51 protein-coding genes and 1 pseudogene (2 of these 52 cut by a window edge) are annotated in these 57,671 nt (G+C 34.2%); 25 read left to right on the top strand and 27 right to left on the bottom strand.

Translation table 11 applies throughout. The features are described from left to right. The 17 genes from CVD18_RS00500 to CVD18_RS00420 form a co-directional block, all read right to left on the bottom strand. On the bottom strand, positions 1–812 hold the 5' portion of the coding sequence (locus tag CVD18_RS00500) for a dihydrolipoamide acetyltransferase family protein (protein WP_103863488.1). It extends 511 nt beyond the left edge of the window; 812 of the gene's 1,323 nt are visible here — the first part of the coding sequence; the start codon lies at positions 810–812; the stop codon falls past the left edge of the window. 75 nt (positions 813–887) lie between these two features. Then, positions 888–1,484: a transferase hexapeptide repeat family protein gene (locus tag CVD18_RS00495; RefSeq protein ID WP_103863487.1), complete on the bottom strand. Its 597-nt coding sequence runs from the start codon at positions 1,482–1,484 to the stop codon at positions 888–890. A gap of 96 nt (positions 1,485–1,580) precedes the next feature. Beyond that, positions 1,581–1,949 (bottom strand): four helix bundle protein, encoded by a 369-nt coding sequence (locus CVD18_RS00490; protein WP_233194441.1) that lies wholly within the window; start codon positions 1,947–1,949, stop codon positions 1,581–1,583. 191 nt (positions 1,950–2,140) lie between these two features. Next, entirely contained in the window at positions 2,141–2,893 is a 753-nt protein-coding gene (locus tag CVD18_RS00485) for an enoyl-CoA hydratase/isomerase family protein (protein WP_103863496.1), read from the bottom strand. A 61-nt stretch (positions 2,894–2,954) separates the two neighbouring features. After that, complete coding sequence (locus tag CVD18_RS00480) at positions 2,955–3,248, bottom strand: GIY-YIG nuclease family protein (RefSeq protein ID WP_103863486.1); 294 nt, start codon at positions 3,246–3,248, stop codon at positions 2,955–2,957. Between the two features lie 57 nt (positions 3,249–3,305). After that, positions 3,306–5,813: a phenylacetic acid degradation bifunctional protein PaaZ gene (gene paaZ, locus CVD18_RS00475; RefSeq protein ID WP_103863485.1), complete on the bottom strand. Its 2,508-nt coding sequence runs from the start codon at positions 5,811–5,813 to the stop codon at positions 3,306–3,308. A 114-nt stretch (positions 5,814–5,927) separates the two neighbouring features. Continuing rightward, a complete protein-coding gene (locus tag CVD18_RS00470; protein ID WP_103863484.1) occupies positions 5,928–7,139 on the bottom strand; it encodes a 3-oxoadipyl-CoA thiolase in 1,212 nt (403 codons plus the stop codon). 91 nt (positions 7,140–7,230) lie between these two features. Further along, positions 7,231–7,656 carry a PaaI family thioesterase gene (locus CVD18_RS00465; RefSeq protein ID WP_103863483.1) on the bottom strand — a complete coding sequence of 142 codons (426 nt, stop codon included), beginning with the start codon at positions 7,654–7,656 and terminating at the stop codon, positions 7,231–7,233. A 49-nt stretch (positions 7,657–7,705) separates the two neighbouring features. Next, on the bottom strand, positions 7,706–8,875 hold the full coding sequence (locus CVD18_RS00460) for a 3-hydroxyacyl-CoA dehydrogenase NAD-binding domain-containing protein (protein ID WP_103863482.1): 1,170 nt from the start codon (positions 8,873–8,875) through the stop codon (positions 7,706–7,708). Between the two features lie 117 nt (positions 8,876–8,992). Beyond that, positions 8,993–9,772: an enoyl-CoA hydratase-related protein gene (locus CVD18_RS00455; protein WP_103863481.1), complete on the bottom strand. Its 780-nt coding sequence runs from the start codon at positions 9,770–9,772 to the stop codon at positions 8,993–8,995. Between the two features lie 70 nt (positions 9,773–9,842). Next, positions 9,843–10,778 (bottom strand): hypothetical protein, encoded by a 936-nt coding sequence (locus tag CVD18_RS00450; RefSeq protein ID WP_146052667.1) that lies wholly within the window; start codon positions 10,776–10,778, stop codon positions 9,843–9,845. A 59-nt stretch (positions 10,779–10,837) separates the two neighbouring features. Beyond that, positions 10,838–11,341, bottom strand: a complete 504-nt coding sequence (paaD, locus tag CVD18_RS00445) for a 1,2-phenylacetyl-CoA epoxidase subunit PaaD (protein WP_103863479.1) — start codon at positions 11,339–11,341, stop codon at positions 10,838–10,840. 89 nt (positions 11,342–11,430) lie between these two features. Continuing rightward, positions 11,431–12,186, bottom strand: a complete 756-nt coding sequence (paaC, locus tag CVD18_RS00440; protein ID WP_103863478.1) for a 1,2-phenylacetyl-CoA epoxidase subunit PaaC — start codon at positions 12,184–12,186, stop codon at positions 11,431–11,433. A gap of 98 nt (positions 12,187–12,284) precedes the next feature. After that, positions 12,285–12,569 (bottom strand): 1,2-phenylacetyl-CoA epoxidase subunit PaaB, encoded by a 285-nt coding sequence (gene paaB, locus CVD18_RS00435; RefSeq protein WP_103863477.1) that lies wholly within the window; start codon positions 12,567–12,569, stop codon positions 12,285–12,287. 33 nt (positions 12,570–12,602) lie between these two features. Continuing rightward, positions 12,603–13,559 (bottom strand): 1,2-phenylacetyl-CoA epoxidase subunit PaaA, encoded by a 957-nt coding sequence (gene paaA, locus CVD18_RS00430; protein WP_103863476.1) that lies wholly within the window; start codon positions 13,557–13,559, stop codon positions 12,603–12,605. A gap of 59 nt (positions 13,560–13,618) precedes the next feature. Next, a complete protein-coding gene (gene paaE, locus CVD18_RS00425) occupies positions 13,619–14,692 on the bottom strand; it encodes a 1,2-phenylacetyl-CoA epoxidase subunit PaaE (RefSeq protein ID WP_103863475.1) in 1,074 nt (357 codons plus the stop codon). Positions 14,693–14,800: 108 nt separating this feature from the next. Beyond that, a complete protein-coding gene (locus tag CVD18_RS00420) occupies positions 14,801–15,370 on the bottom strand; it encodes a TetR/AcrR family transcriptional regulator (RefSeq protein WP_103863474.1) in 570 nt (189 codons plus the stop codon). A 246-nt stretch (positions 15,371–15,616) separates the two neighbouring features. Here CVD18_RS00420 and CVD18_RS00415 point away from each other — a divergent pair, with 246 nt between their 5' ends. Continuing rightward, complete coding sequence (locus tag CVD18_RS00415; RefSeq protein WP_103863473.1) at positions 15,617–16,054, top strand: META domain-containing protein; 438 nt, start codon at positions 15,617–15,619, stop codon at positions 16,052–16,054. Between the two features lie 4 nt (positions 16,055–16,058). Here CVD18_RS00415 and CVD18_RS00410 read toward each other — a convergent pair whose 3' ends face one another. Then, entirely contained in the window at positions 16,059–17,708 is a 1,650-nt protein-coding gene (locus CVD18_RS00410) for a T9SS type A sorting domain-containing protein (protein ID WP_146052666.1), read from the bottom strand. Positions 17,709–17,823: 115 nt separating this feature from the next. On the opposite strand from CVD18_RS00410, the gene CVD18_RS00405 reads away from it, so the two are divergent. The 3 genes from CVD18_RS00405 (at position 17,824) to CVD18_RS00395 (ending at position 21,050) form a co-directional block, all read left to right on the top strand. After that, positions 17,824–19,575 (top strand): aromatic amino acid hydroxylase, encoded by a 1,752-nt coding sequence (locus CVD18_RS00405; RefSeq protein WP_103863471.1) that lies wholly within the window; start codon positions 17,824–17,826, stop codon positions 19,573–19,575. 134 nt (positions 19,576–19,709) lie between these two features. Next, on the top strand, positions 19,710–20,159 hold the full coding sequence (locus tag CVD18_RS00400; protein WP_103863470.1) for a hypothetical protein: 450 nt from the start codon (positions 19,710–19,712) through the stop codon (positions 20,157–20,159). A 6-nt stretch (positions 20,160–20,165) separates the two neighbouring features. Beyond that, a complete protein-coding gene (locus CVD18_RS00395; RefSeq protein WP_103863469.1) occupies positions 20,166–21,050 on the top strand; it encodes a hypothetical protein in 885 nt (294 codons plus the stop codon). 192 nt (positions 21,051–21,242) lie between these two features. Here the strand turns inward: CVD18_RS00395 and CVD18_RS00390 are convergent, their stop codons facing one another. Together CVD18_RS00390 and alaS are read right to left on the bottom strand one after the other, a co-directional pair. Further along, positions 21,243–22,190 carry a GSCFA domain-containing protein gene (locus tag CVD18_RS00390; protein WP_103863468.1) on the bottom strand — a complete coding sequence of 316 codons (948 nt, stop codon included), beginning with the start codon at positions 22,188–22,190 and terminating at the stop codon, positions 21,243–21,245. Positions 22,191–22,245: 55 nt separating this feature from the next. Next, positions 22,246–24,879 (bottom strand): alanine--tRNA ligase, encoded by a 2,634-nt coding sequence (alaS, locus tag CVD18_RS00385; RefSeq protein WP_103863467.1) that lies wholly within the window; start codon positions 24,877–24,879, stop codon positions 22,246–22,248. A gap of 206 nt (positions 24,880–25,085) precedes the next feature. On the opposite strand from alaS, the gene CVD18_RS00380 reads away from it, so the two are divergent. From CVD18_RS00380 to CVD18_RS00370, 3 genes are read left to right on the top strand one after another with little or no spacing between them, the layout of a single operon-like run. Further along, positions 25,086–26,063, top strand: a complete 978-nt coding sequence (locus CVD18_RS00380; protein WP_103863466.1) for a M23 family metallopeptidase — start codon at positions 25,086–25,088, stop codon at positions 26,061–26,063. Between the two features lie 6 nt (positions 26,064–26,069). Next, positions 26,070–27,176 carry a CapA family protein gene (locus tag CVD18_RS00375; RefSeq protein WP_103863465.1) on the top strand — a complete coding sequence of 369 codons (1,107 nt, stop codon included), beginning with the start codon at positions 26,070–26,072 and terminating at the stop codon, positions 27,174–27,176. Positions 27,177–27,178: 2 nt separating this feature from the next. After that, the gene (locus CVD18_RS00370; protein WP_103863464.1) at positions 27,179–27,508 is read left to right on the top strand and encodes a MerR family transcriptional regulator; all 330 of its coding nucleotides are present in this window, start codon (positions 27,179–27,181) and stop codon (positions 27,506–27,508) included. A gap of 322 nt (positions 27,509–27,830) precedes the next feature. On the opposite strand, the gene CVD18_RS00360 is transcribed toward CVD18_RS00370, so the two are convergent. The 3 genes from CVD18_RS00360 to era form a co-directional block, all read right to left on the bottom strand. Then, positions 27,831–29,891, bottom strand: a complete 2,061-nt coding sequence (locus CVD18_RS00360; RefSeq protein ID WP_103863462.1) for a T9SS type B sorting domain-containing protein — start codon at positions 29,889–29,891, stop codon at positions 27,831–27,833. Between the two features lie 134 nt (positions 29,892–30,025). Then, entirely contained in the window at positions 30,026–31,333 is a 1,308-nt protein-coding gene (gene der, locus CVD18_RS00355; protein WP_103863461.1) for a ribosome biogenesis GTPase Der, read from the bottom strand. Positions 31,334–31,931: 598 nt separating this feature from the next. After that, the gene (gene era / locus CVD18_RS00350) at positions 31,932–32,813 is read right to left on the bottom strand and encodes a GTPase Era (protein WP_103863460.1); all 882 of its coding nucleotides are present in this window, start codon (positions 32,811–32,813) and stop codon (positions 31,932–31,934) included. 223 nt (positions 32,814–33,036) lie between these two features. Here era and CVD18_RS00345 point away from each other — a divergent pair, with 223 nt between their 5' ends. Further along, a complete protein-coding gene (locus CVD18_RS00345) occupies positions 33,037–35,049 on the top strand; it encodes an OmpA family protein (protein ID WP_233194440.1) in 2,013 nt (670 codons plus the stop codon). 35 nt (positions 35,050–35,084) lie between these two features. Here the strand turns inward: CVD18_RS00345 and CVD18_RS00340 are convergent, their stop codons facing one another. Both CVD18_RS00340 and CVD18_RS00335 read right to left on the bottom strand, forming a co-directional pair. After that, positions 35,085–36,437 (bottom strand): sodium:alanine symporter family protein, encoded by a 1,353-nt coding sequence (locus CVD18_RS00340; RefSeq protein WP_103863458.1) that lies wholly within the window; start codon positions 36,435–36,437, stop codon positions 35,085–35,087. 75 nt (positions 36,438–36,512) lie between these two features. Further along, positions 36,513–36,877 (bottom strand): annotated as a pseudogene (locus CVD18_RS00335) (RNA methyltransferase). Between the two features lie 358 nt (positions 36,878–37,235). Between CVD18_RS00335 and CVD18_RS00330 the strand changes: the two are divergent. The 6 genes from CVD18_RS00330 to CVD18_RS00305 all read left to right on the top strand — a co-directional run bounded on the left by CVD18_RS00330 (position 37,236) and on the right by CVD18_RS00305 (position 42,521). Next, positions 37,236–38,225, top strand: coding sequence for a hypothetical protein (locus CVD18_RS00330; RefSeq protein ID WP_103863457.1), 990 nt, complete (start codon positions 37,236–37,238; stop codon positions 38,223–38,225). Beyond that, the gene (locus tag CVD18_RS00325; protein WP_103863456.1) at positions 38,215–39,198 is read left to right on the top strand and encodes a hypothetical protein; all 984 of its coding nucleotides are present in this window, start codon (positions 38,215–38,217) and stop codon (positions 39,196–39,198) included. Before CVD18_RS00330 ends, CVD18_RS00325 begins: the two co-directional genes overlap by 11 nt. 38 nt (positions 39,199–39,236) lie before the next feature. Next, positions 39,237–39,716, top strand: a complete 480-nt coding sequence (locus tag CVD18_RS00320) for a hypothetical protein (protein ID WP_103863455.1) — start codon at positions 39,237–39,239, stop codon at positions 39,714–39,716. Continuing rightward, positions 39,706–40,689, top strand: a complete 984-nt coding sequence (locus tag CVD18_RS00315; protein WP_103863454.1) for a hypothetical protein — start codon at positions 39,706–39,708, stop codon at positions 40,687–40,689. Before CVD18_RS00320 ends, CVD18_RS00315 begins: the two co-directional genes overlap by 11 nt. A 38-nt stretch (positions 40,690–40,727) precedes the next feature. Beyond that, a complete protein-coding gene (locus CVD18_RS00310) occupies positions 40,728–41,711 on the top strand; it encodes a toxin-antitoxin system YwqK family antitoxin (protein ID WP_103863453.1) in 984 nt (327 codons plus the stop codon). Between the two features lie 258 nt (positions 41,712–41,969). Then, positions 41,970–42,521 (top strand): hypothetical protein, encoded by a 552-nt coding sequence (locus CVD18_RS00305; protein ID WP_103863452.1) that lies wholly within the window; start codon positions 41,970–41,972, stop codon positions 42,519–42,521. A gap of 36 nt (positions 42,522–42,557) precedes the next feature. Here CVD18_RS00305 and CVD18_RS00300 read toward each other — a convergent pair whose 3' ends face one another. After that, positions 42,558–43,400: an N-acetylmuramidase family protein gene (locus tag CVD18_RS00300; RefSeq protein WP_103863451.1), complete on the bottom strand. Its 843-nt coding sequence runs from the start codon at positions 43,398–43,400 to the stop codon at positions 42,558–42,560. Between the two features lie 408 nt (positions 43,401–43,808). Here CVD18_RS00300 and CVD18_RS00295 point away from each other — a divergent pair, with 408 nt between their 5' ends. The 3 genes from CVD18_RS00295 to CVD18_RS00285 all read left to right on the top strand — a co-directional run bounded on the left by CVD18_RS00295 (position 43,809) and on the right by CVD18_RS00285 (position 48,475). Beyond that, positions 43,809–44,393 carry a hypothetical protein gene (locus CVD18_RS00295; protein ID WP_103863450.1) on the top strand — a complete coding sequence of 195 codons (585 nt, stop codon included), beginning with the start codon at positions 43,809–43,811 and terminating at the stop codon, positions 44,391–44,393. 254 nt (positions 44,394–44,647) lie between these two features. Next, a complete protein-coding gene (locus CVD18_RS00290; RefSeq protein WP_103863449.1) occupies positions 44,648–47,716 on the top strand; it encodes a two-component regulator propeller domain-containing protein in 3,069 nt (1,022 codons plus the stop codon). A gap of 9 nt (positions 47,717–47,725) precedes the next feature. Continuing rightward, on the top strand, positions 47,726–48,475 hold the full coding sequence (locus tag CVD18_RS00285) for a LytTR family DNA-binding domain-containing protein (RefSeq protein ID WP_103863448.1): 750 nt from the start codon (positions 47,726–47,728) through the stop codon (positions 48,473–48,475). 388 nt (positions 48,476–48,863) lie between these two features. Here the strand turns inward: CVD18_RS00285 and CVD18_RS00280 are convergent, their stop codons facing one another. After that, positions 48,864–50,108, bottom strand: coding sequence for an NAD(P)/FAD-dependent oxidoreductase (locus CVD18_RS00280; protein WP_103863447.1), 1,245 nt, complete (start codon positions 50,106–50,108; stop codon positions 48,864–48,866). A 111-nt stretch (positions 50,109–50,219) separates the two neighbouring features. On the opposite strand from CVD18_RS00280, the gene hutH reads away from it, so the two are divergent. The 8 genes from hutH to CVD18_RS00240 all read left to right on the top strand — a co-directional run. Beyond that, positions 50,220–51,755 carry a histidine ammonia-lyase gene (gene hutH / locus CVD18_RS00275; RefSeq protein ID WP_103863446.1) on the top strand — a complete coding sequence of 512 codons (1,536 nt, stop codon included), beginning with the start codon at positions 50,220–50,222 and terminating at the stop codon, positions 51,753–51,755. Continuing rightward, entirely contained in the window at positions 51,755–52,885 is a 1,131-nt protein-coding gene (locus CVD18_RS00270) for a WG repeat-containing protein (RefSeq protein ID WP_103863445.1), read from the top strand. Before hutH ends, CVD18_RS00270 begins: the two co-directional genes overlap by 1 nt. 66 nt (positions 52,886–52,951) lie before the next feature. Next, positions 52,952–53,683: a 3-oxoacyl-ACP reductase FabG gene (gene fabG, locus CVD18_RS00265; protein ID WP_103863444.1), complete on the top strand. Its 732-nt coding sequence runs from the start codon at positions 52,952–52,954 to the stop codon at positions 53,681–53,683. 7 nt (positions 53,684–53,690) lie between these two features. Next, on the top strand, positions 53,691–54,923 hold the full coding sequence (locus CVD18_RS00260) for a beta-ketoacyl synthase (protein WP_103863443.1): 1,233 nt from the start codon (positions 53,691–53,693) through the stop codon (positions 54,921–54,923). After that, complete coding sequence (locus tag CVD18_RS00255; RefSeq protein WP_103863442.1) at positions 54,916–55,164, top strand: phosphopantetheine-binding protein; 249 nt, start codon at positions 54,916–54,918, stop codon at positions 55,162–55,164. The genes CVD18_RS00260 and CVD18_RS00255 overlap by 8 nt, the downstream gene beginning before the upstream one ends. A 6-nt stretch (positions 55,165–55,170) precedes the next feature. Further along, the gene (locus CVD18_RS00250; protein ID WP_103863441.1) at positions 55,171–56,055 is read left to right on the top strand and encodes a lipid A biosynthesis acyltransferase; all 885 of its coding nucleotides are present in this window, start codon (positions 55,171–55,173) and stop codon (positions 56,053–56,055) included. Then, positions 56,056–56,988 carry a hypothetical protein gene (locus tag CVD18_RS00245; RefSeq protein WP_103863440.1) on the top strand — a complete coding sequence of 311 codons (933 nt, stop codon included), beginning with the start codon at positions 56,056–56,058 and terminating at the stop codon, positions 56,986–56,988. Beyond that, on the top strand, positions 56,985–57,671 hold the 5' portion of the coding sequence (locus CVD18_RS00240) for a beta-ketoacyl-ACP synthase III (RefSeq protein ID WP_103863439.1). The gene runs 447 nt beyond the window's last position; the window shows 687 of its 1,134 coding nt (coding positions 1–687); it begins with the start codon at positions 56,985–56,987; the stop codon falls past the right edge of the window. The genes CVD18_RS00245 and CVD18_RS00240 overlap by 4 nt, the downstream gene beginning before the upstream one ends.

Below are 57,671 nucleotides of genomic sequence, written 5' to 3'. Positions count from 1 at the left end.
TCTACAAAAATTGGAGTATAGGTAAGTTTCTCTCCATACTTTTCCTGAAACGCTACTTTTACCTCATTCCTCCAATTCACAATATTGGTTACATCTACTTCTATATAGCTAGTTACATGAGGAGATGTATGCTTAGAATACACCATATGATCTGCAATCATTTTGCGCATACGATCCATCTCTACAATACGATCTTTTCCTTCTACAAATGAGATAGGAGGAGCATTGTATGTTGACTTGGGTGCTTGTGCTTGTGCCTGTGATTGTGGCCTGCTTGGCAAAGGATGTTTTCTGTTTTTTAGATACTGTACTACATCACTTTTACGAATACGCCCTTCTGCTCCTGTACCTACAATACTTTGTAGTTCTTCTACACTCAGGTTCTCTTTTTGGGCAATACTAATGACCAAAGGAGATAAAAACCCATCGTTTACTTCTGAATTTGAAAGCTGTAGGTTGGGAACATTATTTTTTGCTGATGTTACAACAGCAGGCTTCTCTATTTTTGATGAACCTTCTACTGGTTCACTTTTAGTCTCTTGTTGTTTTTGATCAGATGATACTGCACTTGCACCTGCATTGATTATTGCAATTACCTGTCCTATCTCTACTACTTCATTAGGCTGATATCGTATTTCTGCAATTACACCATTACAAGGAGAAGGCACTTCTGAATCTACTTTGTCTGTAGCCACTTCCAAAATCGTTTCATCCTCTTCTACAGTGTCGCCAACATTCTTCAACCAGTTAAGAATGGTAGCTTCTGATATACTTTCGCCCATTTTGGGCATTTTTAATTCTACTGTTGCCATTTTGGTTAACTAATGTTTGTTAGTTTAAATATACTTCTTTTTTATTTTACCTCTTTTGTACACCATCTCGTGAATTTACTTTTGTTTAAATTCTTCTAGTGTTTTATAAAATGCTTCTTGTGTTTCTCTGTTTTCAGGAACTTCTCTTAGCGGTTCTACTTCTTTTAATGATTCATAGCAATCTGTGGGTAGTTGCTGGTATAGTTTTGTTCCTTTAGTTTTCCATGCGATCATTTCATCACTTACCGCTTTGATTACTTTTGCAGGGTTGCCTACAATCAGACTTCGTTTTTCAAATACCGTTTTTGCTTTTACAAATGACATTGCTCCTACGATACATTCGTCTCCGATTTCTGCATCATCCATAATAACTGTATTCATACCAATCAGACAATTACGTCCAAGATTAGCTCCGTGGATTACAGCGCCATGCCCCACATGTGCACTTTCTTTGAGTACAATTGATTTACCTGGAAACATATGTACGGTACAGTTTTCCTGCACATTCACTCCATCTTCCAAAATAATTTCTCCCCAGTCTCCACGTATCGCTGCTCCTGGTCCTATATAACAATTTTTGCCAATAATCACATTACCAGTTACTGCGGCTAATGGATGTACGAAACTGCTTTGGTGTACTACGGGTATATATCCTTTGAAAGAGTAAATCATTGTTAAATATTAAATTATAAATGTAAAATGTAAAATGTAAAACACTAAAGTAGTATTCGTCTTCTTTCTTATTCATCATTTTTCGGTTTTACATTATTAGACCCTATTTGATGTCTTAATGCTAGTTGTAAAAATAGCTACAAGCTCTTTACATTCTTGTTTAATTATATTAAACTTACCATAATCATTAATCAATTGTGCTTCATTCAAAATTTGCAAATTAATCTGTGACTCCCTTAGCTCTTTAAGACATATCTTCATTTTATGAATAAAATCTTTTTTCGATTCTGCACTTTGTGCTTCTCCATAATTTAAGGCAGAAGAAGTAGCAGATCGAATCAATTGTTTAGCTAAATGCTCCGAAGCATATCCTTTGCTTAAACCATTCACACTAAGAATAATATTTGCCGAAAATTTCACAAGTCGTTCTTGTAAATCAAACTTTTGAATTAACTTTTCTTTCAAAATTTCAAGTTTTACATATTAAATGCTAAATCTAAAAAAATCAAAACAATTAATAGAACTAAAACTCTACATCTTAATATTTTACTCTATTTCAAATATCAAATACAAAAACTAAAGTCTTATTCATCTTCTTTCATTTTTATATACTTTATTATTTAAAATTTTACATTTTGCGGTTTTTAATTTCTTAGTTACTTAAACCTCTTCAATGTTTCTTTGGTGAAATCACTTAGCACCAGTCTACCACTGATTACAGCTCTATCTGCCAATAAGGTGTCCCAATCTTCTGTTCCTTTCCAAAAGGCTTGTTTCATCTCTTTCATTGCTTCAGGATTATACGTACATAAGTGTTCTGCAAAAGCCTTTACTTCTGCATCTAGCGTTTCTACATCTTCATAAACTTTGGTAAACAATCCTTTATCTCTTGCCCATTCTGCATCATAAAACGAATTGGCATCAATAGCTATCTGTGTCATTGCAGATAATCCTATTTTACGTTCTACAGCAGGCCCTACTACAAATGGCCCTATCCCTACGTTAAGTTCACTTAGTTTTATCGATGCATACTTTGTAGCCATACAGTAATCTGTTGCAGAAGCTAATCCTACGCCTCCTCCAACAGTTTTACCTTGTACTCGCCCAATAATAAACTTCGGACATTTACGCATTGCATTGATCACATTGGCAAAGCCAGAGAAAAACACTTTTCCTGTTTCTGCATCATTGATATTGATCAGTTCTTTAAAACTTGCTCCTGCACAAAAAGTTCTGTCTCGTCCACTTTTTAATACAATTACCTTGATAGCATCATTGGTACCAGCATCAGTAATTGTTTGTGCTAATTTTGCCAAAATATCTCCTGGCAAGGAGTTATGCGCAGGATGAAAAAACTCAATGGTTCCTACCTGATTTTCTACTGTTATATTTACGTATGGTTGTGTCATTACTTGCATTCCCGCATAGGCGGAAATCTTATTATTTTAATTCTACATTATTTTTAAATAGCTATTCTCTCAAATTATTACTTAAATCAATCCAATTTAAGTTTCCTTTTTCGATCACTTTTATTTTCCATTCCCGATTCCATTTTTTCATTCTCTTTTCTCGGGTATATGCTTCATCTTTTGTTTCATAATTCTCAAAATACACCAGTTTATTGAGATTATATCTTGCTGAAAATGTTGTTGGATGCGCTTTATTTTTATGTTGTTGTATCCTTCTTTTCAAATTTTTAGTTACTCCAATATAAAGAACCCCATTAGGTTTATTTGTTATTATATAGACGCTCCAAACTATCATTTAATTATAAAACTCTCATTCTTTCATAGTTTAGATTCCCGTCTCCACGGGAATTTTTCACAGTTTGGGTAATATCCCAAACTGTGAAAAATGATGATTTAAATGTTTTCTTTCTAGTAAATACCATTCATATTTATTCAATTCTCCAAAAACAATATTCTTTAATTTTGCTTCTGGATTTTCTTTGAAATATGTTTTGTATTCTTCTCTTGCTTCGTTCAGTTTTGTGATAGCCGTTTCCAGATCAGCGTGTTTTAATTCTTCTAGCACTCCTTTTTTGAGCAGTGGGAAATCTGTATTCTTAGGAAATGGCTCATAATTATATAAGCTATTACGTACTTTATCCAGAATTTTTTCTGGAGTAGCAATTTCAAAATCCTGATGTTCTCCTGATGCTATTTTATAAGTATATTCCAAATGCTCAATCATATGCTGCGCTGTCATGATACCCCATTCTGGTTTGGTATCTGCTGTTAACTTATACAAACATTCTTCGATTTTTGCTTCAGTCATTTCTACCAGTGTGGTTTGTTTTTTCTGTACCATTGTTAGAATAGTTGCAATTGCTACCAACTCATCTTCTGCATCAAAAACCTCAACAAACCATTTTACAATTCCGCTAGGGTGTTCTGCACTTGCTACATCACGATCTACTTTTTGCTTACAGGTCAATCGTACATATACGGTATCATTGTGATAGATTGGTCGTAAGAATCTACATTCTTCTAATCCATAATTTGCTGCTACTGGCCCTTTATTAGGATATACAAATAATCCCGCTGCGGCTGCCAGAATAAAGTACCCGTGTGCTGTACGTTTTTCAAAAATGCTTCCTTCTAGTGATGTAATATCCGTATGGGCATAGAAATGATCCCAAGTGAGGTTTGCAAAACTGATAATATCTGTATCAGTAACTGTACGTTTATGTGTTTTGATAGACATTCCAGGCTCGATATCCTCCCAGTGATATGAGAATGGGTGGTTTTTTGATTCTTTATATGCGGCGTTTGCCTGATAGATTCCTGTTACCTCTGTAAGTGTGGTTGGAGTTCCTTGTATCGCACAACGTTGCATATAATGTTTTATTCCTCGCATTCCTCCCATTTCTTCACCTCCACCAGCACGTCCTGGTCCTCCGTGAGTGAGTAATGGTAATGGTGAACCATGACCTGTACTTTGTTTTGCGTTTTCTCTATTTCCTACCAAAATACGACCATGATGAGATGCTGCTCCAACAATATAGTCTCTGGCAATGTTATCATCATAGGTAAAGATTGAGGATACTAATGATCCTTTACCCATTTGTGATAATGTAATGGCATCGTCTAGGGTATCGTATGGCATTATTGTAGATACGGGGCCAAATGCTTCGATCTCATGAACCCCATTGTTCTTAAATGGTTGATCTTCTCTAAGCAGTATCGGGCTTACGAAAGCTCCTTTCTGTGCGTCTGCCCCAATGGTTTCTATTCTATCCAAATCACCGTATACTATTTGTGCAGTTTTGGCAATTTGAGTTACATTATTTTTAAAACTTTCTACTTGTTGCTTGCTTGCCAGAGCTCCCATCCGTACTTCTTTGAGTCTTGGGTCTCCTATAGTTACTTTGTCTAATTGTTGCCCTAATGCTATCTGTACATCCTCTACTAATTCTGATGGTACAATTATTCTACGTATCGCAGTACATTTTTGACCAGATTTTACGGTCATTTCTTTTCGTACTTCTTTGATAAACAAATTAAATTCTGGTGTCCCTGGTATTGCATCTTTTGCAAGAATAGAGGCATTTAATGAGTCTGCTTCCATTGTAAAAGGCACAGATTCTTCTATCAGTCTTGGGTGTGATTTTAACAACCTTCCTGTATGTGCTGATCCTGTAAAAGTAACTACATCCTGAGATTCTACTGTATCTAGAATTGTTTTGGTCATACCACTCAGCAACTGTAATGATCCTTCTGGTAGTATTCCAGAATCTATAATAACACGTACTACTGCTTCTGTAAGATATGCTGTTTGTGGTGCAGGCAATACTACCGCAGGCATTCCTGCCATCCAGTTAACTGCACATTTCTCTAGCATCCCCCAGATAGGAAAATTAAAGGCATTGATATGTACTGCTACTCCTTTTTTGGGTACCAAAATGTGATGTGCCATAAATCTACCTCCTTTAGAAAGGTCTATTGGATCCCCTTCTACATGGTAGGACTGATTAGGAAACAATTTACGTAAGGATGCATTGGCAAAAAGGTTACCAAATCCTCCTTCTATATCAATCCAACTATCTACTCTGGTTGCTCCTGAGCGATAACTCAATTCATAAAATTCTTCTTTGCGTTTGGTAAGATATAATGCTAGTTTTTTGAGCATATTACCTCGTTGCTGAAAGGTCATCTTTCTAATTACCTCTCCACCTTTGGTTCTACCGTATTGTAATACTTCTGGTATATCCAATCCTTTAGTAGTAGATTCTCCAATAACTTCTCCTGTTACGGCATCATGCATGATAATACCATCTCCAGAACCCGAAGTCCATTTTCCGTTTATGTAGCTTTCTAGTTTTTTCATACTCTAACCCCTTGATCCTCTATAGAGGAGTGTGCTTGGATATTTTATATTATACTTTCTATTATAACCTCTAGTCTATACTAGAGTAACAAACAATAGTTCTAAAATTACTTACTATATATTCACATTTTCAATTACTGCTGCATATCCTTGCCCTACACCAACACACATCGTGATCAATGCATAACGCTTGTTTTGTTCTTGTAATTCTAAAGCGGCAGAATATGCAATTCTAGCTCCTGTAACTCCCAGTGGGTGTCCTATGGCAATCGATCCCCCGTTAGGGTTTATTCTTGGGTCATTATCTGCCAATCCCCATTCTCTAATACATGCTAATGCTTGTGATGCAAAGGCTTCATTAAGTTCTATCACATCAACATCATCCATTGTAATCCCTGCTTTTTCTAATGCTTTATTAGATGCCTGAACTGGTCCAATCCCCATAATTCTAGGTTCTACTCCTACTACAGCAGAGCTTACTATTCTGGCTAATGGTTTTAGGTTGTATTTTTTAACTGCATCTTCTGAGGCTACAATGGTAGCAGCTGCTCCATCATTTAACCCTGAAGAGTTTCCTGCAGTTACACTCCCATCTTTTTTGAACGCAGGGCGTAATTTTGCTAATATTTCTTTGGTGGTGGTTGGTTTTACAAACTCATCATTAGAGAAAAGGATGGGATCTTTTTTACGCTGTGGAATCTCTACAGTCGTTATTTCTTTTGCTAGTCTCCCTGATTTTTGAGCATTGGTCGCTTTCATTTGGCTCCAATGAGCAAAAGCATCCTGATCTTCTCTAGAGATATTGTATTTCTCTACCAGATTTTCTGCAGTATTCCCCATACCGCCTGTACCGTATAGTTCATCCATTTTTTTGTTTACAAATCTCCATCCAAAACTAGAATCATACATCTTTGAATCATTACCAAAGGCTGATGATGGTTTTGCTATTACATATGGACCCCGCGTCATATTCTCTACTCCTCCAGAGATAAACAAATCTCCGTCTCCTGCTTTGATGGCTCTATTGGCATGGATTATTGCTGATAATCCTGAGCTGCATAAACGATTCACAGTTTCTCCTGGAACTGTATAAGGTAATCCTGCTAATAATGCCGACATTCTTGCTACATTACGATTATCTTCGCCTGCTTGATTAGCACACCCCATAATGACATCATCATAGGCTTCTTTTGGAATATCAGGATTATTTTCTATTAATTTTTCTATTACCAAAGCTCCTAAATCATCAGTACGTACTGCTGATAATGTTCCTTTATAACTCCCTATTGGAGTACGAACTCCGTCTATGATGTATGCGTCTTTCAAAATTTTAAATTTTAGAATGTAAAATCTATAACTCAAAAGCAGTATCTATCCACTTTTTTATTTATCATTTTACATTTAGCGGTTTTACATTTTATTTCTCCCAGTCTTTGCTGGTTCTATACACTACTCCTTTAAAGAGTGCTACTATATCATCTCCTCTTTTTACTTCTACAATATTAAATCCTACTCTGGTTTTAATAATATCTGTAACAGCTTCTGCGGTAATATAATCTCCTTCTTCTAACGCTTCGATATGATTGATCGAAGTTTCTATAGATACTGCATACTTACCGTGTGTATTGGCAGAAAAACCAAAGGCTGTATCTGCCAGGCTGTACGAAATCCCTCCATGTGCTTTGCTCATACTATTGAGCATTTCTTTTCTTATGGTCATTCCTACTTTACATCTTCCCTTTTCTACATCAAGAATTTCAACACCTAGCCATTGACTAAACGGGTCTTGACTGAGCATTTGTTCAGGAATGAGTTTTGAAGGAACAGGTTTGAGGTCTTTCATTTACTTATTTTTATTCTATATTTATTTTTTAATCCTTATTCATCTCCCTTTAAACCAGTGAGAAGAATGTTGAATTTTCTCTTACCATTTTTCTTAATAACGGGCTACATCTATATCGATCTTCTCGATATTCATTATAAAGATTGTCTAATGCATTCACACACCATTCAATTCCTTTTTCGTCTGCCCAGCTCAATAGTCCTTTAGGATAATTTACTCCTTTGGTCATGGCATTATCAATATCTTCTGCAGAGGCTATATTCCAGAACAAGGCATCTGCTGCCTCATTAATCAACATCACCAATACTCTATCAAAAATTGATTGTGCCAATATTTCGTCTTTTACGGGTGCTGGTTTGACTGCATTCTCACTATACTCATAATACCCTTTCCCTGTTTTTCTTCCTAGATATCCAGCTTCAGACAATCTTTTTTGTGTAAAAGATGGTTTATAACGGGGATCGTAATAAAATGCATTGAATACAGTTTCTGTTACTGTGTAATTAATATCATTTCCTATAAAATCCATCAACTCAAAGGGCCCCATTCTAAATCCTCCAAGAGTTTTGAGACTCCAATCTATTGTCGCTATATCTGCCAACCCCTCTTCATAAATCCGTAAGGATTCTCCATAAAAGGGACGTGCTACACGGTTTACTATAAATCCTGGAGTGTCTTTTGCCAAGGCTACTACTTTTTTCCAGTCTTTGATAACCTGTACTATTTTCTCTGTTACTTCTGCCGAGGTTTGTACTGCTGGAATTACTTCTACCAATTTCATTAAAGGAGCTGGGTTAAAGAAATGAATTCCTATACATCGCTCTGGTTTTTGTAAAGAAGAGGCTATAGAGGCTATAGATAAAGAGGAGGTGTTTGATGCTATAATAGCATCTTCAGAAACATATGTTTCTAGTTCTGAAAATACCTTCTTCTTAATTTCGAGGTTTTCAATAATAGCTTCAATAGTAAGATCTGCATCACTAAGTCCTTTTAGAGTATCTACATACGATATATTACCTTGAATACGCGTTTTCTCTGCTTGATCTATTCTTCCTTTTTCTATTAATCGAGAAAGCACTTTTTCTAAAGCTTGCTTACTTTTATCCAAAGCTACTTGCTTGGTGTCATATACTTTTACTTTACACCCTGCTGTGGCAGCAACTTGTGCAATACCACTACCCATGGTTCCTGATCCTATTACTCCAACTTTATAAATCATAAATTTTAAATGTAAAATACAAAATGTCAAAGTTTTTAAAAGAGATTTTATTTAGTCACTTTTACATTTAATATTTTTCGGTTTTATATTTTAAATTTTAAAATGTAATATTTGGTCTTACTTCCCTTTAAATACTGGTTTTCGTTTTTCTATAAATGCATTTACGCCTTCTGCATAATCTTCGCTTTCTGCCGATTCTATTTGTAAATCAGATTCTATTGCTAATTGTTCTTCTAGGGTATTGACCATTGATTGGTTTAACAATCTTTTGGTTAGCCCTAATGCTTTGGTGGGCATTTGCGCCATTTTTAAAGCCAGTTTGGAAACTTCTTCTTCAAAAGTTGCTCCTTCAAACACTTTATACAACATACCTAATTGCTCTGCTTCTTTGGCGCTTACTTTATCTCCTAACATCATTAGGGCAGATGCTTTTTGAAAACCTATTAATCTAGGTAGAAAAAAGGTTCCTGCACTATCTGGTACCAATCCAATCTTACTAAACGCCTGTATAAAGCTTGCTACTTCTGAAGCTACCACAATATCACATGCCAGCGCAATATTAGCTCCTGCTCCTGCAGCAACACCATTTACTGCGGCAATGACAGGTTTTTCGATACTTCTTATTCTTTCTATAATTGGATTATAATGTTCTTCGAGTATTTTTCTGAAACCTGGATTCAATTCTGGTGAAGTGACTTCTTTAAGATCCTGACCTGCACAAAAAGCTTTTCCGTTTCCTGTAAGTATAATGGCTCTTACCTCATCATTTGTCTTACATTCATCTAATGTTTTTTGTAACAACAATGCCATCTCCCGATTAAAGCTATTAAAAGCTTCAGGTCTGTTTAACGTTATTCTTGCTACTCCATTTTCAATTTGCAATTCGATTGAAGGCATATTTATTTTTTTAATTTAATTTTGTATTATAGTTTATTATACGGCATTTTCTTCTCGATATCAAAATTGCTTATTCATCTTCTAGTACTTGCTTAATTTCTCTTTTATTTGGAAGTTTAAAGCCTTTTTCTTCTAATTCATTTATATCAGAAATCAACATATTTTTAATAGTTTTTCCTTTATAATTTTCGTCCTTATGTTTAAGAAATAATTCTAATCCTTTCTTTGTTTCACTCTCAAAAAAGTATGCAAGAATAAGATTGACATTTATCCATTTTTCGTTTCCCCTTGATAAACCTAATCCTTTTTTTGCATGTTTCAATGCTTCTCCTCCTTTTCCCTCTAATAAATAGTACCAAGAGAGATTACCATGATATCTCGCAAAATGATCATCACTTAATACATAGGGAAAAATTCCATGTTTATATGACTTTTCACTATTTCTCAAAAAGGAGCTTAGTAACTCAATTTTAGCTTTATTATCTTCTCCCTTTAATACTTTACCTAGCCTGTTTATCTGATCTTTTGTTATTGTATATAATTTTGGAAATTGAGTTATTTTTTGATCATTTTTATTTATTGTTAATACCTTAATTTTAATTTGACCATTAAGTTTTTTTATATACTCATAACTAATCCTATATATATATTTATTTGAATTTGATTTGGAATCAAAATCTATAATACCCAAAGAACACCCCATTGGATCGATGCTACCTATTCCATTAGCTTCAACCCTTCCATTTAATTTTTTTCTTACCTTTAATTTATTAAGCTCATCAAATTCATGTTTTATTGAATCAAACTCTTCTTCTATTAAACCTTCAAAAAAAAGTTTCTTTATTTTCATATTCTTTATTGAGTTCTCAATGACTTGTAACTCTTTTGGCGACTCCATTATCGCCCCTAAGGAAAATTCTTCTACAAACTCTTCTTCTTGAGCTATAACTTGTGTGCTTAAAAGAATTAGTAATAATTGTATTGCTAAAACTCTTAAAATTCTCATTCCTTTTAAGTTTGATTTCATTATTAACCTCATATAAACAATAAGTATTTATACCGTTATTACTTAAGACATTTGAAATAATCAAAAGGTTCTAAGCAATCATTACATTGAAATAGGGCTTTACATGCTGTAGAGCCAAATTGACTTATCATCTTTGTATTAGTCGAACTACATTGAGGACATTTCACTATTTTTTTTCCTCCTAATAATGCTTCTTTATCTGCCTCTTCATCTAATGGTGCTGCGATACCATATTTTTCTAGCGCTTTTCTACCTCTTGGGGTAATCCAATCTGTAGTCCATGCTGGCGATAAGACCAGTGATACCTTGGCTTCGATATTTTCTTTTGCAAAGGCATTAATAATATCTTCTCCAAGCACATCCATTGCTGGGCAACCACTATAGGTTGGTGTTATTGTAACTTGTACTACATTTTCTAATATTCTGGCAGAACGAACGACTCCCATATCCATAATAGATAATACTGGGATTTCTGGATCATGAACCTCTTCTAAAATAGGAATCAGTGCTGGATCAATATGTCGCTCAAGTTCTATTGTCATAATTCATATCGAATATCGAACATTTAATACCTAAGACTGAAGTTTATCTCTTCATCATTAAATATTCTAAATTCGGTATTCTGCATTTTTTACCATTTCATATTAGGATAGGTACGTTGCATATATTGTAAGTCTGCTAGCAAATACCCCATATGCTCACTATGAATCCCTTGTTTTCCTCCTTTTTGAAACCATTTGGTCTCTGGTACAACAAGTGAAGCTTCTTCTAACACTTCTTTGATTCTATTATTATATTTTTCTTTCAAAGTAGCAGTATCTACTCCTACTCCATTTTCTAACGCTATAGCATCATCTTCTGTCATATGAAACAACTCATCTGTATATTGCCATAAATCATCTACAGCCTCCTGTATTTTATTATGACTCTCTGCTGTTCCGTCACCTAATCTCTTTATCCAATCAGACGAAAACCGCTGATGATAGCTTACTTCTTTTATTCCTTTTTTTGCTATTGCTGATAATGTTTCATCTTTACTATTTTGTAGTTCTTCTAATAATAGCAAATGAAACACATCATAAAAGAATTGTCTTGTTATTATATATCCAAAATGTTTATTTGGTTGTTCTACTAAGAGTACATTCCTATACTGTTTTTCTAGTCTTAAAAAAGCAACATCATCTTCTGTTTTTTCTTCACCAGATAGTTGTGCGGCATACTGATAATAACTTCGGGTTTGCCCTAATAAATCCAATGCCATATTGGTCATTGCAATATCAACTTCTAGAATAGGTCCATGACCACATAATTCTGACAATCGCTGACCAAGAATTAAAGCGTTATCAGCAATTCCATAGATATATTGTATTATATTTTCGTTTTTCATCATACTGCCCGTAAAACGGATATATTATATAAATAGTTTTATTTTTTAAATAGCAACCCCGTATTCTTAGGATGTTATAATACTTGTACTAACAAGAACTACATGTGTTTTACCTCATCAGGCAACGAATAAAACGTTGGGTGCCTATATATTTTATCTTGAGCGGGTTCGAATAATTCTCCGCTATTTTCAGGATTTGTTGCTGTAATATTCTTTGATTCTACTACCCAAATACTTACTCCTTCGTTTCTACGTGTATACACATCTCTTGCATTTTCTAGCGCCATCTCTGCATCAGCAGCATGTACGCTTCCAAAATGACGATGTTCTAATCCGTTTTTACTTCTTACAAACACTTCCCAAAGTGGCCAATTATTTTTCATAATTATGAATTTTGAATTCTGAATTCAGAATTATTATATTGCTTTTTTTAGCTTTTTATCTTCTTGTTTTTTGGCATAGGCCATTGCTGCATCGCGCACCCACTCTCCTTCTTCCCAGGCATCAACTCTTGCCGACAAACGTTCTTTATTACAAGGTCCATGACCTTTTACTACTTGCCAGAATTCATCCCAATCAATTTCTCCAAAATCATAGCATTTGGTTTCTTCATTCCATTTTAAGTCTGGATCAGGAATTGTTAACCCTATCAAATCTGCCTGAGGCACTGTTTGATCGATAAATTGTTGTCTTAGTTCATCATTGGTTTTACGTTTCAGTTTCCATTTCATGGATTGAGCGGTATGTACTGACTCTGCGTCTACTGGCCCTAACATCATCAATGATGGCCACCACCATCTATTTAATGCATCTTGTGCCATTTCTTTTTGTTCTGGTGTACCATTTGCTAACGAGATCATAATCTCATATCCTTGACGTTGGTGAAAACTTTCTTCTTTGCAAACACGTACCATCGCTCTGGCATATGGGCCATATGAGGTACTACATAATGGTACTTGATTAATTATAGCGGCACCATCTACCAACCATCCAATCGCTCCCATGTCTGCCCAACTGATAGTCGGATAATTAAAAATACTTGAGTACTTTGCTTTTCCTGTATGCAATTGCTCATACAATTCTTCTCTAGATATTCCCAATGTTTCGCAGGCGCTATAGAGATATAATCCATGCCCTGCTTCATCCTGAACCTTGGCGAGTAATGCCACCTTACGACGTAATGAAGGGGCACGAGTAATCCAGTTTCCTTCTGGCAACATTCCTATAATCTCAGAATGTGCATGTTGAGAGATTTGCCTGATATGCGTTTTGCGGTATTTTTCAGGCATCCAATCCTTAGGTTCAATCTTTTCATCTCGAGCGATCCTTTGCTCAAAGATTTCTTCCAAATTTTTTATTTCTTTTTCACTCATCACCTTTGATTTTTTATTATGAAAAGGGTTTCGGCATCTACCGAAATAACAAAGATTTTTTATACATCAAAATCTACTACCACTTTTTCTGTGGTTGGCACTGCTTGGCAGGATAACACTAATCCTTTGGCTACTTCATCTTCTTCTAAGGCATAGTTTACTTTCATTTCTACGGTACCTTCTACTACTTTACATTTACAAGTACTACACACTCCTCCTTTACAGGCAAAGGGTAGGTCTGCTCCAGAAGCCAATGCTCCATCTAATATATTATCACAATCATCTTCCATAATGAAGTGAAATTCTTTTCCTCCATCAATGATTGTAACTTCTGTTCCATCAAACTTATGATCTACAACTTCTGCGGCTTTTTTCTTGTCTTCTTCACTCGATCCCGAAAAAAACAACTCATAATGAATTTTATCTATAGACAATCCTGCTTCTACCAATTCATCTCTTATTAGAAATATCATTTCTTCGGGTCCACAGATAAAACATTCATCTACTCCTGATACGTCGATTACCTTACTGGTAAGCTCTTGCATCTTCTCTACAGTAAATCGCCCATTGAGTAATGGAATATCTCTTTGCTCTTTTGTTAGAAAATAAAAAATCTCGAGCCGACCAAAGTATATATTCTTCAGTGCCTCAATCTCTTCCTTAAAGATAATTGATTTAACGTTTCGATTCAAGTAAAAGAGCTTGAAAGTACTATTTGGCTCTGATGCTAAATGAGTTTTTAGTATTGATAAAATAGGGGTAATTCCACTTCCTGCTGCAAAAACAATATAATTTTTGGCTTTTGATGGAGCTACATCTACATAAAAATTTCCCATAGGAGGCATTGCTTCTAACACATCTCCTACTTTAAGATCATTATTAGCATAAGTAGAGAACACTCCTTGAGTAATCTGCTTAACAGCTACTTGCCATTTGTTTTCTACGGGACTCGAACATAGAGAATATGATCGTCTTACCTCGTTACCATCTATATCTGCTTTTAGCGTAAGATACTGCCCTTGCTTATATAAGAATGTATCTTTTAGCTCCTCTGGCACATCAAAAGTGATAGATGCGCAATCGTTGGTTTCTTTATTAAGTTCAGAAACTCGTATGGGATAAAAATCTGTCATACTCTAATTTAACTATATCGTTATAGTTAAACAAAACTAACGATTGTTAGTTTGATAGGCAAATAATCTCTTTATTCATATTGAATCTAAATAATAAAAAGTATTAAACTAGACCACCCCTTTAAGCAACACAGAGATCATATCTTTTTTCAAAATATTTGCATCTATATTCTGTTGTTTAGGATACCATAAATACAGGGTTCTTAAAGTAGACAAAGTAGAAAACACCATAATTTCAATATTATATGATTTTATTTCCCCGTTAGCGACTCCTTTTCTTACAATTTCCCTAAAGTTATCTTCATATTCAAGACGCATCTTCTCAAAATACTGCAAATTCTCTTCTTCCAGATGCATCCAATCACTATTTAGTGAAGCCAAACCGTCTGCATTACGTAAAGTAACATCTATATGTAAATCTATAATATTCTCTAACTTCTGTACAGTTGTATGATCTGAAACCACAATTTTATCCATCCCAGCAATAAACTCTTCTGCTAACTCTATTATAATGGTGGATAATATCTCTTGTTTTGACTGAATATGATTATACAAGCTTGCTGCTTTTATCCCCATGGTTTTTGCCAAATCTCTCATAGTTACTGCACTATACCCTTTTTCTTTAAAAAGAACAGATGCTGCATTTATAATTTCTTGCTTTCTACTTTCGGATTTCATTGATATAGGCTTCTATGTTTTGCTATCAAAAATAAATTTAAATCTCATAAAATACCATTTCTCACTTAAAATAACTGAATAAAATCACTTACTCCCTTCTTTACTACTAATTATAGTCATCTTATAGAGGTTTCTTTATTTTTAATATAACAATCTCACAAAAGAATTTGTATCATTTTACATTCTTAAATTCAAATTATCATTAATTTGCATACTATCTCTTATATACACACAAAAAACAAACTCATGAAATACTTAATTTTCTTCTTAGTTTTCACAATATCTTCTATCAATACCTGTAATAACAAAAACAACAAATCTACTACTGCCTCTGAGAAAAAAGAGCAACATCAATCACAAGAAAAAAAGTTCTTTATCATTTCTCTTTATGGAAAAGATATCTCTGACAAGAAATTACATATTGCTTTTAACGAAGAAGATAATCGTACTTTTGGGTTTTCAGGATGCAATACATTTTCATGTAAATACACTATAAAAGACAAACAAATCTCTTTTGGATTCCCTATGAGCACAAAAATATATTGCGAAAAAGAAGCTGCTTTAGAAGATGAATTCTTTAAGGCATTTGGTGCAATCAAAACAATAAACTTAGAACAAGATTCTTTATTCCTGAAAGACAGCACCAATACAACTATAGTATCTGGTATATACGCTAAGGATTAGCACCCTAAAACTCATCTATAATTATTTTTTTTGTAAAAGAACCACCATCTGATGTATTTTCTACATACACAAAATACATCCCTGAGCTCACACCACTCATATCAATTTGTTCTTTTTCTCTAGATATCATTCCTGAGTCGACCACTCTTCCTGCAATATCATATATAAAATATTTCAAATCTCCTCTTGCAGTATTGGTAATATTTACTTTTGCTTCTGTTGTATTAAAATAAAGAGACACTACTTCACCCTCTGGTGGTACTGGCGGATTACCTCCTGACTCTTCTACAGAAAGCACCTCTAAAGTACTTCGGCTGGTATTAGTAGGATCTAGCCAATCAACAAGCCTTGTTGCATCTGTATTACCAAAATCCCAAGAGATACTAAACCTACCATAAAAATCTGATTGATTATTATCTACCGTTCCTGAGCAAGCTGCTCCCCCACCAGATAACTGCCCTACAATTCTACCTTTAGGGTCAAAAAGCGCCGAGCCAGAAGATCCACCTTCTGTCACTCCTATATCCCAATTATTTACTTGCCAGGTTTCAACAGGATCAGGAATTCCTGTAATAGAAGTTTTTATCTTACTCAGCTCTTGATTTTCTCTACACACCTTCATAATATCTCCATTAGGATGATGAATCCCTACAGAATAAGAAGGAGCCACATCCGTTCTATCCCATCCTGCCCACTCAAGATCCCAAGACTCATCGAGTCCTCCCTGTAAGCTTAACAGCCTAAAATCAGATTCTGAATTAGACGCCACTCGCCTTGCTCCACTTGTCGTTTGATTGATTGTGGCATCAGGACTACTTAATTCTGTCCCACAAGAAGGGTCAGGACTAATCCAATTAAAACGAAATGCCCAGGTTGCCTCATTCCCTGAATTACAATGATTTGCTGTCAAAAAATAAGGCGCTTTATCATTACTCGTATTATTAATTAGAGTTCCCGTACAAACAGAGTTATTCATTATAATAAATCCTACTGCATGTTTCAATCGTTCCTTTAATCCATCAAAATCGTCTCCCACAGAGCAATCTACATCTTGATTACAATCACCAGAATCTCCTAATCTTTTTTGACTGATACGTTTATCTGCTATCGATCGATATCCATGTATCACCTTACCAATATTTAACTTCCCTTTGCCAGCAACTGATGCTGGTTCAAAATATTCGACCCAAACATTCTCTCCTTGCACTATCCAAGTACCCAACATTTGATCTGGTCTATTAAAAATATTAGTATATGCTCCTAAAACATCTGATTTATCATTATTGTATACATAAATGGTAGCTCCTCTAGGTATTTTATACGTATCAAAAATAAAGTTTAAGCTTTTTGCTCCTTTAGATATAATATTAATTCGCCATATCCTATCTCCGTTTGGCAACTCATCCCACACTCCAGAATTTTCTAGCCCTAGATTAACGTTGAATTCATACCCAAATCTCCAAGGGATCGATTTATCTATATCATTTTTTGCATCTTCATTTTTAATTTTATTCAAATCAAACCCCTTCATAAGTACTGGAGTAATACTTTTTTTACTTTGAATACTAAAACTCAATGGTAATCCTTCATTTGTTACCTGAGCGCTAAGTCCCATCACACAAATCATACTTAACAACAATAACTTACATCTCACAATCAATTCTTTTTTAGTGACAAACAAATTTAACTATTTAAAAATACTCTAATATCAAAATAAAACTATTAATTTCCCCTTTAAATTGTCTTGACAAAAAAAATATTTTTTTCACATGTCTCTAAACATAGCATCAAACCCACTAATTGACAAATTACCTCCTCATTTAAAACAATTTATAAAGCCTCAGAATTATGAAGAATATACATCTGTGGATCATGCTGTATGGAGGTATGTGATGCGTAAAAACATAACTTCGTTGAGCAAAGTCGCTCATGATTCTTATTTAAACGGTTTGAAAAAAACAGGAATTTCTGTGAATGAGATTCCAAGTATGTATGGCATGAACAGAATCCTTAAAGAGATTGGTTGGGCAGCTGTCGCTGTAGATGGTTTTATCCCGCCTAATGCTTTTATGGAGTTTCAGGCATATAACATTCTTGTTATCGCGTCAGACATTAGACAACTCGAAAATATAGAATATACTCCTGCTCCCGATATCATTCACGAAGCAGCAGGGCATGCTCCAATTATCGCTAATCCAGATTATGCAGAATACTTACGTCGTTTTGGGAAAATTGGATGCAAAGCTATTTCTTCTAAAAGAGATTATGACATGTATGAGGCTGTACGTAGTCTTTCTATCCTGAAAGAAGCATATGACAGTAACCCTAAAGATATTGAAGAAGCTGAACAACGTATCTTGACTTTACAAAACCAAAAAGAAGATCCTTCTGAAATGGCTTTGATACGTAACTTACATTGGTGGACTGTTGAATACGGTCTAATTGGATCGGTTAAAAATCCTAAAATATACGGAGCTGGTTTACTCTCTTCTATAGGAGAGAGCGAATGGTGCATGACAGACCACGTACAAAAACGCCCTTACTCCCCTAAAGCTGCTTTTCAAGATTTTGACATCACCAAACCTCAACCTCAACTATTTGTAACTCCCGATTTTGCATATCTATGCCAAGTACTTGAAGAGTTTGCTGATACTATGGCTCTAAGAAAAGGAGGGCATCGTAGTCTTGCTAAACTCATAGAGTCTGAGAATTTAGGTACTATCGAATTGAGTACAGGATTACAAATATCAGGGATATTTACCAGAATGATAAAAAATGAAGATAATGAAGTTATTTATTTTGAAACTAAAGGCCCCACTGCATTATCATTTAGAGAAAAAGAGCTTATAGGCCATGGCACAGAGGCTCATCCTGACGGAATGAGATCTCCTCTTGGAAAATTAAAAGGGATTAATCTTGCGATAGAAAACATGTCTCCCAGAGACCTAAAAGCCTATAATTTTTATGATGGAGAATATATCGAATTTGAATTTGAAAGTGGGATCACTATTGCAGGAACTAACATTACAGGTATCAGAAACATCAAGGGAGAACTTATCTTGATTCAATTTAGTGAGTGTACAATTATGTATAATGACGAATGTCTTTTCAAACCTGAATGGGGAACCTTTGACCTTGCTGTAGGAAAAGAAATTGTTTCAGCTTTTTCTGGTCCAGCAGACGACCTTTCTTTTAACCTTGTTACTCACAACCCTGCTTCGACAACTGCAAAACGTACGTATTCTAATAAAGAAGAGGAACTACATTCTTTATATCAATCTGTAAAAAACATTAGAGAGGGTAAAAACACTATATTTTCTCTTGAAGCAGTTTTTGACATTCTTAAAAAAGATCACTCATCAGATTGGTTATTACCTCTGGAAATCTATGAACTTACTTATAACAGAGATCAAAATTTTGCTGTACAAATCGCACAACATCTTGAAGAAATACAATCTAAAAGACCTAAAATCAAGCACCTTATCAATAGTGGACTGGAAATTACACATAGAAATTCTTAGATAGCAAAAAGGTTTTCACCCCGTTTATAGTTTCTAAAAAACAGTTAATCCCCCTGTGAAATAAGGGATTTTAACCTCTTTCCTTACACCACTCCTTCTTTTATATTTATTACTTAACCTTAAAGCTAGTAAGGATGAGTAATAAAAAAGAACAATTACAACAACTAAAACGACATGCCAGTCGACTAAAAAAAGTAGAAAAGAAAGAACCTCTTTCTCAAAAAGAATGGAGCGATTTATTTATCAACACAACCAAAGCGGGAGCTGCAAAAGTTACTAACGAGGTAAAAAAAGATATTTCTCTTTTTGCAAAAAAACAAAAAGCAAGTGTTTATCAACCTCGTAACACTAAGAAGGTCCCCAAATGGGTATATATGCTTATCGAAAGTGGCAAATCAGAAGAAGAGGTGTTTTCTTATGTTTTGAAACGAGTTCAGCGATCTCCAAACCGATATTCTTTAGAACTGCTTCAAGAAATCGTGAATGATACCAGTAGAAAAGGAAATTCTCCAGAGTTTGTCAAAAAAATGATACCTCAGGAATTAGTCAACAGTTTTATCAAACTCACAAATCCTAAAAAATAAACAGTCATGTCATTATCATTTATAACTTCGATACACGATTTTAATAATCAGGAAGGAACAGCACAGGTGCTAGGACTGAGCAAAAGTGCCCGATATAATAAAAGAAGAGCTACTGATTTATCTAATGCAAACCTATTGAATGACATCAGCTCTGCAAGGGTTTATAATTCATCTACTGTTGATGCTACAATGATCTTATTTAAACCTCCATTTTCTTTTTTATCATCATATCCTGATTTTCAAGGTGATTTTTTACAAATAACCAATAAAGAAGGTTCCAGTTCTGACTTTGATGTTGATCAACTTTCTGCCTATAATTTTAACAACAAAACTCAAAGTATCCTTCTTGTAGGGCCTAATAAAGATGGCTTTGAATTTAGATTAAGCTTTAGGGATTTATTTTTTGAAAAATGGAAAACTACACTTGATAGTGCTCTAAGTGGCTCTAGGGCCAGTAGAAAAGGCAACCCTACACTTACCTGGGAAATGTGGCCTCTAAATATCAGCCACCTGAATTCTGACAGAATGTACCTAAAGATTCATCAAAAACTCAATATAAACATTCCGTTTTGGCCTGACTACGATGCGAGTCTTACATATCATATATATCTGTACCTAAATGGTTCTGGCAGAATACGAGGGCATGTGGCTCGTTGGGCGTACTGGGTAGAAAGTGGTGTCAAATCGGGTAGTATTGCCGATCAGCTTGAACCTAAGGTTATTGAAGGAATGAATACCTTGAATGACAAGCTCAATGAGGAGCTAGCTCCTTATGCTTCTATCACCTTCAAAGATCTTTATTACCTACCTGGTGATCAAACTTCAGGTATCAATACTGGTGTCATGCAAGGTTCTACTACTGATGATATTACTATCGTCTTGAATCTTTAGTGTTATACCATTTACACTTTGAGTTTTATTGCGGTAAATTCAAAGTGTAAATGGTATTATATCTGGGTGCTAGAATATCCTATTGGGTGTAGCATCTGGCAAAAAACCGAAAGCAACTTCATACAACACATAGAATATCAATTCTGATATAATATAATACCTACTTAAAAATTACACTCTTTTCCCTATATTTTAAAATTCCATAAACGGATATTCTTGCTGAAGCACATGTTTTTTTTGTTCTACCTTTTTTAAGAATTGTTGGTATTGCTCACTTTGTGGGTTAAAAGGTCTATGCGCCATCCCTTTTTTAACTTCTTCTACCTTTTTCATTATCATCAAAGCATTTTCTGAAACCCAAGTTTTCATAAAATACTCCCATATATATTGTACTGCCAATGTACTGGGATGAATCATATCTGTATCGTAAAAACGATAATCCCTCAGCTCATCCATCATAATCTCATAAGAAGGGAAATACCCTGTATTCTTATTTTTATCAATCACTTGATGCACAGCTGTAATTAGATGAGATTTACTCCTATTGTTTTCTACAAACCCATCTTTACTATGGCGTACTGGTGAGATTGTAAATATAATTTCTGCTGATGGATTAAGCCCTCTAATCATATGAACACTGTTTTGCAAGCATTGCTCTACCTCATCAACAGATAAGAGTTCTTTATCAAATTCTCTTTGTGGAATTTTATGACAATTCGCCACAACCATATCCAATGCTTTAAGACGATATACCCATGCTGTGCCCAGCGTAATAACAATATGAGAAGCTGATTGTATCTGGCTCTGGGTAAACAACAAAGCATCATTGAGATCAGATAGCAACTGATCCTGATTTGCATTGCTTAATGAGGAATGTGCATCAAAACAATGCCATTGCTCATTTGCATAAAACAAATCTGTTTTGGTATATTGCTCCCCTTGAGTAGCCATCCACAAAAATGTTTCTATCGCCTTGGGATGAAACAATATACCAAATGGATTAATGGTGTTTCTAAACTTAAAATATTCAAACCGATCTCCAATATTCTCTGCAAAACATGAACCTATAAGTATAAGTTCTGATTTATAATCAATTTTTGGTTGCCTAGAGTGTATTGGTATATTGGTTTGCAGATTCATATATCTTTCTACCCTATCTCTTTATTTATTTAGAGAGCGGGAGTTTATTTATGGTTTATTTCAAATACTGTCTTGCATTATCTAGTGCCTCTTGCACTCCTGCTGGGTTTTTACCTCCTGCGGTAGCAAAAAATGGTTGTCCACCACCGCCTCCTTGGATATATTTACCTAATTCGCGAACGATCTGACCTGCATTTAATTGTTTTTCTTCTACTAGGTTTTTAGAGATATAACATGATAATAATGCTTTTCCGTTTTGATCTGAGCCAAATAATAGCACTACATTTTCAAGTTCACCTCCAAGTGCAAATGATAAATCTTTGATTCCTGCGGCATCCAAATCTATCTTTTTTGCTAAAAAGTTAATTCCGTTCACTTCCTCAAATTCTCTTTTCAGATCTCCTTTTAAGTTTTTAGCTTTATCTTTAAGTAATGCTTCAATTTGCTTTTTTAACGTTACATTCTCTTCCTGTAGTCCTTTTATCGTTTTTACAGGATCTTTAGGATTTTTCAACACATCTTTTATCTCATAAAAGGTTCTGTTATTCTCAAAATAAAATTCTTTTGTAGCATCACCAGTAATTGCTTCTATACGTCTAATTCCTGATGCAATTGCTCCTTCAGATTTAATTTTAAAATGCCAAATATCACCTGTGTTTTGCACATGAGTACCCCCACACAATTCTATTGATTCTCCAAATCTAACGGTACGTACTGTATCGCCATATTTCTCACCAAATAGTGCCATTGCTCCCTGTTCCTGAGCTACTTCTTTTGATACACCTCGTTGCTCTACAAATGGCAACTTGCCTTCTATACGAGAATTCACAAAACTCTCTACATCTCTTAATTCCTCTACCGTGAGCTTGTTATAATGACTAAAATCAAATCGCAAATACTTAGAATGTACTGCAGACCCTTTTTGCTCTACATGTGTTCCCAATATTGTACGCAACGCCTGATGCAACAAATGTGTTGCTGTATGATTACATGCTGTTCTAAAACGTTGCCTCTCATCAACTGCCGCTTTAAAAGTTCCTGTAACATCTTTTGGTAATTCTTTTGTAATATGAAGTAGTAAGTTATTTTCTTTCTTGGTATCTACTACATACACAACTTCTCCGTTAGAAGACTCTAAGTATCCTTTATCTCCTACTTGCCCTCCTCCTTCTGCATAAAAAGGAGTAAGATTAAAAACTACTTGATACTGCACTCCTTCTTTTTTGGTTTCTACCTTTCTATAGCGAACAATCTTAACTCTGGATTCTAAACTATCATACCCTACAAACTCTGTTTCTTTATCATCGTCTAAAACAACCCAATCTCCAGTAGCTATAGATGTAGCCGCACGACCTCCTTCTTTTTGCTTTTGCATTTCTACATCAAAAGCTTCTTCTTCATAGGTTAATCCTTTTTCAAAAAGGATCAATCCCGTCAAATCTTTTGGAAAACCGTAAGTATCATATAGTTTAAAAACCTTTTTTCCTGAAACAACTTTCCCTGTAGTTTCTGCTATAATAGAATCCAACAGTACCAATCCTTGATCCAATGTTCTCAGAAATGAATACTCTTCTTCTTTAATTACATTCTGGATGAGTTGTTTTTGATCTTTAAGCTCAGGAAATGCATCTCCCATTTTTTTGACTAGCACACTTACTAATCTATAAATAAAAGGCTCTTTGGTATCAAGAAATGTAAACCCATATCTGATTGCTCTTCTCAAAATTCTACGAATCACATATCCTGCTCCTGTATTACTAGGCAATTGCCCATCTGCAATAGAAAAAGACACGGCCCTAACATGATCTGCAATTACTCTAATTGCCACACTCTCTTTTCCATCTTCGTCTGATGGCAAACTGTTTTTATCATATTTAGAATTAGTAATCGTTTCTATCTCTCTAATTAATGGTGTAAAAACATCGGTATCATAATTTGATTTTTCGCCTTGTAATACCATACATAATCGCTCAAATCCCATTCCTGTATCTACATGTTGTGCTGGTAGTTTTTCTAGAGACCCGTTTGCTTTGCGATTATATTGCATAAAAACAAGATTCCATATCTCTACAACATGTGGGTGATCTGCATTCACAAGATCACGTCCAGGAGTTTTAGCTTTTTCTTCATCAGAACGTATATCTACATGAATCTCAGAACAAGGTCCGCAAGGGCCTTGATCTCCCATTTCCCAAAAATTATCTTTTTTATTACCCATGATAATACGGTCTTCTGGTACAATTGCAGACCAAAGATCATATGCTTCTTGATCCATACCTAACCCATCATCTTTTGATCCTTCAAAAACAGAAACATATAATATATCTTTATCGACACCATATACTTCTGTCAACAACTCCCATGCCCACTGGATTGCTTCTTTTTTAAAATAATCACCAAAACTCCAGTTACCTAGCATTTCAAACATCGTATGATGATAGGTATCCATCCCTACTTCTTCTAGATCATTATGTTTACCACTTACTCGTAAACATTTTTGAGTATCGGTAATCCGATTGTTTTTTGGAACACCATTGCCCAAAAAATATTCCTTGAACTGGTTCATCCCAGCATTAGTAAACATCAACGTAGGATCATCTTTGATAACCATAGGTGCAGAAGATACTATATCGTGCTTTTTGGATTTAAAAAATTCTAAAAATTGATTTCTAATTTCTTGGGATTTCATGGATTCTATATATTATATTTTTTCAAACAAAACTGCTAATAACACAACATTCATTTATTTATTATGTTATAACACATGGTTTTAATTCGATATTTGTCAGTTTTTTCTTGACTTTGTAACAATTTGTTATATTTGTTGCGATGTCTTGGTTCTTATTCAGAACCTCTTATTGGTTGATATCCTGCAAAAATAGCATATTTTAGATTATGTCAAAGGTTAAATATTACTATGATAGTGACACTCTTTCTTATCGAAGAATAGAGCAAAAAAAAGGTCGTAAATTTGGTATCGCAGCATTGGGAGTTGTTGGTTCTTTTTTGGCTGGATTTGTCTTACTTCTCATTTACTTAAACATACCTCAATTAGAGACTCCAAAAGAAAAAACGTATCGTAGAGAGCTAGAAAACATGCAACTACAATACGACTTAATGAATCAACGATTGAAGCGTAATGAAAATATATTGGAAGAAATTGCTGATCGTGACAATAACATTTATCGCCTGTATTTTGGGGCAAATCCTATTCCAGAAGAATTACGTAACGCAGGATTTGGAGGTGTAAACAGATACAAAAATCTTGAAGGTTTTAATAATTCTGAAATTATTATAGAGAGTAGTAAGCGAATTGATAAGCTAACAAAACAGATTGTTGTGCAATCAAAATCTCTTGATGAAATTGCTTCTCTAGCAGAAAAAAAAGAAGAATTATTGGCTACGATTCCAGCTATACAACCTATAAAAAATTCTGATTTAAAACGAATGGCTTCTGGGTACGGATGGAGGAGTGATCCATTTACCAAGGCAAGAAAATTTCATCACGGTATGGATTTTTCTGCCAATACAGGAACGCCTGTATACGCCTCTGGTAATGGTGTTGTGACTCGTGCCGACGCCAACTCATCTGGATATGGTAATCATGTACGTATTGACCATGGTTTTAACTATGTGAGTCTCTATGCACACCTGAGCAGATATAATGTAGAAAAAGGACAAAAGGTAAAACGAGGCGACGTAATCGGTTATGTTGGAAGTACTGGAAGATCTGTTGCTCCTCACTTACATTATGAAATTTTTAAAGACGGTGAACGTATCAATCCTCGTAATTTCTACTACGGAAGTTTAACTCCAAAAGAATTTGCAGAAATGATCAAAGCCTCTAATCTTATTAACGAAACTTTAGATTAACTATCAATGCGTAAACTTCTTCTTCTTGTATTTATTTTTGGATTCTGTTCATCAATACAAGCTCAAAAATATTCAAAAGAAGTGTTAGACTCGATGTATGTCATCGCTCAAAACACCCAATTAGCATTAGCTAAACCAAAATATATTAAAGTCATGGCCGTTGGTGATATCATGATGGGAACAGATTTTCCCAATGGTAGTTACTTGCCCCCAAAAGGTAAAGGCCCTTTTGATAATGTAAATTCTATATTAACGCAAGCCGATATCCTTTTTGGTAATCTTGAAGGTACACTTACCGATGAGGGAGAAAATGCAAAAAGATGTTCTGACCCATCCAAGTGTTACTCTTTTAGATCCCCTGAGTATTTTGGAAAATACCTTGAGGAAACTGGATTTGATGTGATGAGTATTGCCAACAACCATATTGGTGATTTTGGAACTATAGGTATTAAAAACACCTCCAAAACACTTGAAAAGCACAATATCGCTTATGCTGGAGTGTTTGCTCAACCATCTACGATTTTTGAAAAAAATGGAATTACGTATGGATTTTGTGCTTTTGCCCCAAACAAGGATTGCATAAAAATTCATAACTTGACCAATGCAAAAAAGATTGTAGCAGAACTTAAACAAAAAGTTGACATTGTAATTGTTTCTTTTCATGGAGGCGCTGAAGGTTTAAAACATACTCATGTTACCAGAAAAACAGAACGTTTTTATGGTGAGGATCGAGGAAATGTATATCGCTTTGCTCATACTATGGTCGATGCAGGTGCGGATATTATATTAGGGCATGGCCCACATGTATCAAGAGCTTTTGAAGTATATAATAATAAATTTATAGCCTATAGCCTTGGTAATTTTTGCACCTACTCTAGATTTAGCTTAGGTGGAATTAAAGGATATGCTCCTATTGCAGAGATTGAGATTGACACCGATGGAAATTTCATCAAAGGAAAGCTTCATTCTGCAAAACAGATAGATGAAATATATCCTTTTATAGATGAAAAAAAAGGAGCCTTAAAGGCTATCAAATCACTAACGGAAGAAGATTTTCCTGAAAGTAAACTTATTTTTGAAGACGACGGAAGTTTTGCACAGCAAAAAGAATAATTATGTATGTAAACTTACCCAAAAAAATGTATTATGGCATTGGCGAAGTAGCTGAAGCTTTTGATGTGAATACTTCTTTGATTCGTTTTTGGGAAAAAGAATTCGACATCATAAAACCCAAAAAGAATGCCAAGGGTAATAGAAAGTTTACTCCAGAGGACATCAAAAACCTCGAATTAATTTATCACCTGGTAAAAGAACGTGGTTTTACCTTAGAAGGTGCCAAAATCCACCTCAAAGAACAAAAACGAGAAGCCCTAGATAGTTTTGATATTATAAGAAAACTAGAATCCATCAAAGGACAACTCCTCAAAATCAAGGACCAGCTATAATGGTAATTATTATAAAACATACTTTCTAGATTTTACAATAAGGTGATACAACAAAAAATAATACCTGTCCTAGCCATACTACTGCAAATCATTAGTTTTTTATGGTATCTATATCCAACAAACACTCAAAATACGGTACATGTTCCTGTAGCCTTTATAGAATTTATACTATTTGGAGTTTTTAACCTGATTGTAATTGGCCTGTATTTTATTCTGTTTTTGTTTCAAAAACAAAAAACACTACTACAGAAAACTCCTTTTATACTATTTGGAGTATCCATTATTTTAATTCTGTATATGATGCAATAGGGATAGATTTTTATTACCGAATCAAAGAAAAACTTCCTGTTATTCTTTTTGTACTATTTCCTGAAATATATTCTATACTGTACCAATACTCTGTAGAAGGCATATTTTTATTTAAGTACACCCCATCCCAAACAGGTCTTCTTGGATCTAGCTGTTTTAGTAATTTTCCGAAACGATTAAAAACGTAGATTCTTGAATCTACTCTTAACGTTCCTTCTGGGTCTTTTATCTCCCACTGATCATGAAAACCATCTCCATTTGGCGTAAAATATTCAGGAATAACCAATCCTGTTTCCTGATTAACAATGGGGTTCACCGCTACACTCGCAACACATCCACTAGGTGTTTTTACATAAACTATATGAGGTTCTATAGTCACCCCAATAAAACGTCCTGTACTTTGGTAAGGTCCCTGAACAGCATCTATCGCATATTCATAATCACTATCACCATTTACTACAGTAACTACAATATCATTTCCTATAAATTCTGCTTGAACATCTAGATCTACAGAATCTGACCCAAAATTAATTGTTTCAGAAAGCACTGATGTTTCTCCTTCGACAATAATAGTAGCCTCGATAGTATAAGCTCCTTCTGCTATAAAAGAATAACGATCTTCTATCTCAGAAGATGTGTAAAGAACCTCGTCTGATGCATTTCTTATTTCCCAATCTACACTAACTACATCTTGCGATATTCTAAAAACAGTTTCGCTATCTAAACACGCCTGTTCTACCTCTATTGCTGGTACATCTACACAACACCCTCCTATATCCGAAAAAGTATTAATTCTCAAAGAGGCATCCCCTACATTGGGTTGATCAAAAATAGCTTGATTAGAAAAATGTTGTTTTACGGTTCTCAATAACGCTAACCAATCATACCTAAAACTTATGGTGTTTGATGTAGATGAGGGAGCTTTTCCTTTTAGAAGATCAAAAGCCTCTCTTAGCGTATTCATAATTTCTTGCCTAACCCCTTGATTGTCTACCTCAAAATGTTGTAGCATCCCACCGTGCCCTTGCTGACCTATTGTTCCTCCTTCTCCCAGAAAAAACCGTTCTACCACAGACCATTCAATTTGATAATCCCACAGAGCAATAGACCCATCTGTATTGGCTGCTGTAGATCGATTTACTACCGCTTCAATAACTTCTGTAATATGTCTTCTGTAAAAACTATTTCCTTCTGGCAATAAATCTCTTGCGTTTGCATTTGCAACAGTAGTTTGATACGTATCTTTATTCATAGTATCTGCCACGGGATTTGCAGAAAACATCCCCAGATTATAAGTTATTGCCATAGCACCCAATCCATAATATGGATCTGCTGGCATGTCTATAACCTTATGCCAACATAAGTCCTTTGCATAGCTATACCAATTATATATTGCAAAAAAATTAGTGATCGATAACATATACGCTCCAACCACTCCAGATTCATTAAGCAATGTAGGGTCAGCACCTATATAATGATTCATAAATTGGGTTGGATCAATTCCTGATGTATTGATATCTAACGCGTTTTCTAGTTGCGTTTGGTATTCTGGATAAAAAGACGGGTACGATATTGCTCTATCCAATCCAGTAAACAATTCTACTTCAAATGGCCCGTAAGCTCCTTCTGCATTGGTGTTAAAAGGAGGTCCTGCATGTGGTGTACCACTAAAAGTCTCTTTGGCTCCAAAGCCAATCATCCATTGCATGTCTACATTCATATATTCTTGCCCCATAGCCAATGTCATCCAATACAGCGCATTGGTATTGTTTGCAATAATCTGAGTATCAGTTTGATTTACTCGTATTGGCAATCCATCATACGGAAACATTATTTGTGTTTCTCCTAGCCAGGTATCTAAGAAGCCTGCTGAATACCTTCCTCCTTTTCCTCCTAACCCGTCTATATACCTATAATTGGTATTATAAAAATTAGGAGTATTTATCAAGCTAGAAAGCTCTACTATCGTAATAGGTTGTTCGTCTTCAGGTTTTTGTGAATCTTTACATGCTTCTAGTTGAGAAAATGTAAGTGCATGCGCAAATAAAGCAATCAGAAAAAAAATAGATTTCATTATAATATGTAGCGTCTGTGTTGAGTCATTCTTAAACGAAAAACCAGTGTAGATAGTATAGTCATTGTCTACGGTTTTCGTTTACTGTGTTTTTGTTTTTTTTTTAAAGAAACCTATATAATAAGTACTGCTGTCTACTTTTTTCTAAAATAGACAGAAACTGGTACTCCATTAAAATCAAATTCTTTACGTAATTGATTTTCTATAAAACGTCTGTACGGATCTCTTATATATTGAGGTAGGTTACAAAAAAATGCAAATTGCGGCTGTGGTGTAGGCAATTGCGTTATATATTTTATTTTTACATACTTACCCTTATATGCTGGCGGAGGGTTATTTTCTATAATAGGCAATAACACATCATTAAGCTCACTGGTTTTGATCTTTTTGGATCTGTTTTTATAGACATCTACCGCAGTTTCTATTGCCTTGAATATACGTTGTTTGGTTAATGCCGAAATAAATACAATAGGCACATCTGTAAAAGGTTCTATTTGTTTACGTATGTATTTCTCAAAGTCTTTCAGTGTATTACTTTCTTTATTCTCTATAAGATCCCATTTATTTACCAAGATCACCACCCCTTTGCGGTTACGCTCGGCCAGCCAAAATATATTTTGCACTTGCCCATCAAAACCCCTATCGGCATCAAAAAGTAATAAACAAACATCACTATGCTCAATAGCACGCACGGATCGCATTACAGAATAAAATTCTAAATCTTCTTTTACTTTTGATTTACGTCGTATTCCTGCGGTATCTACCAAGTTAAATTCAAATCCAAAACGTTTGTATTTGGTATCAATCGCATCTCTTGTAGTTCCTGCAATATCGGTAACGATATATCGATCCTCTCCTATAAGCGCATTGATAAAAGAAGATTTACCTGCATTGGGTCTTCCTACTACTGCAAATCGCGGTAAGTCACTGTCGTCATTTTCTTCTTTTTCTGGTAATACTTTTACCAATTCATCCAGCAGCTCACCCGTACCACTACCATTTATACTAGCAAGAGTATAATATTCTCCTAGTCCTAAACTATAAAATTCGACTGCATTTGTGGCTCTCTGGCCATTATCTACCTTATTTACTACCAGAAAAACAGGTTTATCTACTTTACGCAGTAAATTTGCTACATCTTCGTCCATTCCTGTCACCCCTGACTCTACATCTACCATAAATATAATAGCATCTGCCTCTTCAATAGCTAGCTCTACCTGTTTATCTATTTCAGATTCAAACACATCATCACTACCTACAACATATCCTCCTGTATCGATCAATGAAAACTCTACTCCATTCCAATCACTTTTTCCGTAGTGTCGATCACGGGTTACTCCGCTTACAGCATCTACAATAGCTTCTCTCCTTTGTATTAATCGATTAAAGAAGGTTGATTTTCCTACATTAGGTCTTCCTACAATTGCTACTATACCACTCATTGATGTTTATTCTAAAATTTTGTGCAAAATTAGACTTTTTATTTAAGCAATACTAAAATGTTTTGATTTGATTACTATAACAGAAGGGCAATAAAAACAAAAAGCCCAGAGGCCAGTGTTTCAGGCCTTTGAACTTTTCATAATTGATAGTCAGTCAGTGAAATAATTACTTACACAAATATAGCACCTATTGTAGTTAAGTTGGTTACTGTAAAACATCAAACTTTTTATGGAAGTTATTTATTCTTACGTAGACATCTCCTTCTTCCTCAGTAACTACAGGTGATTCACAAGATTCTTAACTCACTTCATGCATTAAATATTCATTACAAATACTGTCATTAAAGCAAACTAGTCAAAATGGTATAATGAAATGTATTGTACTTATCAACGAACTAATTTTGTAGAAGAAAAAAGACCAATCACTCTATGAGGTGGCTTCTAGACACAAATTTGCTCTATAGAGACATTGCAACAGATACTATATCGAGAATCAATTGTTTTTATAGACTCCTATAAACTTATAGTCAACACATGCCATAAGCTAATTCAAAATAATAGCAACAATAATCATCACTACATCTCTAACAATCAGGTTTTATTTATTATACCCAAAACGTTTTAACTGTCTACCACTACTACGCCAATTTTTATTGACTTTTACATAGAGTTCTATATGTATCTTCTTGCCAAAGAATTTTTCGAGTTCTTTACGTGCTTCTGTACCTACTCTTTTTAGAGCCGATCCTTTATGTCCGATAATTATTCCTTTTTGAGAATCTCGCTCTACCATAATTACCGAGCGAATTCTAATAATATCATCATCTTCTATAAATTCTTCTGTTTCTATTTCTACAGCATAGGGAATCTCTTTTTTATAATGTACTAGGATTTTTTCGCGAATTGCTTCATTTACAAAAAAACGTTCGGGCTTATCTGTCAATTGATCTTTAGGATAAAAAGCAGGAGAGTCTGGTAGTAACTCAACTATTCTATGAAAAACCTCTCTGACATTAAATTTTTCTAGTGCAGATATAGGGTACAATTCTGCATTTGGTACTTTTTGAGCCCAAAACTGAACTTGCTCTTCTAGTTTTTCCTGATTAGATTGATCTATCTTATTCAATAGAAGAAGTACAGGGATTTTGGCATTGGTAATTTTATTAAAAAACGCTTCGTCTTTTAAGTCTCTCTCACCAATCTCTACCATATAAATCAGTACATCGGCATCTTCAAAAGCAGATTTCACAAAATCCATCATTGATTCCTGCAATTCATATGCAGGCTTTATAATCCCAGGGGTGTCTGATAAAATTACTTGAAAGTCATCTCCATTTACAATTCCCAAAATTCGATGCCTTGTTGTTTGCGCCTTAGAGGTAATAATAGATAGTTTCTCTCCAATAAAAGCATTCATCAAGGTAGATTTCCCTACATTGGGGTTACCTATAATATTTACAAAACCAGCTTTGTGAGCCATATAATTGATTTTTGGACAAAGGTAGATGAATATTAAAAAAGAAAAGAACGGATGACAAGATTATTGCAATATCTCCTGTTTTATTAACATTTTCCTACAAAAAGCGGTTATTAAAAATAAAAAACGAATGCTTATTTTAATTCATTTTTTCTTAAATTTAATTCTAAGATACTTTCAAAACCTATTGATAACAAGTTTATTATCTCTAAAAACCAAAACCATTTTGAAAAAACACTCATTATCGTATACGCAACTCTACTCAAGACAGACTTTCCTTTCTTTATGTTTTACCCTTCTTGTATCATCAGGCCTTTTCTCTCAAGATCAAAACAAGCTTCTTGAGAAAGCAGATCAAAGTTTTAAGGCTTTTGCTTATATAGATGCCAGGGCCATCTACTTAGATGTTGCACAAAAGGGATATTCTTCTGCAGATTTATATGCAAGATTAGCAGATTCATATTACTTTACTGGGGATCTCGAAGATTCTGTTACTTGGTATGAACGATTGATCGACACATATCCACAAGACCTCAATCCTGAATACTTGTTCAGATATGCACAAAGTTTGAAAAGCGTAGAGAGCTATAGCGAGGCTGATAAAGTAATGGATCAATTTTATGAAATTACAGGAAATGATAAACGTGCAAAATCTTTTATAGAAAAAAGAAATTATCTGGATTTTATAGAACTACAATCTGGCAAATTTGACATTTTCCCTTTGAACATCAATTCAAAAAACTCAGAATACGCTCCTAGTTTTAATAATAACAATCAGATTGTTTTTGCCTCTTCTAGAAGTAAAAACACTAATGAATCAAAATTGCATAAATGGACACAAATGCCATTTCTTGATATATTTTCTTCAGAAATAGAAGCCGATCAAATAACGCTCAAAAAACCTGTTAAACTAAAAGGTAAAATCAACACAAAATTCCATGAGTCCTCCACCACTTTTAGTAAGGATGGAAAAACCGTATATTTCTCTAGAAACAATTACACAAACAAAAAATTAGGAACGAATAAAAAGGGGGTGGTATTATTAAAACTATACAAAGCTACGCTCAAGGATGGTATATGGTGCGATATCACAGAGCTACCTTTTTCTAGCAATGAATATTCTGTTTCTCACCCCTCACTAAGTGCCGATGGCACCAAACTCTATTTCGCAAGTGATATGCCTGGTAGTTTAGGGCAATCTGATCTCTTTGTAGTTGATATATTAAGAAACGGAAAGTATGACAAACCAAAAAACCTAGGTAATAAGATCAACACAGAAGGTAGAGAAACCTTCCCTTATATAAGTGATAGTGGCAGCCTCTACTTTTCTAGCGATGGCCACGTGGGGTTAGGGGGATTAGATATTTTTGTAGCAGTTCCAGAAGATTTCGGTTTTTCTAACGCTTTCAATGTAGGGAAACCTATAAACAGCTCAAAAGATGATTTTACCTTTATACTTAACACAGATACCAACATAGGGTATTTTGCCAGTAACAGAAAGGGGGGTAAAGGCAATGATGATATTTACAGTTTTAAACAAACCCAGGAGCTAATTACTTCATGTATGCAATATGCAGAAGGCATTATACTAGATAGTGCTACCAATGAGCCTATTTTTAGGGCAGATGTTACGGTCAAAGATATGGCAGGAAACACCATTTATGAAGCTGTTTCTGATATCAAAGGAGTTTATAAGATCAAAGTACCCTGCAACTCTGAATACACAATTCGAGTTACATCAGACACCTATAATCCTAGAGAGATACCTCTAGAGACTACCGATACTTTTGAGTATGTATATGAACTACCCATTTCATTGATAAAAGAAGAGGACTTATTATCTACTACTGTAGAAATTAATGTAGGAGACGATCTATCAAAAGTATTGCAACTAAAACCTATTTATTTTAGTCTAGACACTTCAGAAATTACTCCTAGTGCAGAAGTAGAGTTACAAAAAATAATTTCTACCATGCGTAACTATCCAGCTATGAAAATCGAGGTTCGCTCACACACCGATAGCCGATCTAGTTATTGGTATAACAAAAGGTTGAGTGTAAAAAGAATGAGAGCTACCGTAAAGTATATTGTAGAAAAAGGAGAACTCAATTGGAGGCGTATTCGCGGTAAAGCTTATGGCGAAAGAAGATTGATCAATAAATGCAAAAATGATGTGCCTTGCACAGAAGAAGAACACCAAGAAAACAGAAGAAGTGAGTTTATTGTAAAGAAAAAATAAGACCATTTACACTTTGAATATACCGCAATAAAATTCTATTTTTTACTATTCTTAAACTGACCAAAATACATTCTTGCTTTGGCATTGACTTGTGGAGCCAATACCAAAGCAGAAATCACTGTAGGTATTGCCATTATTGCAAAAGCACTATCAATAAGATTGATGGCAAATTCTATTTTTACCACTGCCGCAACTACAATAGCTGCAATATATATGTAGTTATAATACTTACCATATTTGGGTTTGGTCAAAAAGCCCAAACATGTTTTACCATAATATGAATACGAGAACAAGGTAGAAAACCCAAATACCAATACCATTATCACCACCACAATATCTCCTGTACGATAAGGTAGTACCTCATTAAAAGCACATAATGTCAAGGATATTGCATTATCATCTGTAGTTTGCCATATTCCTGTAGATAGTATTGCCAAGGCAGTCAATGTACATACCAATAAGGTATCGATTGCAGGTCCCATCATAGCCACCAGCCCTTCTCGTATAGGCTCATTGGTTTTTGCGGTACCATGCATCATTGGTGCGGTTCCTATACCCGCTTCATTAGAAAAAGCAGCTCTTTTTACTCCCGTTTTTACCAAATATCCCAATGCCCCTCCTGCCACAGCTTTACCAGAAAATGCATCTGTAAAAATCAAGACAAACATATCTGGCACTTTGTCTATTTGTAAAATAAGTATTGTAACTACAGTAATAAAATATAATAGCACCATAAAAGGCACCAACTTACTGGCTACTGCCCCAATCCTTTTGATTCCCCCCATGACCACCAACGAGGCTATGGCGGCAAGAGCAATACCGATATACCATTTATCACTTTCTTGCCAATGCATCACATCGACCAATGTTTGTGTAAGTTGATTTGCGGTAAAAGCAGGCAATGTACCTACCAATCCTGCCAGAGCAAACAATACTGCTAGCGGTTTCCATTTTTTACCCATCCCATGTATGATGACATACATAGGGCCACTAAGCAATGTTCCCTTATCATCTTCTGATCGATACATCACAGAGAGTGAACAGGTATAAAACTTGGTTGCCATACCAATAAGCGCACTTACCCACATCCAGAAAACAGCCCCTGGTCCTCCTGTAGCAATTGTTACTGCCACCCCACTCAAATTACCCATCCCTACTGTTGCTGCAATAGCAGAAGACAATGCCTGAAAATGGCTAAGCTCACCAGAGGCATGTTCTGTATCGTATTTGCCACTAAGCACACCTATTGCATGCCCAAAATATAAAAAAGGAGTGAATTTTGAATAAATTAGAAAAAACAAACCGCCACCAATAAGTAATACCAATAATGGCCAATCCCAAACCCAGGAACTAAAAAAAGCAATCGATTTTTCTACAATTTCAAACATGCATAAATATAGCTATAATTATAGTGTACCAACTTTTATTATTAATACTCATAAATTAATATATGTACTAGAAATTTATATAAATCTGGGTTTATCAACCCCACGATCATACAAAACAATACTTCCTGCCACTGCAACATTAAGACTGAACTCTGATTTAAACTTAACTAGAAACTGTGATTTTTCTATTGCTATCTTGGACAATCCGTGATCCTCTGCCCCCAACAATACACACATCGTTTGGGATGCTTAAATGCTTCTAATGATTCTGCCCCGTCTGTAAGTTCTACTCCTACCAACATGGTTCCTTTGGGCAAATGGTTATAAAAATCATCAAACGTATCATAGTGATAATACGGCATTGATTTTACGGCATTATGGGTATCACATGCTTGCTTTGCATAGCGATTGCCTATGGTAAAAATAAAACTAGCTCCCATATTTTGAGCAGATCGCCATAAGACTCCCAAATTTTCTGGGGTTTTACCATTTTGAATCCCGATCCCAAAAAACTCGTTTTCAAAATTATTAATCATAACGTAAAAGTATAAAAACCTTTTTATGAAGTTGTTTCTTTTTTTCTATCCGTCATAAAATCCTCTTTTCTGTTAGAATCAAAAAATCTAAATCGGTACTATAATACGCATTCGTAAATCATAAAATTTTGTTAAAAAAAAGCGATTCTACGCTACATCCCATAAAAAATTGGCGCAATCTGCCTGCTTTTTTTGCAGACTATACTCTTTTTACTATTTTTAATGCTATCAAACTCCATCACACAATATAACACCAACGGATATGACTGATATAGAGGTTTATTTGGGGCATCTAGGATTTGAAGGTATGGCCAAAGAGTTTTCTAGCGAAATACAGAAAACAATAGCCAAAACCCTTAAAGAAGAAGCTATGTACCCTAGTGCAGACCCTGCACGCGCATTACATATGAACATCAAGGCAAAAGCAACAAAACTTGCACAAGACCCTATGTTCAAAAGAGATTCTCCCAATGATGACTATGAGATCAAAGAGATTGAGTATCTAGATAAAGTAGTTGATGGTACGTTACAAGGGGCTATGGTTATCACTTGTGGCCATAAACACAACCCTTATCAATATGGTAAACCTGGTTTTCCTGGGGAGGTTGATGGGCAATTATTGCAAGATGAGTTTTGTACGGTCTATAAATGGCATGAACAGTCAAGACGTTGGTATTTGCTAAAAGATCATCCTAATCATTATTGTGAAGAACCAGAAAAAGAAAAAAGCTGGTGGGATATCAATACACCTACTACAGGCAGGTATAATACCGATAGAGGGGGTGCTACTATTTGGGGCAGTTCTACTACTGCCAGTGGATTTGGGGTAGAACCCTGGGGTAGTAACCCTACAGATCATGACAAATGGGGCGATCCTGATATTTCACCACGAGGTGGAGGGCCTATTAAGGGTACAGGAGGGTTGCTTTTTTTTAATTTCATAGTACACCTTACCAAATTATTTGCAAAAACAGAAGATGCTGGCAAAAAAGTTGTTGAAACGTATGGGAATGACCAATCAGATACAAAAAAATTAAAAATTAAAAATGATTTACAAGAAAAGAATATTGATACAATGCCCCATATAGTTGACTTACATAAAATAGAAAACAATTCTTACGACACCATTGCTAAAGTATCCAGAGATATCAAAGGGTATCAAAATGCCTTAAAATATGGTAACTATCATACCAATATGAATACACAGGGGTTTCACTGGTATATAGAAATAACACCTAAATATGAGGAGTAATATAGTTGTATTGCTACTTATTAGTAGTGTTTTTTTTATAAGTTGTAAAGCAGAACTTACCAAAATTGTTACAAAATTTGATAACGGTAATATTGAAGAATTTTATTTCATAGATAAAGATTCATTAAAACAAGGAGAAACTATAGTATATTATAAAAGTGGAAGGATATCTATAAAAACTAAATATATTAATGATGATGTTAAAGATACTGTATATTACCACAGAGACGATAAAGCTAATCGGGTTCGAATGATTAAGTTTTATTATGATAATGATTCAACATATTATAAAGATTACTATAAAAATGGAAATGTAAGACAAAAAGGAATATATAATACAGAAGATAAACGCATAGGTATATGGAAAAATTATAATGAAAATGGCACTCCTAGTTTTATCAAAGAATATAAAATCATCAACGCAAAATCCTATACCAATCAGACATGGCAACTATTATCTAATGGAGATACACTTAATGCAGGTACTAACATGAAATACAAGATAGCTCCCAGAAAAGTAAAACTAGGAGATTCTATACGTTTTTTCTTTCAATCTGATGTGGCAGAACATCCTAATGAATCAGATTTTGTTGTGGTAATACCCAGAGATTACACTCAAAAGAATTTTAATACTGACTTTTCTAATATCAAGGAGAAGTTTTATAAACCTGGTAAGGATATCAAAAAAATCTATAGTTTAAAATACACTAATAAGCATCCTAAAGAGAAAACTAAAATAGACACTGCAGATCATTATAAAACCGTACTATTTTATCTTACTCCTAAACGAATAGGCAAAGATACCATACGAGGATATTTTGATGAAATATATTCTGTTACCAAAGGATTACCTAATTTATGGTGGAAGTATACTGATAAAGAGCTTGAAGCTATGAAAATACACAAAGATAGTGCTAAATACACAGAAACACGTACTATTTATTTTGATATCCCAATAGAAGTGTATGAATAATTAGTTATTGACAACCGTAAAAAAAATTTAACATTTATATGATGATGGATGGGTATAGAGGAGGTACTGGTGATTCGTTTAATACTGGTAGAAGAGGGCAACCCGATGGTGGTATCTTGGGTGATCCTGGCATAACTCCTGGCGGTGGCGGAGGTCTCGACTGGAAAAAAAGGGGGATGAAACTGTTGTTTGGTGCAACTGTACACCTAGCTGGCATTCTAGATAAAGCAAAATCAATATACGATACATATGATAAAATGTTTGATAAAGATGATACACAAACAAGTATTGAGAAAAAAGAAACAAAACTTGAAAGAAAAATCGAATATGGTGATACCATAACTCGACATGTAGATTTGTATAAGACTAGAGAAACTCTCCCTTATGATACCATTGCAAAAGTATCACGTGATATACGCGGCTATAAAAACGCTATGAACTATGCAAATTACCATATAAATATGAATACTCCTGGATATGTATGGCGTATACAAATACAACCAAAAAATGAGGAGTAATAAATTATTATCCCTAGTACTTATTTTATTTCTATGTATAAGCTGTAAAACAGAGTTAACTAAAATTGTTACAAAATTTGATAACGGTAACATCAAACGGATTTATTACATAGATAAAGATTCATTGAAACAAGGAGAAACCATAGCATATCATGAAAGTGGTAGAATTTCCTTTAAAACAAAATATACCAATAGTGACTTAAGAGACTCAGTGTATTACTATAGGGATAATCCAAAAAATGACTTGGAAATGGTTAAGCTATTTCACGATAATGGGTATACGTCATACAAAGATTTTCATGAAAACAGTTCTTTAAAAAAGGAAGGCATGGCAGATAATAATGATAGAAAGATTTATACCTGGACTCATTATGACAAACAAGGAAATAAAGAAAAGATTGCTGAATACAAAATCATAAAAGGCAAACAATACACCAACCAACTATGGTATTTATTACCTAGTGGAGACACCTTAAATACTGGTATCAGCATGAAACACGAGATAACCCCTAAAAAACTACAATTGGGAGATTCTATACGGCTTTTCTTTCAGTCTGATGTAGCACAATTTGGGGACACCTCAGATTTTACAGTAACCATACCCAAAGATTATACAAAACAAAACTTTACTCCCGACTTTTCTAATACGGAAGATGAGTATCGTAAACCAGGTAAGTATTCTAAACATATTTATAGCCTAAAATATGATAACACCTATCCTACTGAAAAAGAGACAATCGATACTACAGACCACTATAAAACGGTAGTATTCTATATAAAACCCAAGCGAGTAGGTAAAGATACCATTAGAGGATATTTTAGAGAATGGCATTCTGCTGTAGCGGGATTACCTAATCTATGGTGGCGATACAACAGAAAAGATATCAAAACCATGAATTTATCTGATGAGGGCACTTATGATACAGAAGAAATAAGTATATTTTTTGACATCCCTATAGAAGTGTATGAATAATAAAAGAGTTCATTGGCATATAGAAATACACCCCAAATATGAGCATTAAGAAGCTATTACCTTTACTGACTCTTATATATCTATGCAACAGTTGTAAAACAGAACTTACGAAAATCACAGAAAAATTTGAAGACGGCACAACAAAAGGCTATTATTACATCGATAAAGATTCATTAAAACAAGGAGCGCGTGTTATATACTATAAAAATGGAAAAATATTTTCTACGACTTCATATAAAAATAATGTAAGAAATGATTCTATCTATTTTTATTATGATAATAAAGATAATAGTATTGAAATTATTGAGTTTTGGTATGATGATAAATCTTTATACTATAAGGATTTTTATGAAAATAAAAATGTAAGACAAAAAGGGATATACAACAAAGAAGACAAGCGCATAGGTATATGGAATAATTATAATGAAGATGGCACCCCTAGTTTTATCAAAGAATATAAAATCATCAACGCAAAATCCTATACTAATCAGTTATGGCAACTATTATCTAATGGCGACACCCTAAATACAGGTACTAGCATGAAATACAAGATAGCTCCCAGAAAAGTAAAACTAGGGGATTCTATACGTTTTTTCTTCCAGCCCGATGTAGCGCAACACCCTAACGAATCAGATTTTATAGTCACTATACCTAAAGATTATACTCAAAAGAATTTCAATGCCGATTTTTCTAATACAGAAGAAAAATACTATAAACCTTATAAGTATTCCCAAAAGATTTATAGCCTAAAGTATAACAACACCTATCCTGCTGAAAAAGAAAAAATAGATACTGCAGATCATTATAAAACTGTACTATTTTATCTTACTCCTAAACGAGTAGGTAAAGATACTATACGAGGATATTTTGATGAGATGTACTCTATGTCAAAAGGATTACCCAACCTATGGTGGCGATATACCAAAAAAGAGCTTGAAGCTATGGGAGTAGAAAAAGACAGCACAAAAGATACTGATATTAGAACCATCTATTTTGACATTCCTATAGAAGTGTATAAATAATAGCCTTGCAACTATTTTATTGGTGTTTTGATATCTTCTGGATTGAAAAAAACACTGCTCACAATAAGAGGTATTCCATCATTGTAGCTAAGCAAACAAACAAATGACTCTTCTACATTTGTAATAACTCAATGCTTGCACAAAAGAAAAGACTAGCAACTAATCTACAAAAAAAACCGAAAAGCAAGGTAACATTTTACCGTGTTACAACACATATATTAAGCAACATAGAAGTATCATTATATTGATTCCTATATCATGAAAAAAATAATTTACTCATCAAATTTTACAATACACCAAAAACTTATCCTTATCCTAATTTTTATAGTTACCTTTTTTCTTGGAAGCCTATTTTTATTCGGAATAATCATATGGAGTATAGGCGTTCCTGATTTTCAAGAATATTCATTGATTGATTTTTCTTTAGCAATCCTCTTTCCTATATCTATAATCATTCTGATTATGTTATGTTGTAAAAAAGGGATCATGATCAAAAACAAAAAACTATACAGATCTCAATTTTTATTTGGTAATGTTATTTTGAAAAAAGAAATTCCTTTACAGGATAGTACCGATATAAGCATTCTTACCTATCAAGGAACTCAAAAATTTTCTTGGTCATCCATGGCGCGCCCCGATCAAGGATATACCGTAAACCGCAACAAATTATATGTATTAAATACTAAACATACTATAAAAAAGTTTGTAATTGACACCCCAAAAGAAGCATTAGCAAATCAGTCTGTTCAACTTATAGTCGACGAATTAGGATTAGAGTTCTCTACTTACAATCCACGGTTTACTAATTGATTCTTTACAATACACAAGAATCAATTAAGTTAATCATTAAGGGGTACTGTATTTTTTATATGCCTTTTCTAGTTTAACATCATAGTTATTCTTTTTATAACCTGGCCCATTATACCCCTCTGCAAATCGTGCCCAATTCTTTATTTTGACCCAATCTATCAATGGCTTTCCTTTAAAAACAGTAGTGGTAATAAACGCACCAAAAGCAGTAAGGTGTTCTCGCTCATGCTCATACATTTTTGCTACAAATTGATCGATAGATACATACCCCAAGTTCTTATAATGAAACCCCATAATCTGAAAAGATCCCCAAGACGCAGCACTATAAGCAGACTCATGAAAAGCAGGCTTATCTGATATCCCTGCGGATTTTTCTAAACGATCATACTCGCCTGATCCTCCTCTATAATATTTTTTGGTCCATTTTTTATACAAAACATCTTTTGTTTTTTCAGACACATAATCCATCGGACGTATCCCTCGAGCCTCTAATTCTCTCCAAAAAACATGTCCTTCAAATAATATTCTTGGCCTACCGCAAATCAAAAATCCTTTGCCATTACTTTCTATTTCATTTACAGCCTTTACCATCGCCAATTCCAAATTGTGATGTGTCGCAAAGTCTTCAATATCTTTTTCAGACAACAACTTGTCATTAAATGTTATTATATCCTTTTGAGCCTCAATAAGCTTAGACCAAGTTTTTGGCCCCACAATACCATCTACAACAAGTAGTTGTTTTTGCTGAAAATCTTTTACCGCTCTCTCTGTATCTCTTCCAAAAAATTCTGATATATATACTTTATATCCCAGTTTTACCAATATTTCTTCCAGAAAAAAAACATCTTGCCCTTTTGATCGATATCGCATTGTTTTCATCTTTTTATTGTTTTAAAAAATTGAAAAAAAACATATACTATATATAACGACAATTAGACCTGATCCGTATATAATAACTTATCGAAGTGCTTTAAACTTTTTTCAATTCGCTGTAAAAATGCTCTATTTTAACATGTTACCCCACTACACAAGTAATATCTCTAGTAATAAGCATATAAATAGCTACAATCAAAATGCAAAAAAACAAATACAACAAACCCGTATAAATACCTATAAAACAGGTTTTTACCAACCACCTATTTGTAATAAAAACACTAAAAGAATTAGAAAACATCCCCTAAAAACGAATTCTAACTAAACCAGTACGAATACTAAAATCGCATCAATTATAATAAATATAGAAAGTACTTTTACACTGGATAGCTAACCTTATAAAAAGAAATTGCTATGAAAAACATTGCCATAATTATTATTTTGTTTCAAAGTTTTCAAAGTACTATTGCTCAAAATGTATTTACCCAAACCGAGGAGTTTGAAGTATCTACTAAGGTTCTAAAAAAAGAAAACACCCCTCCATCTTTTCTTATTAATTTGGTGCATTCAAACAAAAAAGATACTGATAACATCGCCACCTTTACTATCGAAGATACCGATTTGTTTGAAGATGTTTTTGTGACGACACTAAACAATCCAGGATTAGAAGGGGTTTCTAAAGTAATTAAAATGGAGATAGAATATCTTGCATGTTGTGCTCATGTAGAGGCTTATTATTATCTGGTAAGAGAAGATAATACTACCGTACTCTTACCTGAGCTAAAAAATGTGTATTGTGAAAATTCTGACACAGATCTTCAATACATATTTCCTAATCAAAAATATGGTATAGAAGGTAATATTCTAAAAACAGAGACTATATATCAAGAGACAGAAACAACAACCGATATCAAATACGTAAATCTAAAACAAAGTTATGCCTGGAACGATGGTAATGTCATCAAAAAATCAAAGACAACAGCAATCACTGGGTATTAATTATAGTAATCTCAATCTGATAAACAAAAAGGGGGAAACTTTTGTTTATTATGCCGACACACCCTAACTGGGTTGTGTCGGTTTTTTTATAGTCAACTCCTTGAGAGCAATTTTATACTATTTTAACTTTGAATAAAGACTACTAAATTTAGTTTTTAGACAAGCCTTAGAGAATTAGACTCTACAATATAGATTAAAAATGAATTTCATCTCAAATCAAAAGCCAGTTTAACTATATTTGTTACTAACCAGATATGCCTTTTGTGAACTCAATGCGCTTCATTACTTTTTTTCTTCTTATACTGATCTCCAATTGTATCAGTAGTATATCTGCTCAAAATAATCAGCTCAGAGCATACACCCTAGAAGATGGATTACCACAATCACAAGTATATGATATTATACAAGATCAAGTAGGCTACTTATGGCTAGGAACACAAGGAGGGGGGCTCTGTCGTTTTAATGGTAATGATTTTGAAATCTGGAATGAAAACGATGGGCTACAATCCAATTACATTCATTCTCTTGCCTTTGTAAATGACAGTCTTTTTATTGGCACAAAAAATGGGTTGAGCATCAAAACAAAAAACAAATTTACCAACCTAGAAAGCCCTAGAATTAATAAAATATGCAAAATTGCAAATAAAATCTATCTAGCAACGAATATCGGAATCTATGAATATCGTAAAAAACAAGGGTTAACAAAAATCAATCTCAACGCAAAAATCAATACCAGCATTATTAATGATATTGTTTTTGATGGGCGATTATACTGGTTGGCTACCAATAAAGGGCTATGGAAACTTAATAACCTACAGCAAAAAGCAAGTATTCTAGAGCGACATAGTGCGTATGAATATACCGCAGCTATATTTCATAGAAATAAAATTTATGCTTCTGCCTTCAACAGAGGAATCTTAGTTCTTAATACAAATGCAAAAACATATGGAAACCAATGGATTCGAAAACCAGTACGAGTAACCAATATCTCCCTGCATAATGATAATGAGTTATGGTTTGCTACTGATAATGATGGAGTCACTATTATAGATGCTATAGAGCATACTGTAAAGAAAAAAATCAATCGTAAAAATGGTCTGGCCGTATCACATACAAGAAAAAGTATTCTAGATAGACAATCAAATATCTGGATTGCCACTTCTGGAGGTGGATTTTATAAATACTTCCAAAACAACTTCATGCATTATGACCAAAACACAGGACTAAAAAGCAATCGAGTATATGCTGTGCATGCTACAAAAAGTGGAATATGGGCATCTAATTCTGAGGTTGGCCTAGTACATATCGATTCTTTTGGTGTTCATCATATTCCACAAGAAGAACGTTTGTCTGATGTAAAAATTAAAACACTTACCAGTGATCGTCGCGGTAACATCTGGGCAGGTACAGAAGGCAAAGGAATCTTATATAAAGAAGTTCATAAAATCGATAGCATCATTAGCGATACTATTAGTAATAAAAAACTAAGAGCAACTACTATTATAAGAACAGATACCATTACAAAAATGGTATTCAAAAACCACATTATTGATACTGATAAAGGGTTATTATCAGATTGGATAAGAACCATACAAGTAGTAGGACGAACAATCTGGGTAGCATCTTATTCTACTGGGATTGCAAAATTTACTTTTGACCCCAAAAAGGGGCGTATTATCTCCTCTAAAAAATTTACTCAAAAAAGCGGAATAAAAGATTTACAAATTAGAGATATGAAACAAGATTCTCTTGGTAGAATCTGGTATGCGACTCAAAATGGACATCTGGGATATATACATAGAAATAGAGTTACCCATCTAGGTAATGTTTTGAATCAAACTACCGCCATAAGCACCTTGTTATTTCATAAAAACAAACTCTATATAGGTACTGCGGGAAGAGGAATATGGTGGTCTGATTTGGGGAAAAATATATCTTTCAAAAAATTAAAAGGTAGAAAAAGACCCTACTCTGATAATATCTACCAAATGATATTTGATGAAAAAAATAATCTCTGGGCAGGTAGCGAACGAGGAGTGGACAGAATAGAGCTCAATCAATCCAATGATATTGTAGATATTTTTCACTTTGGGAGAAATGATGGTTTTTTAGGAATCGAAACCTGTCTTAATGCAGTGACAAAAGACAATCAAGGAAACTTATGGTTTGGGGCTATATACGGCCTTACCAAATACCAGCCTACAGAAACTACCAAAACAACTATCAAACCCAGTATTCATTTTGAAGATGTTGAAGTAGCCTATCGCAGTGTAGATTCTATCCAATTAAATACTTGGGTAAATAGCGATCACATACTAAAACTAAGCCCTTACCAAACAGAATTATCGTTTAGCTATAAAACAATTGATCTAGATCACCCTAATGATGTAGAATATCGGTGGAAACTAAATACCTCTGAATGGAGCCCATGGTCTTCTGATAACAAACAAAATCTTGCTGGGTTAGCTTATGGGGAACACTCTTTTACAGCGCAATCCAGAAACTATCGATGGGAAGAAAGTGACCCTATCTCCTTTCGTTTTTTTATTGACAGCCCTATTTATGAGAAACCTTGGTTTCAACTCACTGTACTAGGAGGGATTGTACTCGTATTAGGAGGATACGGATTCTCTTATATTAGACGTGTAAAACGAAAAAACAAAATAGAGCGTGAACGTTTACAAATGCAAAACCACTTGCTTTCACTAGAACAAAAAGCATTGCGATTGCAAATGAATCCTCACTTTATCTTTAATGCACTTAATGGGATAAAAGCAATGGGAACCAGTAACCCTATTCGCATGAACACTACCATTAATACATTTGCCACATTGCTTAGAGAGACACTATACAACTCTAGAAAAGATCACATTACCTTAGGGCAAGAAATACAAACCATAAAACACTATATAGAAATAGAGCAATTAATGTCTAATAAACCGTTTACCTATGATATCGTGATCGATTCTGATTTTGACCCCGAAGAAATCCTGATTCCACCAATGCTCATTCAACCTTTTATAGAAAATGCAATCAGACATGGTATCCTAAAAGGCAATCGAAAAGGTAAATTAAAAGTACAATTTCATACTACCGAAGATTTTTTACATTGTACTATATTAGACAACGGACAAGGTATTTTTCAGTCTCAAAAAAATAAAGCCAAAACAGATCATCAATCTATGGCACTTACAGTAACTCGAGAACGATTGGAATCAATCTCAGGAAAAGATTCATTACATATAAAAGAAATTATTAAAGATGGTAATTGTGTAGCAGGAACCGAAATTATGTTTAAGATACCATTACAAACAGATTATTAAAAACACACTATGCTTACAGCTATTATTGTAGAAGATATGCCCGATGCGCTTCAGCTTTTAAAAAGTGATCTAAAAGCGAATCACTCCGAAATAAAAGTAATTGACACCGCACAAAGTGTGGTAGAAGCCGCAAAATCATTACGCAACACAGAACCCGATATCTTATTTTTGGATATTATGCTTGGTGATGGTACTGGTTTTGATATTCTTGAAATATTTCCTGAACTAAAATCTAAAATCATTTTTGTTACAGCCAGTGATGAGTTTGCTATAAGAGCCTTTAAATTTGCAGCAATTGATTATGTATTAAAGCCATATTCTAATGAAGAATTAGGGCAAGCAATTGCACGAGCAAAAGAACAAATACAACCCAACAAAGAACGCCTTGACATCCTCAAAGAAACATTGTCTGCTCCAGAACAAAAACCAGATAAAATATCATTACACACACTAGACAAGATCATTATTGTAAGCCTTGATGATATTATTCGTTGTGAATCTGACAGTAATAATACCATTTTTTATTTGATGGATGGGCAAAAAATATTTGTAACCAAAACATTAAAATACTTTGCTGATATGCTCAAAAATTATCAGTTTTTGCGTGTACACCAGAGTCATTTGGTAAACCTACAATGTATTAGTGCTTTTATAAAAACTGATGGTGGATATCTCATGCTGAAAAATGGAGAAAATATACCTGTATCAGTGCGTAAAAAAATAGAGGTGATGGAAATTCTGGATCGTTTGCATCGATAAACTCGATATGATACTTTTTGCAAATTAAAATTACTGGTGTAAAAAATCAGAAATACTGTTATTATAAGCATTCCGAAAATGAATTTTGCTTTCAAACATTTCAAAATTTATTAAAGAACCCGTCTTGACCTTTTGTTTTTAACCAAAAATGAGAAAAATTTGACCAGATGAGACTCTTTTTGAAATTCATAGCAGAGCTACGGCTGTACTTTACTTTGAAATACTAAGCAAAAAGGCACATTTCTATTGGGTAAATTTAAGTTGGAAAATGGTATAAAATCAAAAGAGATAGCATCTTTTATAGATACCTTCCATCATATTTCTAATAGACTAGTAAAATTAGTATTACTATAAAAATGTTACAGACAACTCTACAAAAAAGAAATAATTATATTTTTTCTTGTTCACTTTCCATATCAATAAGATGTGCAAATGCTCTTATTGCTCTATCATGTTTAGTTACAAAAGGGTTGGTCGTATCCCATACATACCCTGCAAGAACTGCGCATATTTGTCTTTTTACTTCTGGATTTTCTGGTCGGTGAAAAAATAATTTCTGTAGATTTCCTGTATACCATTCTTTCACATAGGATGCAAAAACGTTTACGCCACCTTTGATATATTCTGTATATTCTTGTTCCCAATCTACATTTTTACCTTGTAATTCTTTGGTCACCAGCTTTGCTGCCAATAGCGAAGATTCTGTAGCAAAGGTAACTCCAGAAGAAAACACAGGGTCCAAAAACTCTGCACTATTACCTGTAAGTACATATCCTTTTCCGTATAGTTGCTTTACAGATTTTGAATAATTTTTAATAAACACAGGTTCAAAAAGAAAATCAACATCCTTAAAACGGTCATAAAAATAATCAGATCGTTGTAGCATTTGCTGTAACTTTTCTGTTGCATCCCCTTCAAACGAATCCAAATACTCTGTAGGCCCCACATAACCAATACTCGTAACTCCATTAGAAAAAGGAATTACCCACAACCAAGTTTCTGTATCGATTACATCAAAAGTGATCAAAGTTCCCTCTGTTCCTTCAGGTCTTCTTATATCTTCTACATGCGTGAAAATCGAAGAATGCTTGGGTAATTCTGATGGTTTTTCTAAATCCAGCAATCTTGGCAATACTCTACCATAACCACTGGAATCAATAACATATTTTGCAGTAACAATACTCTCATTACCTTCTTTATCACGCATCGTTGTTTTTGAAATAGCGCCTTCAAAACCTATTGCGATCACTTCTTTTTCAAAAGCGATATCAACTCCTTTTCTAATCAGTTCATTGGTCAAAGCCATATCAAAATCAGCTCTCGGCACCTGCCATGTCCAATCCCATCCTTGTGTATGTTTTTTACTAAAATCAAAATTACATACCTTTTTACCTTTTAAAAATCGTGCTCCTGATTTGACTTCGAACTGTTCTGTTTTCAAACATTCCAACAATCCTACCTCCTCAAAATGATCCATACATCGTGGCAAAAGGCTCTCTCCTATCACAAATCTGGGAAAAAGATTTTTTTCTACTACCTTTACTTTAAAACCCTGAGTATGCAAATAAGAAGCTGCCACACAGCCCGAAGGCCCTGCCCCTATTACTAAAACATCAATATTTTCATCATTCATAATGCTACTAGACTCATTAATTCCTTAATTATTATAAATTTGCAAACCAAAATAACTGTTTTATTTTTGGTTATTAAAACAATATTCACAAAATTTCGAGCAAAATCATAGATGCAAACACTTAACGGGAAAATAGGAATACAGGATTTTTACAATATCATATTCAAAAAAGAATCGATTGCCATAGACAAAAGTGTTTTAGCAATTGTAGAAAAAAGTTTTAACTTTTTAAAAGAGTTTTCTGAAAACAAAATCATTTATGGAGTAAATACTGGGTTTGGTCCCATGGCTCAATACAAAATAAATGATGAGGAAAGAAATCAACTACAATACAATTTGATCAGAAGCCACGCATCTGGAACAGGAAATCCTATTCCTCCTATGTATGTAAAAGCAGCTATGGTTGCTCGTCTAAACACATTGTGCCTTGGTAACTCTGGAGTTCATAAATCTGTAGTCGATGTAATGACTCTAATGATCAATAAAGATATTATCCCACTCATTTATGAGCATGGAGGTGTTGGAGCTAGCGGGGATTTAGTACAGTTAGCACATCTAGCCTTAACTTTGATTGGAGAAGGAGAAGTATTCTACCAAGGAGAAAGAAAAACAACAAAAGAAGTTTTTGAAAAAGAAAACATAACTCCTATTACAGTTGCACTTCGAGAAGGGCTTGCCATTATGAATGGTACTTCTGTAATGACAGGAATAGGACTAGTAAACACTGTCTACACAAGAAGATTACTCAACTGGATGGTTTCTGCCTCATGTGCAATTAATGAAATTGTAAAAGCTTATGATGACCATTTATCTTATGAGCTAAATCATGCAAAAAAACATATTGGTCAACAGCAAATTGCTAAACAGATGCGTACGCATCTAGAAAACAGCTCTCTGATAAGAAAGAGAGAAGAATATTTATACACAGACCAAACCGAGGTAACTATTTTTAAAGAGAAAGTACAAGAGTATTACTCACTACGTTGCGTTCCTCAAATCCTTGGCCCTGTACTTGACACATTAAATAATGTAGAAAAAATTCTTGTAGAAGAGGTTAATTCTGCCAATGACAACCCAATTATAGATGTAGAGAAAAAACATGTATATCATGGAGGGAATTTTCATGGAGACTATGTCTCCCTAGAAATGGATAAGTTAAAAATTGTGGTTGCAAAAATGACAATGCTGGCAGAACGTCAATTGAATTATTTATTGAACTCTAAACTAAATAATATATTACCCCCTTTTGTAAATCTTGCCAAACTAGGGTTAAACTTTGGAATGCAAGGTGTACAATTTACAGCTACATCTACAACTGCAGAAAACCAAATGCTATCAAACCCTATGTATGTTCATAGTATCCCCAATAACAATGATAATCAAGACATTGTAAGCATGGGAACAAATGCTGCCTTGATCACAAAGAAGGTGATCGAAAATGCTTTTGAAGTTATTGCTATTGAACTCATTACAATCGTACAAGCTATCGAATACCTAGAGGTAAAAGATGATGTTTCTTCTGAAACAAAGAAAATGTATGATGCTATACGAAATATAGTTCCTATCTTTACAGAAGATGTCGTTATGTACCCTTATGTAAATAAGGTGAAAGATTTTATTATAAATAATGAAACCAAAGAAGCGTAATGTATACCAAATACTTCTTAATTCTTATACTTTTTACCTACTCACTAGAAGTGTCTTCTCAAAAGTTGGCACTTGCTAATACTGATGGTAAATTTGGCTATATCACAACAACAGGAGATTGGCAAATACCTGCTACATTCAAAAATGCAAAAAATTTCTCTCAAGACCTCGCAGCAGCAGCAGCAAATGATAAACTTTGGGGATTTATAAATAGAAAAGGGGAATGGGCTATAAAACCGCAATATGACAAAGTCAAAGCATTTGATTCTGGAGTAGCTGTAGTACTCAAAAACAAAGAATGGTTCTACATTAATACTAAAGGAGAAAAAACATTGACCACTATCAACACAGATAAAGTCTATGATTTCAAAAATGGATATGCAATTATTAGAAATGAAGACAAGGTTGGTTTTATCAATACAAAAGGAGAGGTTGTGATCGCTCCAAAATTTTCAAAAGCATTTAATTTTGTAAATGGATATGCCAAGGTAAAAGAAAATGAAAAATGGGGGCTGATAGATGTTTCTGGAAACTATTTTGTCAAAACTATTTTTAATAAAATAAGTAATGTCTATAATAATCATATCATAGCATGCAAAGATGAATCATATGGGTTAATCATCAATGGAGAATTCAAAGAAGTCGTAGGGGCTCAAAAAATATGGGATTTCTCTATTAATAAAGACATTACCTATGCAAAAAAAGATGATAAAATTGGATACATCAATGCTAGTGGTGATTGGGTAATCCAACCAGATTTTGACAAAGTTCGCCCATTTAAAAATGGTCTTGCTCCTGTAAATAAAGATGGGAAATGGGGATATATAGACACCACAGGAAAAACAATAATACCATTCACCTTTAAAGACGCTGAAGTTTTTAGCACTGATGGTTTAGCTCCTGTTAAACTCAAAAAACTTTGGGGCTTTATAGATACCAAAGGAGCCCTCGTTATCAAAGACACTTATGAAATAACTGCTGGCGGTTTTTCCATTTTCAAAAAAAATGCACAAAAAGGTTTTGTAAATGGCTTGGCAAGAGTAAAACAGAAAAAATCTTGGTGCTTCCTAAATACCAAAGGAGAAATTCTCAAAAATATGTGGTTTGAAAACTTAGAGCTATTTAGATAGCATTATTACTTAGTTCCCAAAAACCAAAAAAAACTCCTTATCAAACAGAAAACAACATCATACTAAATGAAATGTGCTTTAATCACCGGTGGTTCCAGAGGAATTGGAAAAGCAATTTGTATACAACTTGCAAAAGATACCGACTATCATATATTAATAAATTATAACAGCAATAAAACTGCTGCCGAAGAAACATTGGCGCTAGTAGAAGCTACTGGTCAAACTGCTGAAATCATTCAATTTAATGTAGCAGATGCAGAACAGGTAAAAACAAAACTAGATACTTGGCAAGAAAACAACAAAGATGCTATTATAGAGGTCATTGTGAATAACGCAGGGATTACCAAAGATGGTCTATTTATGTGGATGCCTCAAAAAGATTGGCAAAACGTAATAAATACCTCTCTTGATGGATTTTATAACGTGACAAACCATTTAATTCAGAAATTACTAAAAAACAGGTACGGGCGAATTATCAATATTGCCTCTGTATCTGGTGTCAAAGGAACAGCAGGGCAAACTAATTACTCTGCGGCAAAAGGGGCAATAGTAGGTGCTACAAAGGCATTGGCGCAAGAGATTGCCAAAAGAAAAATTACTGTAAATGCAGTTGCTCCAGGATTCATCAAAACAGATATGACCAATGAGCTAGACGAGAAAGAGCTCAAAAAATTAATTCCTGCCAATAGATTTGGTGAGGCAGAAGAAGTAGCACATGTTGTTTCTTTTTTAGCTTCTAAAAATGCTTCGTATATTACAGGGGAAGTAATCAATATAAACGGAGGAATTTATTCGTAACTTACATATGAAAAGAGTTGTAATCACAGGAATGGGGATATATTCTTGTATAGGTAAAAATCTTGAAGAAGTAAAAACATCACTATATAACGGAACATCAGGAATCGCCTTTGATGAAACCAGAAAAGAATTTGGATACCGTTCTTGTCTTACAGGAATGGTAGCAGAGCCCAATCTAAAAAAAGCACTCTCAAGAAGACAACGCATTAGCTTGGGACAGGAAGGTACGTATGCATATATTGCTACAGTTGAAGCATTACAAAACGCCAAAATTGATCAATCTTTTCTAGATCAAAACGAAGTCGGTATACTTTATGGTAATGATAGTACAGCAAAATCAGTGATCGAATCTGCTGATAAAATAAGAGAAAAAAAAGACACTACTTTGGTAGGTTCAGGAGCTATTTTTAAAGGAATGAATTCCTCTGTAACTATGAATCTATCTACCATATTCAAACTGAAAGGAATAAATTTCACAATTAGCGCCGCTTGCGCCAGTGGGTCTCATGCTATTGGCATGGCATATCAGCTCATAAAAAGCGGATTGCAAGATTGCATCATTTGTGGTGGGGCTCAAGAAATAAATAAGCTTGCCATGGGAAGTTTTGACGGACTAGGAGTATTCTCGACTAATACAGAAAACCCAGAAAAGGCTTCACGCCCTTTTGACACTAACCGTGATGGATTAGTACCTAGCGGTGGAGCAGCAACCCTTATTGTAGAAAGCTATGAATCTGCTATCAAAAGAGGAGCTCCAATTTTAGGAGAAATTATAGGGTATGGATTTTCTTCTAATGGGGATCATATTTCTACTCCTAATGTTGATGGACCATCTATTGCCATGAAAAAAGCAATACAACAAGCGGATATCGAAATATCAACTATAGATTATGTTAATGCTCATGCAACCTCAACTCCTGTAGGAGATGCAAATGAAGCAAAAGCAATCTTTAATGTATTTGGAGAAAACGGCCCTTATGTGAGCTCTACAAAATCAATGACAGGGCATGAATGCTGGATGGCAGGAGCAAGTGAAGTTATTTATTCTATGCTCATGATGCAACATTCATTTATCGCTCCAAATATAAATTTAGAACATCCTGACGAGGATGCAATCAAACTAAATTTAGTGAATAAAACCCTAGATAAAAAAATTGATGTATTTTTGTCTAATTCATTTGGGTTTGGGGGCACAAATTCCGCATTAATAATAAAAAACATAAAAGTAAAAGATGAATAAAGAAGTTATTATTGAAAAAATAAACGACTTTCTTATTGATGAGTTTGAAGTAGAAGCAGAAGAAATATCTCCTGAAGCAAACTTAAAAGAAACCCTCGAATTGGACAGTCTGGATTTTGTTGATCTAGTTGTTGCTGTAGAATCTAATTTTGGTGTAAAGCTAGTAGGCGAAGACTTTGTAGATGTTGTCTCCCTTCAGAATTTTTATGACTTAATAGAAAACAAAATAAAAATGCTATAAAAACACATGGATACTGAATGGAAAGGAAAATCCAGAGGTAGTGTACTAGGGTATAAAATTTTTGTTTTTTTAATAAAAAAAGTAGGACTAAGCGCTGCTTATCTTATTTTATATTTTGTCGCAATATATTTTTGTGTTTTCTCTATATCAAGTAGCAAAAGCATCTATTATTACTTACACAAAAGGCTTGGCCATAACAAATACAAGAGTATTGTAAAAATATTTCGAAGCTACTATGTTTTTGGTCAAACCATTATTGACAAAGTAGCTATATCCTCTGGCCTTAGAAACAAATTCACCTATACATTTGATGGTGTTGAACTTATAAATGAAGCGCTACGGCAAAAAAAAGGAGGCATCCTTATCAGTGCTCATCTCGGTAATTTTGAAATCGCTGAACATTTTTTTGGAGAACTAGAAGAAAATGCCTCGATAAGTATTCTTACCACCAATACAGAGCACACCGCTATCAAGGATTACCTAGAAAGTGTAATGCAAAAATCTGCTATTAATTATATATTCATAAATGAAGATCTTTCTCACATTTTTGAGATTAATGCTGCATTAGCTAGAAATGAAATTGTATGTATCACAGGAGATCGCTATCTTGAAGCGTCAAAATATTTAACACAAGATTTATTAGGGCAAGAGGCTAGGTTTCCTTCTGGTCCTTTTCTTTTGGCCTCTAGATTAAAAGTCCCTATTCTCTTTGTTTATGTGATGAAAGAAACCAACACACATTACCATTTATATGCTAGAAAAGCTAAAGCAAAACAAAGAGATGCAAAAGGGTTATTAAAAGAGTATACAGAAAGCGTACAATGGATGTTAGAAAAATATCCATTGCAATGGTTTAATTATTTTGATTTCTGGAATGTAAAAAACAAATAAATGAAGCATGTATTAGTCATTCACTATTCCCAATCTGGTCAATTATCAGAAATCGTTAACAATATTGTTACCCCTTTAGCTTTATCAGAAGAAATAAATATTACGCATCATAGAATAGAAATGGAAACTCCTTACCCCTTTCCTTGGAATAAGAAAAAGTTTTTTGATGTTTTTCCTGAGTCGTTTCTTCAAATACCTGACAAAATAAAACCTATTCCTTCTGAGATATTAAATCAAAAATATGATTTAATCATACTTGGTCATCAAGTATGGTATTTATCACCATCCATCCCTATCAATTCTTTTTTGAAATCAAAAGATGCCAAAAAGTTATTAAACGACACACCTGTAATTACAGTTATTGGCTGTAGAAATATGTGGATTCAGGCACAAGAAAAAGTAAAAACACTATTAAACTTATGCAATGCAAAATTAGTTGGCAACATAGCTTTGGTAGATAGACATATTAATCACATCAGTGTTTTAACCATAACGCACTGGATGTTTACTGGAAAAAAAAGTAGGTTTTTAGGCTTCTTCCCAAAACCTGGAGTTTCTGACAAGGATATCAAGAACGCAGCCAATTTTACCCCTCTTATACAAAAAGCTTTACTCACTAACAATTTCACAGGTTTACAAAAAGAATTAATACAATTAGGAGCTATAAAAATCAAACCGTTCCTTGTTCTTGCAGATAAAAGAGCCAATATATTGTTTTCTAAATGGGCAAACCTTATTTACACCAAAGGAGAAACTAGTGCTACAAAACGTAAGAAGCTACTTATTTTATTTAATTATTATCTGTTATTTGCAATTTGGATAATAGCTCCTATCGTTTTTATTGTATTTTTGGCTACTTATTTTTTGATGTACAAAAAAATAATACGAGAGAAGAAATATTATTCATCTGTCGACACAAAACACAATCAATGAAAGACGTTTACATCACACGAATATCAAAATATTTACCTAACGAACCCGTCAGTAATGATCAAATGGAGGAGCGATTAGGTATTCTTAATGGAACAGTATCAAAAGCCAGACGTGTTGTTTTGCGCAATAATCAAATAAAAACTCGATATTATGCACTTGACGCTGATGGTAAAATAACACACAATAATGCAGAACTTACCAAAGAAGCAATAGCGCTTTTATGCGACTCTGATTTTACAAGTAATGATATCCAAATACTCTCTTGTGGCACAGGAAGTCCTGATCAGATACTACCATCGCACACTGCTATGGTTCATGGGTATTTAAAAAACGGAAATCTTGAAATTAATTCTCCATCAGGAGCTTGTTGTTCTGGAATGAATGCTTTAAAATATGGGTATATGGCAATCAAATCTGAGCAAAACACAAATGCTGTATGTACTGGTTCTGAGCGTGCTTCTTCATGGATGAAATCTGATGTTTTTGAAAACGAAATTGAACACCTTAAACAATTAGAAGAGACCCCAATTTTGGCATTCAACAAAGATTTTCTTCGTTGGATGTTATCAGATGGTGCTGGAGCATTTCTTCTAGAAAACCAACCCAATGGTAATTGCCCATTAAAAATAGAATGGATGCAAGGATACTCGTATGCTTATGAAATAGAAGCTTGTATGTATGCA

The organism is Aquimarina sp. I32.4 (assembly GCF_002924285.1).
Classification (GTDB): domain Bacteria; phylum Bacteroidota; class Bacteroidia; order Flavobacteriales; family Flavobacteriaceae; genus Aquimarina.
This window is presented reverse-complemented; position numbering and strand designations above follow the sequence as displayed.

Bases quoted from the DNA above. Each gene is read 5' to 3' on its own strand.
- CVD18_RS00495 (WP_103863487.1), bottom strand. From the start codon at position 1,484: ATGATTTACTCTTTCAAAGGATATATACCCGTAGTACACCAAAGCAGT.
- CVD18_RS00485 (WP_103863496.1), bottom strand. From the start codon at position 2,893: ATGACACAACCATACGTAAATATAACAGTAGAAAATCAGGTAGGAACC.
- CVD18_RS00480 (WP_103863486.1), bottom strand. From the start codon at position 3,248: ATGATAGTTTGGAGCGTCTATATAATAACAAATAAACCTAATGGGGTT.
- paaZ (WP_103863485.1), bottom strand. From the start codon at position 5,813: ATGAAAAAACTAGAAAGCTACATAAACGGAAAATGGACTTCGGGTTCT.
- CVD18_RS00465 (WP_103863483.1), bottom strand. From the start codon at position 7,656: ATGAAAGACCTCAAACCTGTTCCTTCAAAACTCATTCCTGAACAAATG.
- CVD18_RS00460 (WP_103863482.1), bottom strand. From the start codon at position 8,875: ATGATTTATAAAGTTGGAGTAATAGGATCAGGAACCATGGGTAGTGGT.
- CVD18_RS00455 (WP_103863481.1), bottom strand. From the start codon at position 9,772: ATGCCTTCAATCGAATTGCAAATTGAAAATGGAGTAGCAAGAATAACG.
- CVD18_RS00450 (WP_146052667.1), bottom strand. From the start codon at position 10,778: ATGAGAATTTTAAGAGTTTTAGCAATACAATTATTACTAATTCTTTTA.
- paaD (WP_103863479.1), bottom strand. From the start codon at position 11,341: ATGACAATAGAACTTGAGCGACATATTGATCCAGCACTGATTCCTATT.
- paaC (WP_103863478.1), bottom strand. From the start codon at position 12,186: ATGAAAAACGAAAATATAATACAATATATCTATGGAATTGCTGATAAC.
- paaB (WP_103863477.1), bottom strand. From the start codon at position 12,569: ATGAAAAATAATTGGCCACTTTGGGAAGTGTTTGTAAGAAGTAAAAAC.
- paaA (WP_103863476.1), bottom strand. From the start codon at position 13,559: ATGAGTGAAAAAGAAATAAAAAATTTGGAAGAAATCTTTGAGCAAAGG.
- paaE (WP_103863475.1), bottom strand. From the start codon at position 14,692: ATGACAGATTTTTATCCCATACGAGTTTCTGAACTTAATAAAGAAACC.
- CVD18_RS00420 (WP_103863474.1), bottom strand. From the start codon at position 15,370: ATGAAATCCGAAAGTAGAAAGCAAGAAATTATAAATGCAGCATCTGTT.
- CVD18_RS00415 (WP_103863473.1), top strand. From the start codon at position 15,617: ATGAAATACTTAATTTTCTTCTTAGTTTTCACAATATCTTCTATCAAT.
- CVD18_RS00405 (WP_103863471.1), top strand. From the start codon at position 17,824: ATGTCTCTAAACATAGCATCAAACCCACTAATTGACAAATTACCTCCT.
- CVD18_RS00400 (WP_103863470.1), top strand. From the start codon at position 19,710: ATGAGTAATAAAAAAGAACAATTACAACAACTAAAACGACATGCCAGT.
- CVD18_RS00395 (WP_103863469.1), top strand. From the start codon at position 20,166: ATGTCATTATCATTTATAACTTCGATACACGATTTTAATAATCAGGAA.
- CVD18_RS00390 (WP_103863468.1), bottom strand. From the start codon at position 22,190: ATGAATCTGCAAACCAATATACCAATACACTCTAGGCAACCAAAAATT.
- alaS (WP_103863467.1), bottom strand. From the start codon at position 24,879: ATGAAATCCCAAGAAATTAGAAATCAATTTTTAGAATTTTTTAAATCC.
- CVD18_RS00380 (WP_103863466.1), top strand. From the start codon at position 25,086: ATGTCAAAGGTTAAATATTACTATGATAGTGACACTCTTTCTTATCGA.
- CVD18_RS00375 (WP_103863465.1), top strand. From the start codon at position 26,070: ATGCGTAAACTTCTTCTTCTTGTATTTATTTTTGGATTCTGTTCATCA.
- CVD18_RS00370 (WP_103863464.1), top strand. From the start codon at position 27,179: ATGTATGTAAACTTACCCAAAAAAATGTATTATGGCATTGGCGAAGTA.
- CVD18_RS00360 (WP_103863462.1), bottom strand. From the start codon at position 29,891: ATGAAATCTATTTTTTTTCTGATTGCTTTATTTGCGCATGCACTTACA.
- der (WP_103863461.1), bottom strand. From the start codon at position 31,333: ATGAGTGGTATAGTAGCAATTGTAGGAAGACCTAATGTAGGAAAATCA.
- era (WP_103863460.1), bottom strand. From the start codon at position 32,813: ATGGCTCACAAAGCTGGTTTTGTAAATATTATAGGTAACCCCAATGTA.
- CVD18_RS00340 (WP_103863458.1), bottom strand. From the start codon at position 36,437: ATGTTTGAAATTGTAGAAAAATCGATTGCTTTTTTTAGTTCCTGGGTT.
- CVD18_RS00330 (WP_103863457.1), top strand. From the start codon at position 37,236: ATGACTGATATAGAGGTTTATTTGGGGCATCTAGGATTTGAAGGTATG.
- CVD18_RS00325 (WP_103863456.1), top strand. From the start codon at position 38,215: ATGAGGAGTAATATAGTTGTATTGCTACTTATTAGTAGTGTTTTTTTT.
- CVD18_RS00320 (WP_103863455.1), top strand. From the start codon at position 39,237: ATGATGATGGATGGGTATAGAGGAGGTACTGGTGATTCGTTTAATACT.
- CVD18_RS00315 (WP_103863454.1), top strand. From the start codon at position 39,706: ATGAGGAGTAATAAATTATTATCCCTAGTACTTATTTTATTTCTATGT.
- CVD18_RS00310 (WP_103863453.1), top strand. From the start codon at position 40,728: ATGAGCATTAAGAAGCTATTACCTTTACTGACTCTTATATATCTATGC.
- CVD18_RS00305 (WP_103863452.1), top strand. From the start codon at position 41,970: ATGAAAAAAATAATTTACTCATCAAATTTTACAATACACCAAAAACTT.
- CVD18_RS00300 (WP_103863451.1), bottom strand. From the start codon at position 43,400: ATGAAAACAATGCGATATCGATCAAAAGGGCAAGATGTTTTTTTTCTG.
- CVD18_RS00295 (WP_103863450.1), top strand. From the start codon at position 43,809: ATGAAAAACATTGCCATAATTATTATTTTGTTTCAAAGTTTTCAAAGT.
- CVD18_RS00290 (WP_103863449.1), top strand. From the start codon at position 44,648: ATGCCTTTTGTGAACTCAATGCGCTTCATTACTTTTTTTCTTCTTATA.
- CVD18_RS00285 (WP_103863448.1), top strand. From the start codon at position 47,726: ATGCTTACAGCTATTATTGTAGAAGATATGCCCGATGCGCTTCAGCTT.
- CVD18_RS00280 (WP_103863447.1), bottom strand. From the start codon at position 50,108: ATGAATGATGAAAATATTGATGTTTTAGTAATAGGGGCAGGGCCTTCG.
- hutH (WP_103863446.1), top strand. From the start codon at position 50,220: ATGCAAACACTTAACGGGAAAATAGGAATACAGGATTTTTACAATATC.
- CVD18_RS00270 (WP_103863445.1), top strand. From the start codon at position 51,755: ATGTATACCAAATACTTCTTAATTCTTATACTTTTTACCTACTCACTA.
- fabG (WP_103863444.1), top strand. From the start codon at position 52,952: ATGAAATGTGCTTTAATCACCGGTGGTTCCAGAGGAATTGGAAAAGCA.
- CVD18_RS00260 (WP_103863443.1), top strand. From the start codon at position 53,691: ATGAAAAGAGTTGTAATCACAGGAATGGGGATATATTCTTGTATAGGT.
- CVD18_RS00255 (WP_103863442.1), top strand. From the start codon at position 54,916: ATGAATAAAGAAGTTATTATTGAAAAAATAAACGACTTTCTTATTGAT.
- CVD18_RS00250 (WP_103863441.1), top strand. From the start codon at position 55,171: ATGGATACTGAATGGAAAGGAAAATCCAGAGGTAGTGTACTAGGGTAT.
- CVD18_RS00245 (WP_103863440.1), top strand. From the start codon at position 56,056: ATGAAGCATGTATTAGTCATTCACTATTCCCAATCTGGTCAATTATCA.